Raw genomic sequence first — 57,671 nt, 5'->3', positions numbered from 1 at the left:
CGATTCGTCGGCCGGCCTGGCCGCGCGGCGGACGGCAGCCGGGGGCCGCACGGCCGGCTCGACCGGCACTTCACCGGCCCTGGCCAGCGTGCCCACGCGGACGCCGAGCAGCCGCAGCGGACGCTCCAACGGCACCCGCTTGAGGCAATGGCCGGCAATGCGCCGGATCTCCTTCGGATCGGCGGTGAAAGCTTCGATGGTCTGGTCGCGCGTGGCGATCTTGAAGTCGCCGTAGCGCAGCTTGATCCCGATCGTCTTGCCGACGTAGCCCTTGCGCTGCAGGTCCGCGGCCAGCTGTTCGCACAGGCGGGTGAAGATCGCGCCTAGCTCGGCCCGGTCGCGCACCGCGTGCAGGTCGCGATCGAAGGTGGTCTCGCGGCTCATCGATACCGGTTCACTCTCGGTGACCACGGGCCGCTGGTCGCGGCCCCACGCGACCTCGTGCATCCAGGCGCCGCTGGCCTTGCCGAAATGGGCGATCAGCCAGTCGCGGTCTTTTGCCGCGAGTTCGCCGATGGTCCGGATGCCGTGGCCCTGCAGCTTCTCGTCGGCCTTGGGGCCGATGCCGTTGACCTTGCGGCAGGGCAGGGGCCAGATGCGCGTCTGCAGGTCGCTCTCGAACACGATCGAGATGCCGTTGGGCTTGTCGAACTCGCTCGCCATCTTGGCCAGCAGCTTGTTGGGTGCGACACCGATCGAGCAGCTCAGGCCGGTGGCCCCGAGGATCGACTTCTGGATCAGCCGCGCCAGCACGCGCCCGCCTTCGCGCTGGCCGCCCGGCACGTCCGTGAAGTCGATGTAGACCTCGTCGACGCCGCGGTCCTCCATGAGCGGCGCGATCTCGGTGATGACCTGCTTGAAGCGGCGCGAGTACTTGCGGTACTCGTCGAAGTCCACCGGCAGGATCAGCGCCTGCGGGCAGAGCTTGGCGGCCTTCATGAGCCCCATCGCCGAGCCGATGCCGAACTGCCGCGCCGCATAGGTGGCGGTGGTGATCACGCCGCGGCCTGCGTAGTCCTTGAGCAGCGGAAAGGCGGCCACCGGGATGTCGGCCAGGGTGCCGCCCTCGGGCACGTTTCGCAGGGCCTCGTCGACCTTGCGCCGGCCGCCGCCGATCACCATCGGCAGGCCCTTGAGCTGCGGGTAGCGCAGCAGTTCGACCGAAGCGTAGAAGGCGTCCATGTCGAGATGGGCGATGCGGCGGATCGGTGCGGTCGTCACGCCTGCGATTGTCGCCGCTGCGGACGGGCGGACACCATCGGCAGGCGGCGCTTGCGCTGCGCGGCATGGCGGTGCCATCATCCGCCCCATGCAGACGCTCGCAACCATCCTTTGGCGCCGGATCGGCCAGCCGGGGCATGACGTCTGCCGGCTCGAGCGCATGGGCGAGAACTGGCAGATCGATGGCGGGGCCGCCTTTCGCCATGAGGACGGCCGGGTCGCGCAACTGCACTATCGGGTGCGCTGCGACCGGGCCTGGCATACGCAATGGGGCACGGTGCGCGGCTGGCTGGGCGGCGAGGCGATCGACCTGTCGATCGTGCACGACACCCGTGGCGGCTGGAAGCTCAATGACGTGCCGGTAGCCGAACTCGGCCACTGCGTCGATCTGGACCTCGGCTTCACGCCGGCCACCAACCTGCTGCAGCTGCGCCGGCTGCACCTGGCTGCCGGCGAGGCCGCCGATGCGCCGGTGGCCTGGCTCGACCTCGACGGCGGCGGCCTGACCGAACTGCAGCAGCGCTACGAGCGGCGCAGCGACAGCGACTACTGGTACGCGGCACCGCGCTTCGACTACGAAGCGATGCTCGAAGTCACGCCCGACGGCTTCATCCGCCACTACCCCACGATGTGGGAAGCCGAAGCCTGACTCAGTGGTCGTGGTGCAGGTAGGAGGCCTGCTTCGGCAGCCGCCAGGCGACCGCGAAAGCCAGCACCATCATGCCGGTCACGTACCAGAAGAAGGCGCTCTCGTGGCCGATCGATTTCAGCCCCAGAGCGACGTACTCGGCCGATCCGCCGAAGATCGCATTGGCCACCGCATAGGCCAGCCCTACACCCAGCGCACGCACCTCCGGCGGGAACATCTCGGCCTTCACGATGCCGCTGATGGAGGTGTAGAAGCTCACGATCGCCAGGGCCAGGATGATCAGCAGGAAGGCCGCGACCGGGCTGGTCACGCCCTGCAGCGCGGTCAGGATCGGCACCGTCGCGACGGCACCCAGGCCGCCGAACAGCAGCATGTTGGTGCGCCGCCCGATGCGGTCGGACAGCGCGCCGAACAGCGGCTGCATGCACATGTAGACGAACAGCGCGACCGTCATCACGTAGCTGGTGGTCTTGATCGGCAGGCCGACCGTGTTGACCAGGTACTTCTGCATGTAGGTCGTGAAGGTGTAGAAGATCAGCGAGCCGCCGGCGGTGTAGCCGAGCACGGTGAAGAAGGCGGCCTTGTGATGCTTGAAGAGTCCCGCGAGGCTGCCGGCCTCCTTGTTGGCCCGCGACTCGGCGCTTTGCGTCTCGTGCAAGGTGCGGCGCAGGAACAGCGCCACGACCGCCGCGATGGCGCCGATCACGAAGGGGATGCGCCAGCCCCAGGCCTTGAGCTCGGCCTCGCTCAGCAGCTGTTCGAGGATCACGATGACGAGCACCGCGAGCAGCTGGCCGCCGATCAGCGTGACGTACTGGAAGGACGAGAAGAAGCCGCGCTGGCCGCGCAGCGCCACCTCGCTCATGTAGGTGGCGGTGGTGCCGTACTCGCCGCCCACCGACAGGCCCTGGAACAGCCGGCAGACCAGCAGCAGGAAGGGCGCCCAGGCGCCGATCGCCGCATAGGTGGGCAGGCAGGCGATGGCCAGCGAGCCGGCGCACATCATCGTGACCGAGATCAGCATCGAGGTGCGGCGTCCGTAGCGGTCGGCGACGCGGCCGAACAGCCAGCCGCCGATGGGTCGCATCAGGAAGCCGGCGGCGAACACGCCTGCGGTGTTGAGCAGCTGCGCGGTCGGGTCGGACTTGGGGAAGAAGGAGGGGGCGAAGTAGAGCGCGCTGAAGGCGTAGACGTAGAAGTCGAACCACTCGACCAGGTTGCCCGAAGAGGCAGCCATGATCGCGAAGATGCGGTGGCGCTTTTCTTCGGAGGTGTAGGGGCGGTGGGAGAGGGCGGGATCGACGGCCGCAGCCGTCCCCGCAGCGGACGCGGCGGAGCTCATGGAGAAGTGCTTCTATCGAGTTGTTATGGCGCTCTCGATGATGCCCCATGGCGCCCGCAGACGCTGTCAGCCGGGGCCGTGACCCGACTGGCAGCGCGCCTTCACGTTCAGAAGGTGCCGGGCAGCAGGATGCTGGAGTCGACCTGGTCGATCTGCGTGCGGCCGCAGAAGGCCATCGTGATGTCGAGTTCCTTCTGGATGATCTGCAGCGCGCGGGTCACGCCGGCCTGGCCGTGCGCACCGAGGCCATAGAGGAAGCTGCGGCCGATCAGCGTGCCGTGGGCGCCCAGCGCGCGCGCCTTGAGCACGTCCTGGCCGCTGCGGATGCCGCCGTCCATCCAGACCTCGATCTCGGTGCCCACGGCCTCGGCGATCGCCGGCAGCGCCGCGATCGACGAGGGTGCGCCGTCGAGCTGGCGGCCGCCGTGGTTGGAGACGATCAGTGCATCGGCGCCGCTGGCCGCCGCGAGGCGTGCATCCTCGACGTCCATGATGCCCTTGAGGATCAGCTTGCCGCCCCAGAGCTTCTTGATCCACTCGACGTCGGCCCAGGAAAGCGTCGGGTCGAACTGCTCGGCGGTCCAGGACGACAGCGAGGACAGGTCCTTGACGCCCTTGGCGTGGCCCGCGATGTTGCCGAAGGTGCGGCGCTTGGTGCCCAGCATGCCCATGCACCAGCGCGGCTTGGTCGCGAGGTTGATGAGGTTCTTGATCGTCGGCTTGGGCGGCGCCGTGAGGCCGTTCTTGATGTCCTTGTGGCGCTGGCCGAGGATCTGCAGGTCGAGCGTGAGCTGCAGCGCGCTGACGTTGGCGGCGCGGGCGCGCTCGATCAGGCGCTCGATGAAGTCGCGGTCGCGCATCACATAGAGCTGGAACCAGAACGGGTGGCGGTCGGTCTTCTCGGCGATGTCCTCGAGCGAGCAGATGCTCATGGTCGAGAGCGTGAACGGGATGCCGAAAGCCTTGGCCGCGAGGGCTCCGAGGATCTCGCCGTCGGCATGCTGCATGCCGGTGAGGCCGGTCGGGGCGATCGCCACCGGCATCGCGACCTCCTGGCCGATCATCGTGGTGCGGGTCGAGCGGCCCTCCATGTTGACTGCCACGCGCTGGCGCAGCTTGATCTTCTGGAAGTCGCTTTCGTTGGCGCGGTAGGTGCCTTCGGTCCAGGCGCCGGAGTCGGCGTAGTCGTAGAACATGCGTGGCACGCGGCTCTTGGCGATGACTCGCAGGTCTTCGATGGTCGTGATCTTGGACAGGTCTGGCACGAGAAAGGGCTCCTGGGTTCTGTGGCTGCGCAATGCGTATTATCTTCGGGACCGATGGCGCCCTGTAACCGGTGCACCAAGGCGGCACGGCAGTTGCTTGCATCTGGTGCATGGAAACGCCCGTCCTGCCCGCTCCGGCCAGCCATCCCCTGTGGCAGCACCAGCTCGGTCTGCTGCTCGAATCGACCGGCGAGGGCATCTTCGGCATCGACCTCGACGGCCACTGCATGTTCATCAACCGGGCCGGCGCGCGGATGCTGGGGCACGAACGCACCGAGGTGCTGGGCCGCAACATGCACGAGCTCACGCACCACTCGCATCCGGACGGCTCGCACTATGCCGACACCGACTGCCCGATCTTCAACGCCTTCCGGCGGGGCCTCGCCTGCCGCATCGACACCGAGGTCTTCTGGCGCCGCGACGGCAGCGCCTTCGCGGTGGAGTACTCGAGCCATCCGATCCTGGATGGCGGCCAGGTGCGCGGCGCGGTCATCACCTTCGTCGACATCACCGAGCGCCGGCGCTCGGCACTGGCGCTGCAGCAGGCCAAGGACGAGCTCGGGCTGCGCGTGGAGGAGCGCACGCGCGCGTTGAGCGATGCGCTGGCGCAGTTGCGCGAGCTCTCGGCCTGGCTCGACAAGGTGCGCGAGGACGAGCGCACCCGCATCGCGCGCGAGGTGCACGACGAACTCGGCAGCCTGCTGGTGGCGCTCAAGATGGACGTCGACTGGATCGGCAAGCGACTCGGCGAGCAGCAGGAGCGGGCGCCCGACGACGCGCAGCAGATGCGCACGCTGATGCGCAGCAAGTGCCGCAACATGAGCGGGCTGATCGAGCGCGCGGTCGACAACGTCGGCCGCATCATCACCGACCTGCGGCCCAGCATCCTCGACCACCAGGGGCTGTGGGCGGCGCTCGAATGGCAGGCTCACGAGTTCGTGCAGTCGGCCGAACTCGCGCTCGACTGGCAGATGGATGTCGCGCCCGGCGTCGAGCTGCCCGAGCCGGCCGCGATCGCGGTCTTCAGGATCTTCCAGGAGATGCTCAGCAACGTCGGGCGGCATGCGCGTGCGAGCCGGCTCGACATCCGCATCGAGGCCGTGGCCGGGCAGTTGCACATCCGCGTGCGCGACGACGGCATCGGCGCGCCGGCCCATGTCTTCGAGGCCCCGACCGCCTACGGCGTGCAGGGCATGCGCGAACGGGCGCTGCACTTCGGCGGACGCGTCGCGATCCGGAGCGAGCCCGGCGCGGGCAGCGTCTTCAGCCTGGAGCTGCCCTTGCCATGAGAGAGGACAAGGACATCCGCGTGCTGATCGGCGACGACCACCGCATCGTGCGCGAAGGACTCAAGCAGGTGCTGGGCGACCTCGCGAACGGACCTCCGGAGATGGTGGTGGCGGGCGAGGCGCAGACCGGCGCGGAGGTGCTCGATCGCGTGGCGGCGCTCGGCGGTCCGCAAGGACTGGACGTGGTGCTGCTCGACATCGCGCTGCCGGGCCGCGACGGGCTGGACGTGCTGCAGGCCTTGCGCAAGCAGTGGCCCGCGCTCCCGGTGCTGATGCTCAGCACCTACCCCGAGAAGCAGTATGCGGTGCGCTGCATCAAGCTCGGCGCCGCCGGCTATCTGCACAAGAGCGCCGACCCGGACGACATGGTCGGCGCGGTGCGCAAGGTGGCGGCCGGCGGCAGGTACGTGTCGCCGGCGACCGCGGAGGCGCTGGCCGCGGCGGTCGGCAGCGCCGCCGGGCAGGGCGCCGATGCGCTCTCGCACCGCGAGCACCAGGTCTTCAGGCTGCTCACGGCCGGGCAGACCGTGAGCGAAATCGGTGCGCGGCTCGGCCTGGCGCCCAATACCGTCAGCACCTACCGGGCCCGCATCCTCGAGAAGACCGGGACCAAGAACGACGTCGAGCTCGCGCTGTACGCCGAGCGCCACGCGAAGGGCGCGCCGGCGGGCTGAAGAGGAGCGGGCTGGGCCTGCCGTGTAGTGCTGCCCCTACATGGCATCGACCGGGGCCCCGCGATCTTTCATGGCGACGCCTGCAGGCGGGCCGACCGGCCCGGCACTTGCATCGTGCCCCTCATCTTTTCAACGAGGTGCACCATGTCCAGACTGCCTGAAGCCCCGGCCAGCGACCCCTTCGACGCCGACCGCCCGCTCGCGATGCGCTGTGCCTGCGGCCGCAGCCATGCGCCCGGCGCGCATGTCGGCGCGGTCGAGGACGCGAACGCCAAGCTCGAGGCCAGCCTGGTGAAGGCGCTGTTCCCGGTCGACAGCGTGCGCCGCGGCTTCCTGCGCGCGGTGGGTGCGAGCACCGCGCGCGCGGCGATCCTGTCGGTGCTGCCGCTGGGCGCGCTGCAGGCGATGGCGCAGGACAAGGGGCCGCTCGAGAAGAAGGACCTGAAGATCGGCTTCATCCCGATCACCTGCGCGACGCCGCTGATCATGGCGCATCCCCTGGGCTTCTATCAGAAGCAGGGGCTCAACGTGGAGGTCGTGAAGACCGCGGGCTGGGCGCTGATCCGCGACAAGATGCTCAACAAGGAATACGACGCTACGCACTTCCTGTCGCCGATGCCGCTGGCGATCTCGATGGGCGCCGGCGCCAATGCGACGCCGATGAACGTGGCCGCGATCCAGAACACCAACGGCCAGGCGATCACGCTGGCCAACAAGCACAAGGACAAGCGCGATCCGAAGCTGTGGAAGGGCTTCAAGTTCGCGGTGCCCTTCGAGTACAGCATGCACAACTTCCTCTTGCGCTACTACGTGGCGGAAGCGGGCCTGAACCCCGACACCGACATCCAGATCCGCGTCGTGCCGCCGGCCGAGATGGTGGCAAACCTGCGGGCGGGCAACATCGACGGCTACCTCGGGCCCGATCCGTTTAACCAGCGCGCGGTGTTCGAGGAAGTCGGCTTCATCCACATCCTGACCAAGGAGATCTGGAATGGCCATCCGTGCTGCGCCTTCGGCACCTCGAGCGCCTTCATCCAGCAGAACCCGAACACCTTCGCGGCGCTCACGCGCGCCGTGCTGACCGCCTCGGCGATGGCGCGCGAAGCCAAGAACCGCGAGCTGATCGCCAAGGTGATCGCGCCGGCGCAGTACCTGAACCAGCCCGAGACCGTGCTGACCCAGGTGCTGACCGGCCGCTTCGCCGACGGCCTGGGCAACATCCGCACGGTGCCCGACCGGATCGACTTCGACCCGATCCCGTGGCAGTCGATGGCGGTCTGGATGCTGACGCAGATGAAGCGCTGGGGCTACGTCAAGGGCGAGGTCGACTACAAGCAGCTGGCCGAGAAGGTGTTCCTGATCACCGATGCCAGGAAGCGCATGAAGGAGCTCGGCCAGACGCCGCCCGAGGGCGCCTACCCGAAGTTCACGATCATGGGGCGCGTGTTCGATCCGGCGAAGCCGGACGAGTACGCGCGCAGCTTCGCGATCAGCAAGCTGGCCGGCTGAACGGCATGAAGAAGTCGCTGCGGCTCAGGTCCGCGCTGCTGTCGCTGGCGCTGTTCCTTGCCTTCCTCGCGGTCTGGCAGGTGGCGACCCAGTCGCCGGGCGCGGCGGCCTCGCAGGCCGGCATGACGGCCGAGCAGATCGAGTACCAGAAGATGCTCGGCAAGGACCCGGGCCAGGTGAAGGCGGCCGGCTTTCCGACGCCGGCCGAGATCGGTGCGACCGCATGGAAGCACCTGTCGAACCCGTTCTACGACAACGGCCCGAACGACAAGGGCATCGCGATCCAGCTCGCCTGGTCGCTGGGCCGCGTGGCGCTCGGCTTCCTGCTGGCCTGCCTGGTGGCGGTGCCGCTGGGTTTCGTGATCGGCATGTCGCCGCTGCTGCAGAAGGCCTTCGACCCCTTCATCCAGGTGCTGAAGCCGATCTCGCCGCTGGCCTGGATGCCGCTCGCGCTCTACACGATCAAGGATTCGTCCACCAGCGGCATCTTCGTGATCTTCATCTGCTCGGTGTGGCCGATGCTGCTCAACACCGCCTTCGGCGTGGCCTCGGTCAAGCGCGAATGGCTCGCCGTGGCCAGCACGCTCGAGGTGAAGCCGCTGCGGCGCGCCTTCCGCGTGATCCTGCCGGCGGCGGCGCCGACGATCCTGACCGGCATGCGCATCAGCATGGGCATCGCCTGGCTGGTGATCGTCGCCGCCGAGATGCTGGTCGGCGGCACCGGCATCGGCTACTTCGTCTGGAACGAATGGAACAATCTGTCGCTCACCAACGTCATCTTCGCGATCCTCGTGATCGGAGTCGTCGGCATGCTGCTCGACATGGCCTTCGCCGGCCTGCAGAGGAAGGTGACCTATGTGGAGTGACCAGGGGATCGCAATGAAAGCAAGCATCGCCGCCGTGCCTGCCGCCGGCAGCGCCTTCCTGCGCATCGAGGGGCTCTCGAAATCCTTCGTGCCGGGCAAGCCGGTGTTCGCGGATGTCGGCTTCACGCTCGACCGCGGCGAGTTCGTCTGCATCATCGGCCACTCGGGCTGCGGCAAGACGACCATCCTCAACGTGCTGGCCGGGCTGGATGCGGCGACCGGCGGCCATGTGTTCATGGACGGCCGCGAGCTCGCGGGGCCCAGCCTGGAACGCGGCGTGGTGTTCCAGAGCCACGCGCTGATGCCCTGGCTCACGGTGCGGCGCAACATCGCCTTCGCGGTGCAGTCGCGCTGGCCGGAATGGCCGGCAGCCAAGGTCGACGAGCAGGTGCGCAGGTTCGTCTCGCTGGTCGGCCTCGACGGCGCGATCGACAAGAAGCCCTCGCAGCTCTCGGGCGGCATGAAGCAGCGCGTGGGCATCGCGCGGGCCTTCTCGATCCAGCCGAAGATGCTGCTGCTCGACGAGCCCTTCGGCGCGCTGGATGCGCTCACGCGCGGCACCATCCAGGACGAGCTGATGGCCATCGTGCGCCAGACGCAGCAGACGGTCTTCATGATCACGCACGATGTCGACGAGGCGATCCTGCTGGCCGACCGCATCCTGCTGATGAGCAACGGCAGCGAGACCGCGGCGGGCTACCGGCCCGGCAACATCGCCGAGACCGTGGTCAACCCGCTGCCGCGCGAGCGCACGCGTGCCGGGCTGCACCATCTCGACGGCTACTACGCGCTGCGCAACCACATCGTCGACTTCCTCGTCACGCGCGCCAAGGCGGCCTGACTTCCTTTTTTTCATACAGCACAACCAACAGGAGCATTCGATATGAACCGCAACGACGTCACCGAGAAGATCATCACCGTGAAAGTGGCCAAGGGCATCCAGTGGGCCGACGTGGCGAAGAAGCTCGGCTTGTCGAAGGAGTGGACCACCGCCGCCTGCCTCGGCCAGATGACGCTCGACGCCACCCAGGCCAAGGTGATCGGCAAGATCTTCGGACTCACGGCCGAAGAACAGAAGTGGCTGCAGGTGGTGCCGTACAAGGGCTCGCTGCCGACCCCGGTGCCGACCGATCCGCTGATCTACCGCTGGTACGAGATCGTGAGCGTCTACGGCACCACGATCAAGGAGCTGATCCACGAGGAATTCGGCGACGGCATCATGAGCGCGATCGACTTCAGCATGGACATCCAGCGCCAGGCCGACCCCAAGGGCGACCGCGTGAACGTGGTGCTGTCGGGCAAGTTCCTGCCGTACAAGACCTACTGAAGCGCGCTGCCAGCAGCTTTACGGGCATCGGCGCAGAATCCCTCGTCCCATCATTCGACGAGGAAAGATTCATGCGGATCCTGGTAGTGGGCGCGGGTGCGCTCGGCGGGTATTTCGGCGGCCGGCTGCTCGAGGCCGGACAGGACGTCAGCTTCCTGCTGCGGCCGCGCCGGGCGGCGCAACTCGCGCGGACCGGCCTGGTGATCAAGAGCCCTAAGGGCGACCTGGCGCTGCCGGCGCCGCCTTCGGTTCAGGCCGATGGCATCGAAGGCCCCTTCGACGTCGTCGTGGTCGGCTGCAAGGCCTACGACCTGGCGGAGACGATGGAATCGTTCGCGCCCGCGGTCGGACCCGGGACGGCCATTCTTCCCTTGCTGAACGGCATGCGTCATCTGGACGCGCTGGGCGATCGCTTCGGCGCCGAGCGGGTGCTGGGCGGCCTGTGCATGATCTCGGCCTCGCTCGACGAAGAGGGCAGGGTGCTGCACCACAACGACATGCACGGCCTGACTTATGGCGAGTTCAGCGGCGAACGCTCGGCGCGGGTGCAGGCCCTCGAGAGTGCTCTTGCCGGCGCGAACTTCGATGCCCGGGCGTCCGGGAACATCCTGCAGGACATGTGGGAGAAGTGGATGTTCATCGCCTCCGCGGCCAGCATGACCTGCCTGATGCGCGCCACGGTCGGCGACATCGTCGAGAGCGGCGGCACCGACGTCGCCGATGCGGTGGTCGACGAGTGCGCCGCCATCCTGGCCCACAACGGCTTTGCGCCGCGTGCCGAATCGCTGGCGCGGGCGCATGCGATGCTGGCGGTCAGAGGATCGCTGATGACCGCCTCGATGTTCAAGGACATCGAACGCGGGGCGGCCATCGAAGGCGACCATATCGTCGGCGATCTGTTGCGGCGCGGCGCGGACGGCGGCAAGCGGGTGTCGCCGCTGCGCATCGTCTTCGCTCACCTGCAGGCCTACGAGGCCCGGCGAGCCCGCGAAGCGAGCCGCGGCTGACCGCTTGCTACTTCAGGCGGCAGAAAGGCCAGCCTTCGATGCCGGCCCAGATGCAGGCCCGGATCCACGCGACCACGATCTGAGGATCCTGCGCTTGCGGAACGGTTGTCATCTTGATCAGCATCTCGGCCTCCGTGGCGTGTGGAGCGAACTCCCATGCTTGAAGGTATAGCTGCTGCGAACCCGCCGCGGCAGCGGTGCGCGGCTTGAGCCGTCGTGGTCCGTGGCGCGGGCCGGCTGTACGCCGTTTGTCGGCTGCGTGCCGTCGGTCGCGGCTGACAGGCGTCGGACGCCTTCGCCTGCCTCAGCGCTTCGCGCTGGCCAGCACGCCGGCGCCGCGCACCTCGAGCCGCAGCTCGTCGACCACCTGGCCGCGGGCATCGAGCAACTGCACCACATGACGCCCGGGCCAGGGCAGCCATTGCGCGCTGGCGCCGCGCGCGAAGGGCCTGCCGTCGATGCGCCACTGGACGCCGCGGCCCTCGGCCTCCAGGCGCAGGCGCTGACGGCTGGGCGGGATGTCGGGGTCGAGCGCGATGATCGTTCCGTCCGCGGGCGACTTGATCCGGGGCGCTGCCTCGGCGGCCGATGCTTCGGGCGCGATCGCGAACAGCGGCTGCTCGGTGCCGGCGACGAACCACTCGCCGCGGGCCGCTTCGAGATCGTCGCCGAAGCGCACGCGCGCCTGGACCACGCCGGCCGGCGGCGCCGGCGCCCGGCTCGGCTCGCTGCGATGCAGGAAGCCCATGGTCTGCGCCCAGACCGGCGCCGCGCCGCTGGTGCCGCTCACGTCCCACATCGGTGCGCCGCTGGCGTTGCCGACCCAGACGCCGACCGTGTAGCGCTGCGACCAGCCGATCGCCCAGTTGTCGCGCATGTCCTTGCTGGTGCCGGTCTTCACCGCGCTCCAGAAGCGGGTTGCGAGCACGCTGTCGAGGCCGAAGGTGCGGGCGCGGGCGTTCGGGTCGGCCAGCATGTCGCCGACGATGAAGGCGGCGCGGGCGTCGATGGCATCGACATCGCCATTCGGCGCGGCGCTGGCGCGCGGCAGGTGGCGGACCTCGCCGAAGCGACCGCCGTTGGCCAGCGTGCGGTAGGCATTGGTCAGCGCCAGCAGCGAGACCTCGGCACTGCCGAGCGCCAGGCTGTAGCCGTAGTAGTCGCCGTTCTGCGCCAGCGGCAGGCCCGCCGCGCGCAGCTGGCGCGCGAAGGCTTCGGGCGACACCATGACCAGCGTGCGCACCGCCGGCACGTTGAGCGAGGCCGCGAGCGCGGTGCGCACCGAGACGGTGCCCTTGAACTGGCGGTCGTAGTTCTGCGGGATGTAGAGGCCGCCCGCGGTGCTGATCTGCGCCGATGAATCATCGAGCAGCGAGGCCGCCGTGAGCCTGCGCTCGGCGATCGCCTGCGCATACAGGAAGGGCTTGAGGGTCGAGCCTGGCTGCCGCTGCGCGAGCACGCCGTCGACCTCGGCCGCCCGGCTCAGCGCGCCCGAGGAGCCGACCCAGGCGAGGACTTCGCCGCTGGCGTTGTCGAGCACCACCAGTGCGCCGTCCTCGACGTTGCGTCCGCGCAGTTCGCGCAGCTGGCGCTGCAGTGCATCGACCGCGAAGCGCTGGAGCGGTGCGCGCAGCGTCGTGCGGATCGGCGCCGGCGTGGCGCCGGCGTCCTTCAGGGCGCGGCGTGCCAGGTGCGGCGCGATGCCTTCGCTCGGATCGTAGGCGCGCCGCTGCAGCGCCGCACTGGCGAACATGTCGAGTGCCGAGCAGTCGGGCTTGTCGTCGGGCTCCATCGCCCGCATCAGCTCGCAGGCCCGCTGGCCCACCAGCGCCGGCTTGGCATTGGGCGCCCGCACCAGCGCCGCGGCAACCGCCGCCTCGCGCGCATCGAGCCCGTGCGGCGCCTTGCCGAAGAGCGTGCGCGACAACGCGTCGATGCCGACGATCTCGCCGCGGAACGGCACCGTGTTGAGGTAGGCCTCGAGGATCTGGTCCTTGCGCCAGTGGCGCTCCAGTTGCTGCGCGGCGACGGTCTGGCCGAGCTTCTGCGTCAGGCTGCGGCCGCCGCCGTTGCGGCGCAGGTCGTCGTCGAGCAGGCCGGCGAGCTGCATCGTGATCGTCGAGGCGCCGCGCGTGCGGGTGTTCCACAGATTGCCCCAGGCCGCTGCCGAGACCGCGCGCCAGTCGACGCCGCTGTGCGCGTAGAAGCGCTTGTCCTCGCTCAACAGCATCGCGCTGCGCAGCGCCGGCGAGATGTCGGCCAGCGCGATCCAGTCGCCGCGCCGCACGCTGGCGTCGGTGCGCATCCGCTGCAGCAGCACGCCGTCGCGGTCCAGGACCACGGTGTCGGAAGGACGGAAGTCGCGCCGGACCTCGTCGAAGCTCGCGATGCCGGAGAGTGCCCAGGCCGGCGCCGCCAGCAGGGCGGCCGCCAGCGCGATGGCGAGCGGGCACCGGCGTGTCATGCCATCCCGAGCAGATGCGCCAGCGTGCGCTCGGGGGCGGCGCGCTGCACCGACACGTTGCGCTCCAGTTCGCGCAGATGCTCGTCCATCAGCCGTGCCGCGCCCTCGGCATCGCCGCGCGCCAGGCAGTCGACGATGCGCTCGTGCTCGTCGTGCTCGCAGGAGGCGTTGCCGGGCGGCTCGTAGAGCGCCACGATCAGCGAGCAGCGCGACACCAGCTCGACCAGGTAGCGCTCGAGGATCGGATTGCGCGCCAGCGCCGCCAGCCGCAGGTGGAACGAGCTCGCGAGCCTCGCCCAGGCCGGCTGGTCGAAGCGGTGCATGGCCTCGTGCTCCTGCTGCAGCTGCTGGCGCAGCGCGGCGAGGTCGCGGGCGGTCGCGTTCTGCGTCGCCAGCCGGGCGATGAGGGTCTCGAGGCCGCGCCGGGCCTCGAAGATCTGCCGCGTTTCCTCGGGCGAAGGCACGGCGATGATCGCGCCGCGGTTGGGCCGCAGCTGCACGATGTGGTCGTGCGCGAGGCGCTGCAGCACCTTGCGAACCACCGATCGGCTGACGCCGAACAGCTCGCACAGGGAGGCTTCGGGCAGCTTGGTGCCGGGCGTCAGGCGCTGGTTCATGACGCTGTCGAAGACCGCGCGGTAGATGCGCTGCTCGACAGCGTCGCCGTCTTCCTCGGCGGGTTCGTGCGGCTCGGCCTTCATGTGGGTTCCAGTTGCTCCATGTGCCGGCAGATATCGCCCGGCGTGGTGAACCATATCTCGCCGCGGTCGCGCAGGCCAGCCAGATGGGCGAGCGCGCGGCGCAGGTGCCGCAGCCGGTAGGGCTGGCCGACGATATACGGGTGCAGTGCGAGCCCCATCACCAAAGGCTGGCGGCGCGACTGCTCGAGCATCTCGTCGGCATTGTCGATGACCATGGTGGCGAAGTCCTTGGCGTCCATCTGGCGCGCGATGATCATCGGGATGTCGTTGAGCTCCTGCGGGTAGGGCACCGACCACAGCGTACGGCCGCCGCGCGTGCGCATGCGGATCGGCTGGTCGTCGTGGCACCAGTTGAGCGTATAGCCGTAGCCGGCCTCGGCCAGCAGGTCGGGCGTCAGATGGCTTTCGGAAATCCAGGGCGAGAGCCAGCCGGCCGGGGCCTGGCCGCTTTCGGCGCGCATCCGCTCGCGGCAGTCGGCGAGCAGCGCCGCTTCGTCGGCTTCGGCCATGTCGGCCTGGCGCTCGGAGTTGCTGTGGCCGTGACCGATGAGTTCGTCGCCGCGCGCCACCGAGGCCGCGACCAGCTCCGGGCAGTGGTCGTAGAGCGCGGTGTTGAGCAGCGTGCTCGAAGGCAGGCCGAGGCTGTCGAAGAGTTCGAGGCAGCGCCAGGCGCCGACCCGGTTGCCGTATTCGCGCCACGAGTAGTTCAGCACGTCCGGGTGCGGATGCACCGGACCGATGCATGCGCCCATGCCCTCGCCGAAGGCGAAATGCTCCAGGTTGAAGCCCAGGTAGACCGCCAGCCGGGCGCCGTTGGGCCAGGCATGGTCGGTGCGCCGCGTGATCGGCAGGTAGTCGAAGCGGCCGTGCGCGGGCAGCGGGCCGAGGTAGCGGGCGTTCATTCGGGATCTCCGGATCGGGGCGGCGATGCTGTTTGTCTGCAAGTTGCGTGCCGATTGTGAACAATCCATGTTCAAAGATGTGCGCGTGAATTATCGTGAATTGGCGACACTGGCACGGCGCTTGCATTCCGGCGGAGACCCATCCACGGAGATTCGCATGTCCCTCATTGCCCGCCGCACCCTTGTCTCGAGCGCCTGCGCGCTTGCCTTCGCCGCCCTGTGGGGCACTGCCGCCGTTGCCGCGGAGCCGATCAAGATCGGCCTGGTGACCGCGCTCTCGGGCCAGTCGGCCCTGTCTGGCGAGGCGATCTCGCGCGGCCTGCAGCTGGCCATCGACGAGGTCAACGCCAAGGGCGGCCTGCTGGGCGGCCGCCAGCTCGAGCTGGTGCGCCGCGACGACGAGGCCAACCCGGCCAAGGGCGTGGTCGCGGCCCGCGAGCTGATCTACAAGGAGAAGGTGGCGGTGCTGTTCGGCGGCCTCGACACGCCGGTCTCGATGGCCATCGTGCCGCTGGCGAACCAGGAGAAGGTGCCTTTCATGGGACCGTGGGCGGCCGGCACGCCGATCACGAAGAACGGCGCCAACCCCAACTACGTGTTCCGCGTCTCGGCGGTCGACGAGACCGTCGACCGCGCGATGCTGCAGTACGCGCAGAAGACCTTCAAGTCGGCCAAGCCCGGCATGATCCTGGTCAACAACCCCTGGGGCGAATCGAACGAGAAGGGCCTGAAGGCCGCGCTGGCCGAGAAGGGCATCGCGCCCGCCGGCGTCGAGAAGTTCGAGGCCAGCGATCTCGACATGGTGCCGCAGCTCACGCGCCTGAAGGCGGCGGGCGCGGATTCGCTGTTCCTGGTCGCCAACGTCGGGCCGTCGGCCCAGGTGGTGAAGTCGCTCGACCGCATGGGCTGGAAGGTGCCGGTGGTCTCGCACTGGGGCCCGGCCGGCGGCCGATTCACCGAACTGGCCGGACCGAACGCGAAGGACGTGCACTTCGTCCAGACCTACAGCTTCTTCGGCAAGCAGTCGCCGGTCGGCGAGCGCGTCATCAAGTCGCTGGTCGCCAAGTACCCGGCGATCAAGGGCCCGGGCGACATCACGCCGGCGGTCGGTGTCGCCAATGCCTACGACGGCATGCACCTGGCGGCGCTGGCGATCGCGCAGGCCGGCTCCACCGATGGCGACGCAGTGCGCCAGGGCTTCTACAAGATCGCCAGCTACGACGGCCTGATCAAGAGCTACAAGACGCCGTTCACGGCCGCCAACCACGATGCGCTGGGCGTGGACGACTATGTCTGGGCGCAGTTCGTCGACAACCGCATCCTGCCGGTCGGCCTGTCGACCAACTGAGCACGCGGCCGGGACTTCCAAGATGTCGATGTTGTCAGCGCTCCTCGGCGGCCTCGGCCTCGGAAGCATGTACGGCCTGATGGCCCTCGGGTTCTACGTGACCTATGCCGTCTCGGGCACGGTCAACTTCGCGCAGGGCAGCTCGATGATGCTCGGCGCGGTGCTGACCTTCACCTTCGCCCAGACGCTGGGCTGGCCGGTGGCGCTGGCCGTCCTGCTGGCGCTGCTGCTGTGCGCGCTGTACGGACTGGTGGTGGAGTTCCTGGCGGTGCGGCCCTTCGCCAGCCGCGGCTCCAACGCCTGGCTGATCGCCACCGTGGCGCTCGGCATCGTGCTCGACAACGCCGTGCTCTTCACCTTCGGCAAGGAGCCGCGCAGCCTGCCGTCGCCGCTGGCCGTGTCGCCGGTCACGGTGGGCGAGGTCGGCCTTGGCGTCTACCCGCTGCAGCTGGTGATCCCGGTGGTCGGGCTGGCGCTGGCGGCTGCGCTGCACGCGGTGTCGCGCCGCACGCGCTGGGGCGTCGCGATGCTCGCGGTGGTGCAGAACCGCGATGCGGCGCGGCTCATGGGCATCCCGATCCGGCGCGTGGTGGCGCTGGCCTTCGCGCTGTCGGCGGCCTTCGCCGGGGTGGCCGGCGTGCTGATCGCGCCGCTCTTCAACGTCAATGCGGACATGGGCACGCTCTTCGGCCTCAAGGCCTTCGCGGTTGCGATCCTCGGCGGCATCACGAGTCCCTGGGGCGTGATGGTGGCCGGGCTGCTGTTCGGCATCCTCGAGTCGCTGATCGGCGCCACGCTGGGCTCGAGCTACACCCAGATCCTGAGCTTCTCGCTGGTGATCGCGGTGCTGGCGCTGCGGCCCAACGGCCTGTTCGGCAGCGCCGAGGTGAAGAAGGTATGAGCGCCGTGCTGCCACGCTTGCAGAGTTCTTCCGCGGCTTCGCCGAACCGGCTCGGACTCGGTTCCAGCGGCCAGATCGCCGCGGTGCTCGTGCTGCTGCTGGCCGGCCTCGCGGCCGCGGCCGGCGTCAACGGCTACTACGTCTTCGTGCTGGCCAACGTGGCGCTGCTGGCCATCGTGGGCATCGGCCTCAATGTGCTGCAGGGGCTGACCGGGCAGGTGTCCTTCGGCCATGTGGGCTTCTATGCCATCGGCGCCTACACGGTCGCGATCCTCACTACCAAGGCCGGCTGGAGCTTCTGGGCCGCATGGCCGGTCGCGGCGCTGCTTTCGGGCGTGATGGGCGCACTGCTCGCCTTGCCGGCGCTGCGCGTCAAGGGGCCTTACCTGGCGATGATCACGATCGCCTTCGGCTTCATCGTCGAGCACGGCGTGATCGAGATGCGCGATCTCACGGGCGGCCAGAACGGGATCATGGGCATCACGGCACCCGCGCTGCCCTTCGCCGCCAGCGGCGAGAAGGCGATGGCGATGCTGGCCATCGTCACCGCCGGGGTTGCGCTGGCGCTGTTCGCCTGGCTCTCGCGCGGGAGCTGGGGCGCGGCCATGCGCGCGGTGCGCGACAGCGAGACCGCGGCCGAATCGATAGGCATCGATCCGCTGGTGGTCAAGACCGTGGCCTTCGCGGTCTCGGCGACCGCGGCCGGCATCGCGGGCGGCCTGTTCGCGCCGCTCTCGGGCTTCGTCACGCCGAGCAGCTTCGGCTTCGGCCAGTCGATCCTGTTCGTGCTGGTGGTCGTGCTCGGCGGCGCGGGTTCGGTCGCCGGACCGCTGGCCGGCGCGATCATCGTCGCGCTCCTGCCCGAGCTGCTGTCCGGCCTGGAGGAGTACCGCCTGCTGTTCTTCGGCGCGATGCTGCTGGTCGTGCTCTGGGTGGCACCCGAAGGCGCCGTAGGGCTGTGGCGCCGACTCCGGCCGCGGCCCAAGCGCGCCGGCGTCGCTGCGGCGCCGGCGGTCGAAGGCGCCTTGCCGGGCCTGGGCGCGCGGCCGCGCGCCGCCTTGCGGGCCGAGTCGCTGACGATGCAGTTCGGCGGCGTGCGTGCGGTCAACGGCGTCGGCTTCGACACGGCGCCGGGCCGCATCACGAGCCTGATCGGACCCAACGGGGCCGGCAAGACCACCGTGCTCAACATGCTGAGCGGCTTCTACAAGCCCACCGGCGGCCTGTTCAGGCTCGGCGACGAGATCCTGCAGGGCCTGGGTTCGCACGCGATCGCCCGCCGCGGCGTGGCGCGCACCTACCAGAGCTCGCAGCTGTTCGGCAGCCTCGGCGTCGAGGACAACCTGCTGCTGGCGCTGCACCGCGGCGCGCTCGGCGGGCTCTTCGGCGCCGGTGCCTTCGCTGCGCCGGCGCAGCGGGCACGGGCCCGTGCGCTGCTGGCCTTCTGCGGCTATCGCGGTCCGGGCGACACGCCGGCCGCCGATCTCGCGCATGTCGACAAGCGCCTGGTCGAGATCGCGCGTGCGCTGGCGACCGACCCGCAGGCGCTGCTGCTCGACGAGCCCGCGGCCGGCCTCTCGCGCGAGGACAAGGACCGCCTGGCCGCACTGCTGCGCCAGATCGCGGAGGCCGGCGTCGGCGTGCTGCTGGTCGAGCACGACATGGATCTGGTCATGGGCATCTCCGACCAGGTGGTGGTGCTCGATGCCGGCCAGTTGCTCGCGACCGGCGCGCCGGCCGAGGTGCAGGCCGATCCGCGGGTGCGGCAGGCCTATCTGGGCGAGGCGCTGGCGGCGCCCGAGGCGGTGCGCCTGCGGCCCGCGCCCGGCATGGCCGAGGAGATGCTCGGGGTCGGCTCGCTGGTCGCGGGCTATGGCGCCGAGCCGGTGCTGCATGGCATCGACCTGCAGGTGCGCGAAGGCGAGGTGGTGGCGCTGCTGGGGGCCAACGGGGCCGGCAAGTCGACGCTCATGCGTTCGCTGGCCGGCCTGCATCGGCCGGTGCAGGGCGGCATCCATCTGCAGGGGCACGAGCTCGGCGGGCTGGCGGCCGAGCTGATCGTCCGGCGCGGGCTGGTGCTGGTGCCCGAAGGCCGGCAGGTGTTTCCGGAGCTCAGCGTGCTCGACAACATCCGGCTCGGCGCCTTCCGCCAGCCGCAGGACCGGGAAGCGCGCGTCGAAGAGATGTTCGCCCGCTTCCCGCGCTTGCGCGAGCGGCAGCAGCAGCGCGCCGGACTGCTGTCGGGTGGCGAGCAGCAGATGCTGGCGATCGCGCGCGGCCTGATGGCGCGGCCGCGCATCCTGCTGCTGGACGAGCCGTCGCTGGGCCTGGCGCCGAAGGTGATCGCGGAACTGTTCGCCGCCCTCGACGGCCTGCGCGCCGAGGGCATGACGATCCTGCTGGTCGACCAGATGGCGAGCCTCGCGCTGGCGCTGGCCGATCGCGCCTATGTCATCGAGGGCGGCCGTATCGTGGCGCAGGGCACGGCGGCGCAGATCGCCGGCGACGATGCACTGGCGCGGGCCTATCTGGGGGCGGACGGGGCCGAGGTGCACATCCCGTAACGGACTTCACGCATCTGCGTGCCGCCGACGCGGTGCCGACACCGCTGCGCCCGACGATGGATTCTCCAACCCAAGGAGATCCAGATGAAGAGCCTCGCACTCGTCCTCGCCGCCCTCGCGCTGTCGGGCTGCATCGTTGCGCCTTACGACAGCTACCGTCCGCCGCCGCCGCGGGGCGGCGCCTACATGGACCGCGACCGCGATCGTGACGGCGTGCCCAACCGCTACGACCGCCGCCCCAACAATCCGTACCGCTATTGAGCCCGGCGGCTCACACCGGGCGCCGGGCCAGCAGGGCCCAGACGCCGGCGGCCGACAGCAGCGAGCCGCCGGCGAGGTTGAAGCGCCGCTGCGCGCGCGGCGAGGCCAGCAGGCGCCGCGCCGAGCCTGCGAACACCGCATACAGCGTGGCGTTGAGGGCGGCCATGAAGACGAAGGTCAGGGCCAGCACCCACAGCTGATGCGTCACGCTGGCACGCGGATCGATGAACTGCGGCAGGAAGGCGACGAAGAAGACGATGCCCTTGGGATTGAGCGCGGTCACGAGGTAGGTGTTGGCGAACAGCCTCCAGCGCGAGCCAGGCGCGGCGGGTGCGGCCAGCACGGCCGGCGAGATGCCGGCGCGCAGCAGCTTGATGCCGAGGTAGAGCAGGTAGAGGCCGCCGACCCACTTGATGGCGGTGAACCAGAAGGCCGAAGTCGCGAGCAGGGCGCCGAGGCCCAGCAGCGAGACCACGAGCGCGGTCGAGTCGCCGAGCGCGACCGCCGCCACCAGCGGCAGGTTGGCGCGCTTGCCGTGGGCCACCGAATAGCTGATGACCGTGAGGATGGTGGGCCCGGGAATGATCAGCAGCACCGCCGATGCGGCGACGAAGGCGAGCCAGAGCTGGAGGGACATGGACTACTCCTGGAGTGTCTTGAGGATGAAAGAGGTCTTGGCCTCGGTGTAGGCGTCGCGGTCGTCGCGGAACTCGAGGGCGAGCCGACGCTTGAGTGCCGCGTAGTCGGCAGCGACATCGGGATCGGCGCGCAGGGCATCGCGAAAGGCCAATCGCTGGCGCCACAGCGGGCTGTCGAGCGGAACGAGGTGCAGGTGATGGGTTCGCAAGGCCGGTGAAGGCTTGCAGAACCAGTGCATGGCTTCGGCCTTGTAGGGCGCATAGAGGTAGCCGGCGCGCGCCACCGCCTCGATGGCCGGTCGCGAGTCTTCCAGCGAATGCACCGGCGCCATGATGTCGATCACCGGCTTGGCCGCAAGCAGGGGCACGGCGGTGCTGCCGATGTGCTCGATCGCGCCGGCCAGCCAGGGGGCCAGCGTGGCTTGCAGCAGGCGGCGCTCGCTCTCGAAGCGTGCCGGCCAGGTGGGATCGTAGGCGACGATCTCGATCGCGGCGTCAGTCATGGCGTTCGAGTATGACTTCCCACAGGGCCTTGGGCTGACTTGCGCTTTCTCGGCCTCGCCGCGATCTCCAGCGATTCGCGAGCCAGGGCGACCAGGCGCTCGCGGTCTTCCAGCAGGTCGGCGGGCAGCGCGTAGTAGCGCCGGACCTCGACCCGCCGCACGCGCGTGGAATACGCAAAGCAATGGCTGCCCATCGCCTCATAGGCCGGACGGGTGGTGTCGTCGACCGCGAAATAGAGCACGTTGTCGATGATCATCGCGAACTGGATGCCGGCGGCAGACAGCCCGACGCCGCTGAACAGGCGCGCGCTCCGGAGGTCGCGCAACGCATCCAGCTGGTCTTTCACGAAGGCGACGAAATCGGGCGATGTCTTCACGGCGCCTTCGGGCTACGCATCCATGACCAGCTGGGTCTGCGTGACCACGGTGCACAGCTTGCCTTCCGCGGTCCGGATGGTGGTCTGCCACACCATGGTGGTCCGCCCCCGATGGAGCGCCACCGATTCGCCGACGACCGTGGTGTCGACGCGCGCGCCGCCGATGAACTTGGTGCTGGAGTCGGTGGTCGTGGTGCGCTTGCCCTGCGGCAGGTTGATGAGCGTGCCGACGGCACCGAGCGTGTCGGCGAAGGCCATGTAGGCGCCGCCGTGCAGGATGCCGCCGGCGGTGCACAGGTCGGCGCGCACCGGGAGTTCGGCGACCACGCGCTCGGGTTCGAGCGTGACGAGGCGCACGCCCATCAGGCCGGGGAACAGCGGCTCGAGGATCTGCTGGATCTGTTCGACGCTTGGCATCTCTGCTGCCCTCAGCCCTGGGCGCCGAAGCGCACCGCGGTCCTGGCACGGGCGCGGGCGGCCTCGATCTCGCGGTCGCGCGGATCGGCGGTGGTCACCAGCGATTCGATCAGTGCCCGGGCTGCCGCCGTGACGTCTTCGACCGCGCGATCGAAGGCTGCCTCATTGGCCTTGGAGGGGCGGGCGAAGCCGCTGAGCTTGCGCACGAACTGCAGCGACGCGGCGCGCATCTCCTCCTCGGTGGCGGGCGGCTCGAAATTGAACAGGGTCTTGATACTTCTACACATCATGTCTCCATGCGAGAGGGTCGAGCGCGCAGTTTGCGCCAGGTTCGAGCGCCAGCTCAAGCCCGTGCGTCCCTCCTATTTCGCCGCCTCCACCTTGACCCGCGCATTCGGCATGTCGCCGAACATCTCCGGCGCGTAGAGCGCCTCGACGCGGCTCGGCGGCAGCGCGAAGTCGCCGACGTTGTTGAGGCGCAGCGTGTACTCCATCTTCACGCTGCCCTTCGGCAGGTATTCGTAATAGCTGCGGAAGGCCTCGAAGCTGCGCTCCTCGAAGGCTGGCCAGCCGCTGCCCGAGCGCTTCTCACCCTGGGTCGCGATCTGCGAGTCGCGGCCCAGCCCGCCGCCCAGAATCGTGGCGCCGCCGGGGATCGGGTCCGTGATCGCGACCCAGGTCATGTCGGCACTGGCGTTGACCTCGAGGCTCACGCGCAGCACGTCGCCGCGCGTGTAGATGCCCGGCGTCGCCTGCTCGACCGGCGTCACCGTCTTCCTGATCGCGTAGCCGGAGGCGAAGGGTGCCTTGAGCTCGACCGCGGCGAGCGACTGCAGCGTGAGCCAGGGCTTGCCGCTGCCGCTTTGCGTCACCAGCAGCGTGTCGCGCGCGGCAGCGGCAGGCCACGGAACGAACATGGTGTTGTTGCGCAGCATGCCCGGCGATGCCGGCGCACCGAAGCCGCGGGCCTGGTTCGGCGCGCCGCCCGGGTCGCCGGCCTTGATCCGCTCGACCTTGCTCCAGTCCACCTGTGCCTTGGCGGCCCCCAGGCTGGCGGCCGTGAGGCCGGTGACCGGCGCGCTCTCGAAGCGCCTGGAGAATTTCTCGAGCGCGAGGCCGCCCCACAGGTTGGCGGTGGTGGTGCGCCAGGCGCCGTTGTGCTGGCGGCCGATGAAGCCGCTGGCGAGCCGGCCGATGTCGTCCTTCCAGGCCGGATCGTCCAGCACCGCCAGCAGCAGCCGCGCGCTGTTGACATCGCCGTTGGCCATCAGCCACCACCAGTTGTCGTCCTGCTCGGTGCTGAACTGCAGCCGCGTGCCCTGCCAGCTCAGGCGCGCCCTGAGCACGTTGTTCGCTTCGTCGAGGCGCTGCTGGCGCTGCGGCACATCGGCGACGCGGCGCAGGATCTGCAGCCAGTCGATCACCGCGCTGGTCGGCCACTGGTTGGGCGCGATGGTGATGCTGGCGGCCATGCGGCCTTGCGCCTTGCCGTAGCGCGACAGCGCCTCGAGCGCCGCCAGCTTGCGCACGTCGAGGTCCTTGCGCGGGCTCCAGAACTCGCGCTGGATGCGGCCTTCGACGAAGGCGATCAGGCCCTGCACCATCGGCGCCGTGGCCGTCTCGGGCAATGCGAAGGCCGGGTCGATCGCGGCCGCCTCGTGCGTAGCGGCCAGCAGGTAGGCGGTCAGGATGTCGCTGCCGCGATTCGCTTCGCCATCGCGCGGCGGGAAGTAGTTCGCCAGGCCGTCGCCGTCGAGATAGCTCGGCATCTGCGCCAGCACCGCCTGCCAGGCCTTGCCGTCGCGCAGGCCGATGGCCTTGCTGGCCTTCTGTTCGAGGCACGCGTAGGGATAGACGGCGAACCAGTCGCGCACGCCGGCGAGGCCTTCGGCCAGCCGCGGCTGCAAGGACATGCGCAGGCCGCCGCGGCCGGGCAGGGCGTCGGCCGGCGGCCCGACGTCGAGCGTGAACGGGCCGTCGAGTTGCACCAGCGTCGCCTGCTGCACCGTCAGCGGCACCGCGGGCAGGATGCGCTGGCGCACCTTGAGCGCATCGCGCGCGCCGCCCAGCGTGTCGCGGGCTTCGATCTCCCACAGGATCGCCTCGGCTCGCGTCTGCCCGAGCTGCGCCGGCGCGGTCACGGTCCAGGCCAGCTCGCGCGCTTCGCCGGCCGGGATCTCGACCGTCTGCGGCGCCAGCGTGAGCAGGGTCGCTCGCGGCGTCGCCTCGACCTTCATGGCGCTGGCGGTGGTGTTGCGCAGCGTGAGCTGGGCCCGGAATTGGTCGTCCTCGCGCACCAGCGGCGGCAGGCCACTGATGATCTGCAAGTCCTGCGTGGACCGGATCGACGCCTGGCCGGTACCGAACAGGCCGGTGCCGGCATCGGCCACGGCCACGATCCGGAAACTGGTCAGCGCATCGTTGAGCGGCACCGCGAGCGTGGCCTGTCCGTTGGCGTCGAGCACCAGCGCGGGTTTCCACAGCAGCAGCGTGTCGAGCAGTTCGCGCGTCGGGCTCTTGCCGCCCCCGCCGCCCGCGGGCACGGCCTTGCGGCCGTAATGCCGGCGGCCGACGATCTCCATCTGCGCGGTCGAGGTGGCGACGCCCCAGCTGCGCCGCTGCAGCATCGCCTCGAGCAGGTTCCAGCTGTCGTTGGGCAGCAGTTCGAGCAGCGCTTCATCGACCGCCGCCACCGCGACTTCGGCGCCGACCGCAGGCTTGCCGTCGGGCAGCCGGCCGGTGATCGTGACCTGCGCCTGGCTGCGCACCGGGTAGGCGGGCTTGTCGCTCGACACCTTCAGGTCGATGCGGTGCGATTGGGTGCCGACCCGGATCTCGGCCAGGCCGAGCCGGTAGGCCGGCTTGCTCAGGTCGACCAGCGCGGTGGGCGCGACGTACTCCTTGCCTTCGTACCAGAAGGCGGTCCACCATTCGCGCGGCGCCCTGAAGCCCCAGGTGAAGAAGCTGTACCACGGCACCTCGCGCAGCCGTCCGCGCAGCGCCAGCACGCTGATGTAGGCGTTCGGCCCCCATTCGGGCTTGACCTGCAGCGTCACGGTCGGATCCTGGCCGTTGAGCTGCACCACGTGGGTCTCGATCACGCCTTCGCGCTCCACCGACACCAGCGCGGTGGCGAAGCGGAACGGGCTGCGCACCTGGAAGCGCGCGACCTCGCCGGGCTGGTAGCTCTTCTTCTCGGGCAGCACGTCGATGCGGTCGTGGTCCTCGCCGCCGAACCAGAGCTCGCCCTGGCGCGTGACGTAGACCGAGGCCGCGGCGCGGCTGTCGCGGCCCTCCTTGTCGGTGGCGCTGGCGATCAGCTCGACCTGGCCCGGCTCCTTGAGTTCGGCCTCGCACAACAGCAGGCCGCGCGTGTCGCTCTTGCCGCTGCAGATGGTCCCGATCTCCTTCACATCGGTCTTGTTGTCGTAGGTGTAGAAGCCGCCGACCATGCGCTTGCGGCTGGTGGTCGTGATGCGGGCGATGGCACGCACGTTGAGCGTCACGCCTTCCTGGGGCTTGCCCGCGAGGTCGAGCGCCAGGGCCTGGAACCTGATCTTCTGGCTGGCCGAGACCCAGCCCTCGGTCTTGATGCCGGCGACTACCGACGCCGGCCACAGCGTGTGGCTGCTGCGCAGCGTCTGGACCTCGCCGTTGGGATCGGAGTAGCTGGCTTCGAGCAGCAGCTCGCGCGGCGTCGCCCTGGCGACCGGGATCTTCTCGATCACCAGCTTGCCGGCGCCCTCGCGGTCGAGCGTGAGCGGGAGCTTGTCGGCGATCACGCGGGCCTCGTCGGCGCCCGCCGGGTCGCTGTCGCCTTCCTTGGCCGGAGCGGCGAAGCTGAAGGCGTCGAAGTCGGGAAAGGAGGGCTGCCTGGCGCGCACCAGCGCCGACACGCGCACCGGCAGGGCCGCCGCGCCGCCGCCAGCCACGTAGTTGACCTGCACGGCGACCGGCAGCGAGCCGATCGCGACCAGCGGCTTGCCGTCGCTGGGCCCGATGCGGCCTTCGAGCACCGGCAGGCGGAACTCCTCGACCCGGAACTGGCCGGTGGCTTCGCTGCCTGCGCCGCCTTCTGCCGCGCCTTCCTTGCCGCTCCTCAGTTCAACCTGGTAGATGCCGAGCCTGGCGGCCGGCGGAATGGCGAAGCTGCTTTCGCTGCTGAGGCCGCCGGTGGCGGTCTTGCGCCACTTCAGCGGCTGCGTGAACTGCTGGCCGCTGCCGGCGTGGGTGACGACCAGCGTGTCGGGCAGCCGTTCGGGCAGGCCGAAGCCCTTCTGCGTCTGGGTGCGGATCAGGTGCTTCATCGACACCGTCTCGCCGGCGCGCAGCAGCATGCGGTCGAACACCGTGTGGGCGATGCGGTCGGGTCGGGCATCGAGGCTGGTCGGCACGTTGAAGCGCCAGGGCTCGATGCCGCGCTGCCAGTCGCTCCAGGTGAAGGCGAGGTCCTCGACGCCATCGGCATCCTTCGCGCGGGCACTGACGAAGTAGGCGCCGGCGTTGTAGTCGTCGTCGCTGCTGCAGGAGGGCGCTTCGGCGGAAATGCCGGAGAGGCGCACCAGCCCGTTGGCATCGGTGCTGCCCGCCGCCACCTCGCGGCCGTCGCAGGACGACACCCGCACCGCGGCATTGGCGACCACGCGGCCCTTGTCGAGCGTCGTGACCCAGGCCACCGAGTTCTCGCGGCCCAGCTTGAAATGCACCGCCAGGTTGGTGGCCAGCGCGGTGGTCCGCACGTACATCGTGCGGCCGCTGCCGTAGCGTTCGTCGAGCAGCGCGTCGCCGAGCTTCTGCGAGGCGATCTCGAGCACGTGGAAGCCGGGCGTGAGCGGAATGCCGACCACCTCGAAGGGGCGCGGATCGCCGCCCTCGGCCTTCGGCATGTCGAGTGCGCGCACGCCGGGCTGGCCGCCGAGCAGGGACACCATGCGGGTCTGGATGCTGTCGCGATCGTCCTTGTCGATCACCTTGGGCAGGGGCGCCTTGACGTCGCGGGCGGCGGTCTTGCGCGACACCAGGTCGTTGTCGTAGCGGCGCACCTTGCGGAACCAGGCAATGATCTCGGGGTCGCTCTTCGGATTCAGGTCGCTGACCCGGCCGGGCGTCGAGCCGAGGGTCAGGGCCTGCACCTGGAGCGCCGCCTCGACCCGGCGCACCGTGACCGGCATCAGCGCCACGCCGCCGGGCTCCGCCAGGCGCTCGACCACGCCGAAGGGCGAGGCCGCGAACTTGGCCAGCGGCGGCATCAGGCCGGTCGCGACCTTGAGCGGGAAGCTGCCGGGCGAGGCCAGCGTGCGGCCCGAGGCGTCCTCGAACTTGGCCGGCAGCTCGATCGTGAATGCCGTCTGCTCGGCGAAGGGGCCGGCGAAGCGCAGCGATTCGACCACGCCGTCGTCGTCCCGGGCCGCGTTGTCGTCGAACTGCGGCGTGAAGCTCTTGCCGGCGCCCTTGAGGGTGATGGCCGCGGCCAGCCGGCGCGCCACCGGCGCGTTGAACTGCAGCACCATCGGCTTGAGCGGAAGGCAGGCCGACTGCGCGTTCTCGCGCTCGCAGCTGAACGACACCGCGAAGGGCTCCCGCACTTCGAAGCCGAGCCGCCGCTCGACGTTGTTCGCCACGCCCGAGGGCGTCGCGACGCCCCTGCCGTAGACCAGCTGCACCTTGCCGGCCGGCGGCAGCGTGCGATTGCACTGCAGCGTCAGGAAGCGCAGCGGCGCCTTCTCGGCGTCCTTGTCGCGCCCCAGGGACTTCAGCAGCGCGGCGCGCTGATCGCCGCCGACCTGCTTCACGGGGATGCGCTCGCCGATGCCGCTGGCGGCGCACCAGACGTTCTCCTGCACGCTCTCGGGCGTGGCCGGCCCGTTGAGTTCGAGCAGGAAGATCTGCTGCTCGTCGATCTTGCCGTAGCTGGGCTGCCAGTTGCGGATGAAGGGGCCGCCGCTGTTGAAGCGCCAGTTCTCGGGGCCGGTCAGGGCGGCGCCGGCCGGCGACTGGAAGCCGGCGACCCGCGTGACGGTGCAGTGCAGGCCCGGCGGCAGGTCATTCTCGAAATCGAAGACCCATTCCTTCTCGCCGGTCCAGCGGCCGGTGCCTCGGCCGGCCTCGGCATCGGCGCAGGCGACGGCCAGCGGCGCCGCTGCCTTGGGGTCGCCGAAGCGCACGGCCGGCTGGTCGAACCGGGCGACCACCTGGCGCACCCGCGAGACTTCGCCCTGCGGCGTCAGGCTGGTGATCTGCAGCGCTTGGGCCGCGCCGGCGGCCAGGATGGCGCTGGCGGCCAGCAGGAAGGCGGGGGTCGACAGTCTCAAGCGTTGTTCCTCATCCAAGATCCGTAGCGCGTCGAGCGTAGCCCATTTGCCCTCGCGCGGAGCCCGGTCCCGGGGCCCGCTCCTTACAATTCGGGGCTCGTCGTGCGTGTCTCGCGCGGACCGCTCACAGATCACGTCGACCGATGAAACGCTACTGGGAAATCGATGCATTGCGCGGGCTCATGCTCGTGCTGATGACCGTCACCCATCTGCCGACCCGCTTGACCGATCCGCTGGGGCAGCCCTTCGGCTTCGTTTCGGCCGCCGAGGGCTTCGTGTTGCTGTCGGCCTTCGTGTCGGGGCTGGTCTACAGCCGGATCGCGCGCACCCAGGGCGTCGACTCGATGCGCCGGGCCTTCTGGCGCCGCGCGCTCAAGGTCTACCTGAGCCAGGCCGCGACCCTGCTGTTCCTGTTCACGGTCATTTCGGCCGTCGGCCTTCGCATCGACCAGCCGGCAGTCAAGAACCTGCTGTCGTTCTATCTGATGAATCCCCACGAGGGCTTCCTCTATTCGCTGCTCCTGATCTACGAACCGGCACTGCTCGACATCCTGCCGATGTACATCTTCTTCATGCTGCTGAGCCCGTGGGTGCTGGCCTTCGGGCTGCGCCACGGCTGGACCGGCGTGATGGTCGCCAGTGCCAGCCTCTGGGCGCTGGCGCAGTTCGGGCTCAGCGAATGGCTCTACGGGCTGACCGTGCGCCACACCGGGCTCACGGTTCCCTTTCACGAGATGGGCGCCTTCAACGCCTTCGCCTGGCAGTTCCTGTGGTTCGCCGGGCTCTGGATGGGCGCCGGCCGCAACGCGCCCGATGCGCAGCCGCTGCGCATCCCCGACTGGCTGGTGCTGCTTGCCGGAGCGGCGGCGCTCTACGGCTTCTGGTGGCGCCACCACGGCATCAATGGCCAGGCCCCCTTCGGCGGCGACGTCGAGCTGAACCTGCTGTTCGACAAGTGGCAGCTGGGGCCGCTGCGGCTGGTCAATCTGGCGGTGCTCGGCATCGTGGCGGTGCGCTTCGGGCCGGCCTTCATGCGGCGCATTCCGCGCCTGCACTGGCTCGAGGACCTGGGCAGCGCCTCGCTGCCGGTGTTCTGCGCCCATCTGGTGGCGGTGCTGCTGGTGCTGGCGGTCTACGGGGACAGCCAGACGGCGCGGCCCTGGTGGGGCGACGTGCTGTTGCTGGCCGTGGTGTTCGCGTGGCTCTACGGCGTTGCCCGTCTCACGCTCTGGTGGGACGAGCGGCAGAAGCCGGCACTGCCGCTACCGCGCGCCCTGGGCGATTGAAGTTCCTGCGGCCTCCGGCGGCTGCAGGTGCGCTGCGATCACCGACTGCCAGAGCCGGTAGCCCTCGTCGTTGAGGTGCAGCTGGTCGCCGCGGAACAGTTCGGCGCGCGGCCGGCCGTCGGCGCCCATCATCGGCGTGTAGACGTCGATGTAGTCGCTGTTGGGCAGGCGCTGCAGGTAGGCCTCGATGATGTGGTTGGTCTCGCGCACGCCGGGCAGCAGCTTCGCGCGCGACGGGCTGGGCTTGACCGAGATGTAGGCGATGCGGGTGTCGGGCAATCCCGCGCGCACGGTGCTGGCGAACTGGGCGAAGCTCTCGAGGACCTGCAGCGGCGTGCGTCCCTCGGCCAGGTCGTTGTCGCCGGCATAGACCAGCACCAGCCGCGGCTTGTAGCGCACCACGAGATCGGCCGCGAACAGGCTGCAGTCGGCCATGGTCGAGCCGCCGAAGCCGCGATTGATCACCACCGGCTGCTGGCGGAAGTCATCGGCCAGGCGCGACCACATCCGGATCGTCGAACTGCCGACGAACAGCACGCCGCCGGGCGCCGGCTGCCGCTCGCGGTCGGCGGCGGCGAAGGAGGCGAGTTCGCCCTGCCAGCGGGCCCGGGCCGCGCTGTAGGCCGGCGTGGCGTCGACCGCGGCAGGCTCGGCCTGCGCCGCCAGCGCGCCTGCGAACACCAGGGAGAAAAGGACGAGGCGGGCTGCAGCTTTCATCGACACCATCGAAGACCAACGTTCTTCGACCGGAAAGCGTTGGCAAATTCCGGGCGATTCAATCCGTAATGGTAACAAGCTGTAATGACAGCGGTACTCAGAGGCTGTTGCGGCCGATGCCCTGGTAGGTGATGCCGGCGTCCTTCATCGTGGCCGGCTCGTAGAGATTGCGACCGTCGAAGACCACCGGCGACTTCATCAATGCCTTCATCCGCTCGAGGTTTGGGCTGCGGTAGGCCTTCCACTCGGTGACGATGATCAGCGCATCGGCGCCGGCCAGCGCCTCGATCGGGTCCTTCGCCGAAGTGAAGCTGATGCGATCGAGCAGCGCCGGCGCATCCGCGAAGTCGAGCTTCAGCACGCGCTTCGTCTCCTCGACCGCGATCGGGTCGTGCGCCACCACGCGCGCGCCGGCGCGCAGCAGCACGTCGAGCACCACGCGGCTCGGCGCCTCGCGCATGTCGTCGGTGTTGGGCTTGAAGGCGAGGCCCCAGAGGGCAAAGCTGCGCTCGCTGAGGTCGGGTCCGAAACGCGCCAGCACCTTGTTGGTCAGCACGCGCTTCTGCTCGTCGTTGACCGCCTCGACCGACTCGAGCACCCGCAGCGTCTGGCCGTTGTCGCGTGCGATGCGGGTCAGCGCCTGGATGTCCTTCGGGAAGCAGCTGCCGCCGTAGCCGGTGCCGGCATACAGGAAGCTGTAGCCGATGCGCGGATCGGAGCCGATGCCCTGGCGCACCGCCTCGATGTCGGCGCCGACCCGGTCGGCCAGGTTGGCCAGCTCGTTCATGAAGCTGATGCGGGTGGCCAGCATCGCGTTGGCGGCGTACTTGGCGAATTCGGCCGAGCGCACGTCCATCACGCGGGTGCGTTCGTGGTTGCGGTTGAAGGGCGCGTAGAGCTGGCGCATCCAGCCCAGGGCCTCGCGGCCGTCGTGGTCGTCGGTGTAGCCGATCACGATCCGGTCGGGCCGCATGAAGTCCTCGACCGCCGCCCCTTCCTTCAGGAACTCGGGGTTGCTCACCACCGAGAAGCGCAGGTCGGAGCGCCCGCGCCGGTCGAGTTCTTCCTGGATCACGGCCGTGACCTTGTCGGCCGTGCCCACCGGTACGGTCGACTTGTCGACCACCACCTTGAAGCCTTCCATGTACTTGCCGATGTTGCGCGCCGCGGCCAGGACGTACTGCAGGTCGGCGCTGCCGTCCTCGTCGGGCGGCGTGCCGACGGCGATGAACTGGATGTCGCCGTGCGCCACCGAGGCCTCGATGTCGGTCGAGAAAGCGAGCCGCCGGGCCGCCACGTTCGACTCCACGACGTCGGCCAGGCCCGGTTCGTAGATCGGGATGCGGCCCTCGTTGAGGGTGGCGATCTTGCGCGGGTCGAGGTCGAGGCAGAAGACGTTGTTGCCGATGTCCGCCAAGCAGGCGCCGGTGACCAGGCCGACGTAGCCGGTGCCGATGATCGAGATGTTCATGCGCTCAGGCCGCCGTGGGTTCCGAAAGGATCTGGTCGAAGTAGGCGATGGTCTTCTTGAGGCCTTCCTCGAGCTGGGTCTTGGGCGCCCAGCCGCCGAGTTCCTTCTGCGCCATCGAGATGTCGGGCCGGCGCTGCTTGGGGTCGTCCGCGGGCAGCGGCAGCTTGACCAGCCTGCTCTTCGAGCCGGTCAGTTCGATCACCTTGTTGGCCAGCTCGAGCATCGAGAACTCGCCCGGATTGCCGATGTTGACCGGGCCCGGCAGCTCGTCGCCGGTGTCCATCATGCGCAGCATCGCTTCCAGCAGGTCGTCCACGTAGCAGAAGCTGCGTGTCTGCTGGCCGTCGCCGTAGATCGTGATGTCCTCGCCCTTCAGGGCCTGGACGATGAAGTTCGACACCACGCGGCCGTCGTTCATGTGCATGCGCGGGCCGTAGGTATTGAAGATCCGCACCACCTTGATGCGCAGCTGGTGCTGGCGGTGGTAGTCGAAGAACAGCGTCTCCGCGCAGCGCTTGCCCTCGTCGTAGCAGCTGCGGATGCCGATCGGATTGACGCGGCCCCAGTAGGCCTCGACCTGCGGATGGATCTCGGGGTCGCCGTAGACCTCGCTGGTGGAGGCCTGCAGGATCTTGGCCCGCACGCGCTTGGCCAGGCCCAGCATGTTGATGGCGCCGTGCACGCTGGTCTTGGTGGTCTGCACCGGGTCGTGCTGGTAGTGGATCGGCGAAGCCGGGCAGGCCAGGTTGAAGATCTCGTCGACCTCGACGTAGAGCGGGAAGGTCACGTCGTGCCGCATCAGCTCGAAGCGCGGATGGTCCAGCAGGTGCTCGACGTTGCGCTTGCTGCCCGTGAAGAAATTGTCGACGCACAGGACGTCGTGACCCTGTTCGATCAGGCGGTCGCACAGGTGGCTGCCGAGGAAGCCGGCGCCGCCGGTGACCAGCATCCGTTTGGAGGCGTTGTATTTGCGCATTCGCTGAGTCTTCCTGGTAAGTCAGTTCGATGGTTGCTGATGGCGTTGCTCGTACATCTTCGCGTCGACCAGCATGCGGAACCACAGCGCCTGGAAGAAGGCAAAGTAGAAACCGGTCGTGCCGTCGAGGAAGCCGAGGCGGAACACGTAGCGGTAGACGAAGTAGCTGAGCGAGCGGACGCCGGTCGGGAGCTTGTAGTAAAGCTCCTTGATGAAGCGGGTGCGCTCGCGGGCATCGCCCATGAGGCGCGGCTGCAGCACGTTGTCGGCGGCGACCTGGGGGCCGAGCTTTTCCTTTGCCTCGGCGTCGCTCCAGCGGTTGTGGCTGGCGATCCAGTCGGCCAGGCGGGCCGAGTTCTTGTCGTGCATGAAGCCGTCCAGGCGGCCCGGCTTCGCGCTGCTGATGAAGTGCTGGTCGTAGAGGCGCGACTCGCAGCGGCCCTGGCCCGAACGGAAGAGCCGCAGGTGCCACGGGTTGACGCCGCTGAAGCGCAGCATCTTGCCCATGAAGTAGTCGCGGCGGCGGATCAGGTAGGCGTCGAAGGGGGGCTGGCCCGCCAGCACGGCCGTGATCTCGGCGACCGCGCGATCGTCCAGCACCTCATCGGCGTCCAGGTGCAGCTGCCATTGGTACGAGGGCTCGATCTGGGCGATGGCCCAGTTGCGCTGGTCGCTGTAGTTCGAAAACGGGCGCTGCACCACTTTGCAGCCCAGTTCCTCGAGGATCGCCGGCGTGCCGTCGGACGAATGCGAGTCCACCGCGAAGACGTGCGGGCTCACTTTTTTCGCCTGAGCGACCGTTTCGCGAACGATCGAGGCGGAATTGAAGGTCAGGATGACGACGACGCAGCGGGGTATTTCCATGGAGTTCGGCGCTTGGTGGCAGCTTCGGATCAGGGTTCACCCGAATCCGTAAGCGCAAAGCATGCCAAACTTTAGCACTACATTCTTACATTTAGGAACATGACGGACGGCCAAACCCCTCCGACCATCGGCCTATTGCCGCAGAACTTCACGCTTCAGGCCAGTCGTGCCTGGTGCCGGGCGATCTGCTGGCGCACCTGCGCCGGCGCGGTGCCGCCGAGGATGTTGCGGGCGTTCAACGAGCCGCGCAGGCTCAGCACGTCGTAGACGTCCTTCTCGATCTTCGGGTTGAAGGTCTGCAGCACCGCCAGCGGCAGCTCCGACAGATCGACCTGGTGCGAGATCGCGGCCTTGACCGCATGGGCCACGGTTTCGTGCGCGTCGCGGAAGGGCAGGCCCTTCTTGACCAGGTAGTCGGCCAGGTCGGTCGCCGTGGCGTAGCCGCGCAGCGCGGCCTTTTCCATTGCCTCGGGCTTGACCGTGATGCCGCCGACCATCTCGGCGAAGATGCGCAGCGTGTCCTTGAGCGTGTCGACGGTGTCGAACAGCGGCTCCTTGTCTTCCTGGTTGTCCTTGTTGTAGGCCAGCGGCTGGCCCTTCATGAGGGTGATCAGGCCCATCAGGTGGCCGACCACGCGGCCGGTCTTGCCGCGCGCCAGTTCGGGGACGTCCGGGTTCTTCTTCTGCGGCATGATCGAGCTGCCGGTGCAGAAGCGGTCGGCGATGTCGATGAAGCCGAAGGACTGGCTCATCCACAGCACCAGTTCCTCGCTGAGCCGGCTGATGTGGACCATCGCCAGCGAGGCGGCGGCGGTGAATTCGATCGCGAAATCGCGGTCGCTCACGGCGTCCAGGCTGTTCTGGCAGACCTCGTCCATGCCGAGCGCGCGCGCGACGGCCTCCCGATCCAGCGGGTAGCTGGTGCCGGCCAGCGCCGCGGCACCCAGGGGCAGGCGGTTGACCCGCTTGCGCACGTCGGCCATGCGCTCGGCGTCGCGTGCGAACATTTCCACGTAGGCGAGCATGTGGTGGCCGAAGCTCACCGGCTGCGCCACCTGCAGGTGCGTGAAGCCCGGCAGGATGACCTCGACGTTCTTGCCGGCCAGCGCCAGCAGCGACTTCTGCAGGTCGGTCAGGAGGCCGGCGATCAGGTCGATCTCTCCGCGCAGCCAAAGGCGCACGTCGGTCGCGACCTGGTCGTTGCGGCTGCGGCCGGTGTGCAGGCGCTTGCCGGCGTCGCCGACCAGCTGCGTCAGGCGGGCCTCGATGTTCAGGTGCACGTCCTCGAGATCGAGTTTCCAGTCGAAAGCGCCGGATTCGATTTCGTCGCGAATCTGCTTCATCCCGCCTTGGATCGCGGCGAGGTCCTGCACGCCGATGATCCCCTGGGCTGCCAACATGCCGGCATGCGCCAGAGAACCCTCGATGTCAGCCTGCCACAGCCGCTTGTCGAAGAACACGCTGGCCGTGTAGCGTTTGACCAGGTCGCTCATCGGTTCGGAGAACAGGGCGGACCAGGCTTCGGATTTCTTGTCGAGTTGGTTTTGAGTCATGGGAACCGTTCGGGAGGCAATAATGGGTTTGGCACCCATTGTTTCTGTGATGCGCAACCCGTCGATTTTATCGGCCACCCCCACGGCGTCGCCGGCGACGCCTCCCGCCACGCCCGTTCCGACCCGGGTCAAGGCGCCCGCGCGCCCCGTGCGGGCACTGTTCGATGCCTGCCAGATCGGCGTGGTGCTGCGCGCGGTGCTCTTCGTCGAGGTGGTAGTGGCGGTGGCCACGTTGTTCGCGGCCCCGACTCTGTCCGAATGGCTGCTGCTGGCGGCGACCGTCACCGGCGGCGCCTTGCCGGCCACGCTGGTCTGGCTGCTCGCCACCTGTGCGCTCAAGAAGCTGCTGGCCCGGCTGCCGGTGCCGGCGCAGTATGCGGCTGGGGCGCTGCTCGGCGCGCTGGCGGCCCTGTATGGCTGCGGCCTGCTGCGCCTGACCGGCGTGGTCGGCACGGCGCCCTGGCTCGCCAGCGCACTGGCCGGCGCCCTCTTCGCGGGACTGATGATGGCGGCGCTGGTGCTGCGCGCTCGCGGCCAGACGCCGGCGGCCACCACCGCGCGGCTGGCCGAGCTGCAGTCGCGCATCCGGCCGCACTTTCTTTTCAACACCCTCAACAGCGCGATCGCCCTGGTGCGCCAGGAGCCGGCCAAGGCCGAGGCCATGCTGGAAGACTTGAGCGAGCTGTTCCGGCAGGCGCTGGCGGACCCGGGCGAATCGGTCACGCTGGCCGACGAGATCGCGCTGGCCGAGCGCTACCTGGCGATCGAGCAGGTGCGCTTCGGCGACCGGCTTCGCATCCGCTGGGACATCGATCCGGCGGCCCACGGCGCCCGGCTGCCGCCGCTGCTGCTGCAGCCGCTGGTCGAGAACGCGGTCAAGCATGGTGTCGAGCCGAGCCCGGACGGCGCCCGCCTGCGCATCCGCACCGAGCGCCGAGGGGCGATGGTGCTGATCGAGGTCATCAACAGCCTGCCGCCGCTGCGCTGGGCCGATGCGCCGCTGCCGCGCGGCCACGGCATTGCGCTCGACAACGTGCGCGATCGCCTGCGCCTGCTGCACGACATGCAGGCGCAGTTCCATGCCGGCATGGACGAGAAGAGCTATCGCGTCCGCATCGCCATCCCCGCTGAATCATGAGCATGCCCGCGCTTCGAACCCTCATCGTCGACGACGAATCGCTGGCGCGCTCGCGCCTGCGCGCCCTGCTGGCCGATTGCAACTCGCCGCCGGCGGAAGTGGTGGCCGAGGCGGCCCATGGCGAAGGCGCGCTGGCCCAGCTGGCCAGCGCGCGCTTCGACCTGGTGCTGCTGGACATCCACATGCCCGGCCTCGACGGCCTCGAGCTGGCGCGCCAGCTGCGCAGCCGGCCGGGCGCGCCGGCGGTGGTGTTCGTCACCGCCTACGCGGCCCACGCCGTCACCGCCTTCGAGTTGGAGGCGGTCGACTACCTGACCAAGCCGGTGCGCGCCGAGCGCCTGCAGCAGGCCCTGCAGAAAGCCGAGCGCTACCTCAAGGACCAGCGGGCGCCGCTGGCCGAGCCGCAGGACGTGCTGCTGATCCAGGATCGCGGCCGCACCGAGCGGGTGCCGCTGTCGGAGATCCTGTACCTGAAGTCGGAGCTCAAGTACCTGACCGTGCGCACGGCCTCGCGCAGCCACATCTTCGACGGCTCGCTGGCCGAGTTGGAGGAGCGCTATCCGGCCCGCTTCGTGCGGGTCCATCGCAACGCCCTGGTGGCACGCGCCGCCATCCGCACCCTCGAGAAGTACGACGACGGCGAGGACGCCGAGGGCTGGGCGCTGCGGCTCGACGGCATTCCGGAACCGGTGATGGTGTCGCGGCGCCAGCTGTCGACCGTGCGCGAAGCGCTCAAGGACGTGCGATGAGCGAAGCTGCCGAACCGGCCGCCGCCGCTGTCGTCGAGACGGCCGAGCCCGACCGCGTGCTGCTGCACATGCCGGTCGATGTCCGCAGCGCATCGCTGGTGGTGCTGGCCGTGCTGGCCAGCGTGTTCGCGCTGCGCTGGGCGGCGGCCGTCTTCATCCCGCTGATGGTCAGCCTGCTGCTGACCTACGCGCTGGCCCCCCTGGTGGACCGGCTCGAGCGCTGGAAGATCTCGCGCTGGATCGGCGCGGCGGCGATCCTGCTCGGCCTCGGCGGCGCTTTCGGCTGGACCGGCTATTCGCTGGCCGGCAGCGCGTCCGAACTGGTCGATTCGCTGCCGGTGGCGGCGCAGAAGCTGCGCCTGGCGTTGCGCACCAGCAGCCGGGCGACCGATGCCAACACGCTCGACACCGTGCAAAAGGCCGCGGCGCAGCTCGAACAGGCGGCCGAGGAGAACTCGGCCAAGGTGGCCGCGCGCAAGGGCGTGGCGCGGGTCGTGATCGAGAGGCCATCCTTCAATGTGCGCGACTACATGTGGAGCGGCACCGTCGGCCTGATCAGCGCCGCCGGCCAGCTGACGCTGGTGGCTTTCCTGACCTTCTTCGCGCTCGGGTCCGGCGACACCTTCCGGCGCAAGCTGGTCAAGATCACCGGCCCCAGCCTGCAGAAGAAGAAGATCACGGTGCACGTGCTCGACGACATCACGGGCCACATCGAGCGCTACCTGCTGGTGCAGATCCTCACCAGCGCCCTGGTGGGCGTGGCGACCGGGCTGGCTTTCTGGGGCCTCGGGCTCGAGAACGCGGCGGTCTGGGGCATCGTCGCCGCGGTCACCAACCTGATCCCCTACATCGGCTCGGTGATCGTGATGGCGGCCGCGGGGCTGGTGGCCTTCCTGCAGTTCAACGGCATCCAGATGGCGCTGCTGGTGGGCGGCACCTCGCTGGTGATCCACACGCTGGTCGGCAATCTGCTGGTGCCCTTCCTGACCAGCAAGACCAGCCGCATGAACCCGGTGGCGGTGTTCGTCGGCGTGATCTTCTGGGGCTGGCTGTGGGGCATCTGGGGCCTGCTGCTGGGGATCCCGATCCTGATGGTCGTGAAGGCGGTCTGCGACCATGTCGAAGACCTGCAGCCGATCGGGGAACTGCTGGGCGATTGAGCCGCGCGCGCTTCATTCAGCGCAGCGGGCCGATCTGCACGATCGCGCCATCCGGCCACATCCGCCAGATCACCCATTCGCCGACCGCCGCCCGGTGCGTCGCCGGCTCGGCGCCCGCCTGTCCGTGGCGCAGCGTGAAGCGCTTGCCCGCCAGCCGCAGCGCGATCTCGAAACCCGGCCAGTGCGAAGGCACGCGCGGCGTCACGGCCAGCTGGTCGCCGCGCACCGAGAGGCCCAGCAGGGTCTCGACGGCCGCCCGCTGCAGCCATGCGGCCGAGCCGGTGTACCAGCTCCAGCCGCCGCGCCCCGCGTAGGGCGCGGCGCTGTAGACGTCGCCCGCCATCACGTAGGGCTCGATCTCGTAGGCCGGGCCGCGCTCGGGATGGCGCGACCGGTGTGCCGGGCTCAAGCCCTCGAAGGTCTGCCATGCGCCTTCGATGTCGCCGTGCAGCGCCTGCGCCATCAGCGCCCAGACGGCCGCATGCGCGTACTGGCCGCCGTTCTCGCGCACGCCGGGCGGATAGGCCTGGATGTAGCCGGGGTTGTTCGTCGAATGCGCCAGTGGCGGATCGAGCAGCTTCATCAGGCCCAGGCGCTGGTCGTGCAGATGCGCGTTCATCGAGGCCAGCGCGGGCCCGGTGTGTGCGTCGTTCGAGGCGCCCGAGAGCACCGACCACGCCTGCGCGATCAGGTCGATGGCGCATTCGTGGTTGATCGACGAGCCCAGCGGGGCGCCGTTGTCGAAAAAGGCGCGCCGGAACCAGGCCCCGTCCCAGCCGGCGGCGTGCAGCGCGGTGATCCATCCCTGGCGGGCGTCCAGCCAGCGCCTGGCGCGCGCGCCCTCGCCGCGTGCCAGGGCGAAGGGCGCGAAGCGCTCGACCACGCTGCACAGGAACCAGGCCAGCCAGACCGACTCGCCGCGGCCTTCGTGGCCGACCCGGTTCATGCCGTCGTTCCAGTCGCCGGTGCCCATCAGCGGCAGGCCGTGCGCGCCGGTCGCCAGGCTCTTGTCGATGGCGCGGGCGCCATGCTCGTACACGCTCGCGCTCTGCTCGCTGATGCGCGGCGGGTAGTAGGCATCCTCGGCGCCATCGGCGATTCCGGGACCCTCGAGGAAGGGCACCCGCTCGTCGAGCACCGAGCGGTCCGCGCTGACCTCCACGTAGTGGGCCGCGGCATAGGGCAGCCACAGCAGGTCGTCCGAGAAATGGGTGCGCACCCCGGCGCCGCCCGGCATGTGCCACCAGTGCTGGACGTCGCCCTCGGGGAACTGGCGCGCCGCATTGACGAGGATCTGCTCGCGCAGGCGCGCCGGGTCGGTCAGCGCGAAGGCCATCGCGTCCTGCAGCTGGTCGCGAAAGCCGAAGGCGCCGCCGGCCTGGTAGAAGCCGGCCTTGGCCCAGAGCCTGCAGGACAGGGTCTGGTACGTCAGCCAGCGGTTCACCATCGCGTCGAACAGCGGGTCGGGCGTGCGCACCTGCAGCCGGCCCAGCAATTCGTCCCAGAAGCCGCGCGCCTGCGCCAGGGCCTCGTCGATATCGCGCTGCTGCCAGTGGCGCGCCATCCGCAGCGCGGCATCGGCGTCGTCGGCATGCCCCAGCATGAAGCAGAAGCTGGCGCTCGCGCCGGCCGCCAGGCTGAACTCGCCCGCTACGGCGGCGCAGGCATCGAGGCCGCTGCCCGCGCGCCCGGCCAGGCCGTCGGGCAACTCGATGCGGCCGTGGCCGGCGAAGAACTCGCTGCGGTCGCAGGTCCATTGGGTGGCGCCGCCCAGGCCGCCGATGGCGACGAAGGCGGTGCTGCCGCCGAAGCCGGCGCTCGACTCGCGCTGCTGGCCGAACACCGCCGGCAGCTCTTCGGACTTCCAGGTGTGGACCGTTCGCCGTTCGCCGCGCGCCGCGCCGAGCTGCCACTCGACCATGGCGAGGGCGCGCAGCCGGCGCGCAGCGACGCCTTCGTTGCGCAGCTTCACCTGCACCAGCTTGATGCGTTCGTCGCGGTCGACGAAGAAGGTGGTCTCGAGCACCACGCTGCGGTGCAGGCATTCGAACACCGTGTAGCCCTGGCCGTGCCGCACGCGGTGACTGGCGGCAGCGCCGCCCCGGCCGGCCGGGGTCAGCGGCAGCAGTTCGCGGCTGTCGAGATCCTGCAGCAGGTAGTGCTCGAAGGCCGGGTCCTGCACCGGATCGTTGGACCAGGGCGTGACCTGGTGCAGCCGGCTGTTGGCGGCCCAGGTGTAGCCGGAGCCCGATTCGGAGACCTGGAAGCCGAAGCCGGCGTTGGCGATGACGTTGACCCAGGGCCGCGCGCTGCGGCGATCGGCATCGACCTCGAAGCGGAACTCGCCGCTCTGCGCATCGAAGCTGCCTTGCGGCGTGGTCGCCGTGCCGGCCGCGGGCGCCGGAGCCGGAAGCCTTGCGATGGCCGCTTGCGGGGTCGCGGCCGCGCTTTCGGATGCGCCCGCCGATTCGCGCAGCGCCGCCACCTGGGCCTCCAGCGTTCGTCCGTCGGCGGTGAACACCGCCCGCGCCAGGCTCGACAGCGCCGCCTTCTCGGCCGGCGTCAGCTCGGCATCGCGCAGCAGGTAGAAGCCGGCCGCGTCGTTGCGCGGAAAGCTGTTCTGCGTCTGCTGGGCGACCCGGCTGCGCAGCGCCTCGATCTCGCGCTGCAGCGGCATCAGGTAGGAGTGCGGCTCGCCGTTGATCACCACCAGGTCGCAGGCGACGCCGCCGAAGCCCCACCAGGGCTGGGCCCGCAACAGCGTGTCGACCAGGCCCTTGCCGGCCATCGAATGGATCATCACGAGCACGATCGGCTTGTCGCCCGAGATGCCGAAGCGCCAGATCTGGCGCAGGTCGATCAGGCCGCGGTCGCGCATGGTGCGCGGCGTGGTGTAGGTCAGGATGGTCGTGAGGTCCTGCAGCGCGAGATTCTTCGCCGGGTCGATGCTGAGGTCGCGCAGCCGCACCTGCGCCAGCGTGGCCGCCATGCGGGTCGCGCGCTCCACGTGCATCGGCTGCAGGTAGCGGTCGATGGAGGGCATCAGGGCCTCGATGCTGTCGCCGGCCGCGGTCGCGAAAGTCAGGCGCGCGCTGGCGCCGGGCGCGATCGACAGCGTGACGCGCAGGCAGGCGATCGGATCGAGCCCGTTGACCGGCGTGCCGCCGGCCGCCAACGGCTGGGCGTCCAGTGCGGGATCGGCCAGCGTCCGGTTGCGCCCGATGAAGGCGCGGCGGTCGGTCATGCAGGCCACGGCCAGCACCTGCGCATCGACCGCGGCGACGAAGTGCGCGGCGGCCACCACCGGGTCGCCGTGCAGGCGCGGCTTGCGTGCCATCAGCAGCGCGCGCCAGCCCGGCTCCCAGCGGCTGTCGACGAACAGGTTGGCGAAGGCCGGATGGGCCTCGTCGGCCTTCGGGTTCGACAGCACCGGCTCGAAGTACGAGATCAGCTCGAGCGTACGGGTCTGGCTGCCGGTGTTGTGCAGTTCGACCGTGCGCAGTTCGGTGTCGTCCTCCGGGCTGATGAGCACGGTGGTGCGCGCCTGCAGCCCCGGGCCGGCGGCTTCGAACTGCACCTGGTCGGCCAGGAAGCGCGTGCTGTAGCGCCAGTCGGGGCCGGGCGCCGGCAGCGCGGTCAGCGAGCTGAGCGCGTGGGTCTGCGTGTCGCGCACATAGAAGAAGGTGCCGTAGCCGTCGCGCAGCGGGTCGTCGCGCCAGCGGCTGACATTGAACGAGCGCCATCGGCTGACGCCGGCGCCGTTGGCGCGCAACGCCACCGTGTAGCGGCCGTTCGACAGCAGATGGGTCGGCTGGAAGCCGGCGACCATCGGATCGACCGTGCGCGGCTGGAACACCGGTGCCGCCTCGCCGGTGGCAGGCTCGGGCGGGGTGCGGGGATCGGCGTTGCCGATGATCTGCCGCGGCGTGCGCTCGTGCAGCAGCGAGGCGTGCGCCTGCACCAGCGGTGCGCTGCCGAACCAGCGGCGCGGCGCGTCGCCGCGCATCGTGTTGCACAGCGCCACGAGCGACATGCCCTGGTGGTGTGCCATCACGTTGCGCACCACGGTGAAGGCCTGGCCTTCGGGCTGGCGCGAGACCGTGAAGTCGATCGCGTCGTAGAAGCCGAACTCTCCGCGCGCCCCGAGCGCTTCGAGCCGCAGCAGGTTGGCGATGGCGTCGGCCGGCACGATCGCCGCCGCCATCGCGCTGGCATAGGGGGCCACCACGCGATCGGCCGGCGGCGTGCGGCGCAGCGCGAGCCGCGGCACGCCGAAGGGCGAGTACTGGTAGGCCAGCGAGTGGTCCTGCGCGAAGTAGGCGGATTCGGAGACGCCCCAGGGCAGGTTCTGCGCGCTGCCGAAGGCCTGCTGTTCCGCGATCGCGGCGCGCATCGCGACCTCGAGCAGGCCGCCCGCCGGCTCGGCCATGACCAGCGTCGGCATCAGGTACTCGAACATCGAGCCCGACCAGGACTTGAGTCCGGGTCGTACGCCGACCGACATGAAGGGGCGGCCGAGCGCCATCCAATGGCGCCGCGGCACGTCGCCCTTGGCGATCGCGAGGAAGCTCAGCAGGCGCGATTCCGAGGCCAGCAGGTCGTAGTAGCTGGCATCGAGCAGGTTGTCGTCGACCCTGAGCCCGATATGGAACAGGTGGCGCTTGCTGTCGTAGAGGCCGCTGAAGTCCATTCCGGCGCAGAGGGTCTCGCAGCGTTGCGCCAGCGCTTCGAGCATCGCGCCGGCCGCGGCGTCGCTGCTTTCGGCGGCGAAGCTGCGGCAGGCCTGCGCCACCGCGATCAGGTGGCCGGCGAGGTTGCCGCTGTCGACGCTGGACACGTAGGCCGGCGGCAGCTTCTGCAGGCTGCGGGTGTCGTACCAGTTGTAGAGATGGCCCTGGTGCTTGTCGAGCCGGTCGATGGCATCGAGCGTGGCGGTCAGCCGGCCGCCCAGCGCCGGCGTGCCGATCCAGCCGAACTCGCGCGCGCAGCAGCAGGCCAGCAGGTACATGCCGATGTTGGTCGGCGAGGTGCGGTGCGCGACGGCCGGCTCGGGCTCGAACTGCAGGTTGTCGGGCGGCAGGTGGTTGTCATCGGGGCCGACGACGTGCTCGAAGAAGCGCCAGCAGTCGCGCGCCAAGGTCTCGAGGTAGCGCTGGTGCTCGCTGTCGAGCGGGTTCGCGGGGCCGGCCGGTGTGCGGCTGCTCCACCAGGCCGCGACCGGTGCCAGGGCCCACAGCATGAAGAGCGAGGCGCCGAGCCAGGGATGCGGACTCCAGAGCGATGCCAGCGCGAGTGCGAAGCAGGCCGTGCTGGCGAGCGCCGAGCCGCGCACGAAGTCGCCCAGTGCATAGCGCGCCTGCGCCTGGGCCTGATCGGCGGTGGTCCATTCGAGCAGGTGCCTGCGGCTGGCCAGCAAGCGCCAGATCGCCCGTGCGCTGGCATCGAGCAGCAGCCGCGCCTGCGCCGCCAGCTGCACGAACTGCCAGCCGGCGCCGGCCAGCGCACGCAGCAGCTCGGCGGCGCCGACATCGAAGAAATGCGGCAGCTCGATCGAGCGTCGCGTCGGCACCAGCCCTGCCAGCGCGCCCAGCAGCGGGCCGAGCACCAGGGCCGCGGCGACGGCGGCGAGCGCCCACGACAGCGGCAGCGAATCCGTGAAGACGACCCAGGCGAGCAGGGCGGCGGAGGCCGGCACCACCAGTGCGCGCCGCAGGTTGTCGCTCATCTTCCAGAGGCCCAGCACATCGATGCCGAAGCGCCGCGGGCGCAGCATCAGTGGCAGCAGCTGCCAGTCGCCGCGGGTCCAGCGGTGCACGCGCGAGGCAGCGACCCCGGCGTGGTGCGGATGGTCCTCGACCAGTGTCAGGTCGCCCACCACCGCACAGCGCGCGACCACGCCTTCGAGCAGGTCGTGGCTGAGCACCGCGCCCTCGGGCAGCCGGCGGTCGAGCGTGGCGTGCACGGCCTGCACGTCGAGCAGCCCCTTGCCGGTGAAGGAGCCGGTGCCGAAGACGTCCTGGTAGATGTCGGAGGCGCTGTTGCTGTAGGGGTCGAGCCCGCACTGGCCGGCGAACATCCAGTGGAACAGCGAACGCTCGTGGCGCTCCGGAAACGGCGTCACGATGCGGGGCTGGAAGATGCCGAAGCCGGCCGCGACGCGGCCGCCCGCGGCATCGATCTGCGGCGCGTTCAGCGGGTGCGCCGCCACCGCCACCAGTTCGCGCAGCGTGCCGGCAGGTAGTCCGGTGTCGCTGTCGAGCGTCATCACGTAGGGAATGCGGGCCGCCAGCCCGGCGCCGGCGGCTTGCGGCACGAAGCCGCTGGCGTCACCGGTGGCGAGCAGGCGCAGCAGCATTTCGAGCTTGCCGCGCTTGCGCTCCCAGCCCATCCAGCGCTGCTCGGTCTCGGACCAGCTGCGCGGCCTGTGCAGCAGCAGGAAGCGCGGGTGGGGGCCCGGGGCAGGGTAGGTGTCGTTGAGGGCGGCGATCCGGCGCAGGGCGTCGTCGAGCAGCAGCGAATCGCCGGGCATCGAGGCCTGGTCGGCATCGGTCCAGTCGGTCAGCAGCGCGAACTGGGCCTGCTCCTCCCGGTTCGCGAGCCAGTGCAGCTCGAGCCGCCGGGCCAGCTGGGCGTTGGCCTCGATCGAGCTCGACATCGAGGGCACCACGACCAGCACCCGGTGCGCCTGCGGAATGCCGTCCGCGAACTCGAGCCGGGGCAGGGCCCGGACCCGGGTCGATTCGGCGACGATGCGGTGCACCAGCGCGATCACCGCCTCGGACAGCGGCCACGCGAGCAGCACCAGGGCCACCACCGAGGTCCAGCCGGCCGGCCAGCCATTGCGGTTCAGGCCATGCACCGCGGCGGCCAGCAGCAGCGCGGTGCCGGCGGTGATGGCCATCGCGTAGATCGCAAGGCGCCAGTTGCCGGACAGGCGGCGTCGCCGCGCCGCGCTGGCCCTGCCATCGGCGCGTGCCGGCGCCAGCGCGGAGACCAAGGCCGGGCGGCCTTCACCGAACAGGTAGTAGCCGGCGGTCCGTTCGGCCTCCGACCCGCGGCTGGCCTGCTCGTCTTCGCCGCCCGTGGCACCGTCGGCCGCCTCCGACGCCAGGCTGACCACGGCCCGGGCCACCTCGCGCTCGGTCCGGCGCGCACTGCGCGCCACCTGTTCCATCGCCTGCGTGATCTGCTGGCGCGTGAGCTCGCTCTCGCGGCCGAAGCTCGGCAACTCGCGCAGCACCCGCAGCGAGCGGCTCACGGGTTCGATCAGGTCGGCCCAGTCGACCTGGCCGATCATCCGCAGCGTCGTGATGATGTTGCCGACCGTGAGGTTGGCTGCGGCCTGCGCGGTCTGGGCGGCGGCGATCAGCGCCGGGCCGTTCGGGCAATGCTGCTCGCACCACTTGACGAGCGCGGGCGGATGCTCGCCGTGCTCGACCGGCAGCCGCTGCCAGAGCTGGGTGAGGTAGCTGTCCTGCATGCCGCGGCTCTGCAGCGCGCGCAGGAGCACGTCGAGCTCGTGCGACGACAGCGAATCGGCCGCGTCCCAGGCCGCATGCGCGACCTCGCGCGCCACCTTGTTCTCGGCGATGCTCTCGGCCACGCGGCGCAGGTTCTCCAGCAGCACCACGCGCAGCGTGGTCGGCAGCGCCCACAGTTCGCCGAGGGTGAGTTCGTCGATGTCCTGGTAGGCATCCAGGAAGGCCGTGAACAGCGCCTTGTTGAGCACGCTGTCGGTGTGGGCCACATAGGCCCAGGCGATGCCGTAGACCCGCGGCAGTCCGGCCAGCGGCGCCGCCGCGAGCTTCGGCAGGCGTGCGTAGTAGCGGCGCGGCACGCCCTCGCGGATCTGCTGCAGCTGCGCCTCCACGAGGTGGAAGTTGTCGAGCAGCCATTCGGCTGCCGGCGTCACGTAGCGTCCGCTCTGCGAGATCAGCGCGATGTAGTCGAAGGCGCTGCGCAGCGACTCGAGGTTCTTGTCGACGCGCGGGAAGAAGGGCGCGCTGTCGCCGCGCGAGGTCCCGGTCTGCACCACCTGGGCCCGCGCCAGGCTGTGGCCATGCTGCGCGAAGCGCTGGGCGCCGAACAGTTCGGCGCGGATCGGCGCTTCGACCGGCTCGTGCGGTCCGAGGAGAAGCTCGCGCGCGTACCGGCTGAGGGTGTCGAGCCGGTCGACGACCGCCGCGGCGCTCAAGCGAACGCGAACAGTCCGATGGCGAGCATGCCGGCCACGCAGGCCATCGTGACGATGCGTCCAGCGGCGACCGAACGCACCTGCTGCAGATGACTGCGGACCGCGAACCATCGCCCCTGGGCGCGCGCGCAATGTCGCATGTGCAAGGCCAGCGCGTCGAAGTCACCGCTGACGAAGTCGATCGGGGAACGGGCAAGCGATTGCGGGGATGACATGGCGGAGTTTCCTGTGAACGACCCTGAAGCCGCCGCGCGATTGCGAGAGCTGTGAACGTCAGGGCAGGGTACTCCGTGCGCGATGGCCTTTTTTATCTGCTTCGCCGTGAATGGGTGTAGGAGATCGCGGACAGGACCCGCTCTCGCCTCGCCGTCCGGTGCCTCAACCGGTGTTGCGCAAGCCCGCCGCCACCCCGTTGATCGACATGTGGATGCCCTTCTGCAGCCGCTCGTCGACCTGGCCCGCGCGGTAGCGTCGCATCAGTTCGACCTGCAGGTGGTGCAGCGGATCGATGTAGGGGAAGCGGTGCCGGATCGATCGCTGCATGTCGGCATTGCCCTCCAGCCGCTGCTTGGCGCCCGTGATCAGCGCCAGCGCGTCGGAGGTGCGGTGCCATTCGGCCTCGATCATCGAGAACACCTTCTGCCGCAGCTTCTTCTCGGCCACGAGCTCCGAGTAGCGCGAGGCCAGCGCCAGATCGCTCTTGGCGAGCACCATGTCCATGTTCGACAGCAGGGTGCGAAAGAAGGGCCACTGCGCGTACATCCGCTGCAGCAGCGCCTGCCGCTCCTTGCGCGCGGCCGGGTTGGCAGCCTGTGCGAGAAAGCGCTCGATCGCCGAGCCGAAGCCGTACCAGCCCGGCAGGGTCAGCCGGCACTGGCCCCAGCTGAAGCTCCAGGGCACCGCGCGCAGGTCCTCGATGCTGCGGCTCGGGTTGCGCGAGGCCGGGCGCGAACCGATGTTGAGCTCGGCGATCTCGCGGATCGGCGTGGCGCTGAAGAAATAGTCGCCGAAGCCCGGCGTCTCGTAGACCAGCGCCCGGTAGGCCGCCATGCTGGCGGCCGACAACTCGGCCGCCGCAGCGACGAAGGTGGCGGGCGCGGCCTTGGCGGTCGGCAGCAGCGTGGCCTCGAGCGTCGCCGCCACCAGGGTCTCGAGGTTGCGGCGGCCGATCTCGCTGTTGGCGTATTTGGAGCCGATCACCTCGCCCTGTTCGGTCAGGCGGATCTGGCCGCGCACGGTGCCCGGGGGCTGCGCGAGGATCGCCTGGTAGCTCGGGCCGCCGCCGCGCCCCACGGTACCGCCGCGCCCGTGGAACATCCGCAGGCTGATCGGCACCCCGCTGTGCGCATTGAGGTCGTCGAACAGCGCCACCAGCGCCAGCCCCGCGCGGTACAGCTCCCAGTTGCTGGTGAAGATGCCGCCGTCCTTGTTGCTGTCGCTGTAGCCCAGCATCACGTCCTGCTCGGCGCCCGAGCGCTGGATCAGCGCGTGGATGCCCGGCAGCGCGTAGAAGGCCCGCACGATCGGCGCCGCGTTGCGCAGGTCCTCGATGGTTTCGAACAGGGGCACGACGATCAGGTCGCAGGTGGCGTTGTCCGCCAGGGTGCCGCGCAGCAGGCCCACTTCCTTCTGGAGCAGGAAAGCTTCAAGCAGGTCGCTCACGGTTTCGGTGTGGCTGATGATGTAGTGGCGGATCGCCGCGGCGCCGAAGCGCGCGCGTGCGGTGCGGGCGGCGGCGAAGATCGCGAGCTCGCTGCTGGCCAGCGGCGAGTAGTCGGCATCGGGCACCCGCAGCGGCCGGGCATCGTCGAGCAGGCGCAGCAGCAGCGCCTGCTTGTCTTCCTCGGCCAGCGAGGCGTAGCCGGGTTCGATGCGCGCGGTGGCCAGCAGCTCGGCCACCACCGCCTCGTGCTTGTCCGAGCTCTGGCGCAGGTCGACGGTCGCCAGGTGGAAGCCGAACACCTCGACCGCGCGGATCAGCGGATGCAGGCGCGGCGTCGCCAGCACGGTGCCGTGCTTGTCGGCCAGCGATTCCTCGATGGTGCGCAGGTCGGCCAGGAACTCCTCGGCCGTGTGGTACGGGTTCTGCGGCTTCACGGCGTGGCGCGCCGCCTCGCCGCCCGTGAGCTCGCGCAAGGTGGCCGCCAGCCGCGAATAGATGCCGGTCAGCGCGCGGCGGTAGGGTTCGTCGACCCGGTGCTCGTTCTTGTCGGGCGAGCGCTCGGCCAGCGCCTGCATCTCGACCGAGACGTCGACCAGCGTGGCCGACAGCGACAGCTCGCCGCCCAGGTAGTGAACCTCGGTCAGGTAGTGGCGCAGCGCCAGCTCGCTCTGCCGGCGCAGCGCGTACTCGAGCGTCTCGGCGGTCACGTTCGGATTGCCGTCGCGGTCGCCGCCGATCCACTGGCCCATGCGCAGGAAGGGCGCCACCGAGGGCACGCTGCCGCCGTGGGCCAGCGCCTTCTCGAGCTCGGCGTAGACCCGCGGGATCTCGCGCAGGAAGGTCGCCTCGTAGTAGCTCAGCGCGTTCTCGATCTCGTCGGCCACGGTCAGCTTGGAGAAGCGCAGCAGGCGCGTCTGCCACAGCTGGGTCACGCGGGTGCGCAGCTGGCGCTCGTTGTCGGCGTACTCGATCGGCGTCAGCGCATCCTTGGCCGCAGCGAAGGCGCGCTGGCGCAGCGCGATCTCGTCGCGGGCCGTGAGCAGCTGCGCGATGGCGCGCTCGGCATCGAGGATGCTCTTGCGCTGCACCTCGGTCGGGTGCGCGGTGAGCACCGGCGACACATAGCTGTGGGCCAGCGACTCGACCACCGCCTCGGGCTTGATGCCGGCCTTGCGGATGCGTGCCAGCGCGATCTCCAGGCTGCCCTCGGCGCTGTCGCCGGCGCGCTCGGCCTCGGTGTGGCGGCGGATCTGGTGCCGGTCCTCGGCCAGGTTGGCCAGGTGGCTGAAGTAGGTGAAGGCGCGGATCACGCTCACGGTCTCGGCCGCGCTGAGCCCCTTCAGCAGGTTCTTGAGGGCCCGGTCGGCCGCATGGTCGGCATCGCGCCGGAAGGCCACCGACAGGGTCCGGATCTTCTCCACCAGCGCGTAGCTGTCGTCTCCCTCCTGTTCGCGGATCACGTCGCCCAGGATGCGGCCCAGGAGCCGGATGTCGGCGATCAGGGGCAGGTCTTCGTCACGGGTCCGGCGCTTCGCGGCAACCGGTGCGGGGCTCGTCTTCATTCGGAACTTCTCCTCGTGGGCTGGGGACATGCCTGCGTTGCTGCGGCGCAACATGCTAGCATCCCGCGGGTCTCTCTTTCATACGGAAAACGGTCTTGAGCAACATCGTCATCGCCACGCGCGAAAGCCGCCTGGCCATGTGGCAGGCCGAACACGTCAAGGCGCTCCTGCAAGAACAGGGCCATGCGGTGGAACTGCTGGGCATGACCACCCGGGGCGACCAGATCCTCGATCGCTCGCTCAGCAAGGTCGGCGGCAAGGGCCTGTTCGTCAAGGAGCTCGAACTCGCGCTCGAAGAAGGCCGCGCCGACATCGCGGTGCATTCCCTCAAGGATGTGCCGATGGACCTGCCCGAGGGCTTCATGCTGGCCTGCGTGCTCGAGCGCGAGGACCCGCGCGATGCGCTGGTGTCGCCCCGCCATGCCTCGCTCGCCGAACTGCCGCAGGGCGCGGTGGTCGGCACCTCGAGCCTGCGTCGCGTGGTGCTCCTGCGTGCGCTCAGGCCCGACCTGCGCATCGAGCCCCTGCGCGGCAACCTCGACACCCGGCTGCGCAAGCTCGACGAGGGCCAGTACGACGCCATCGTGCTCGCAGCCGCCGGCCTCAAGCGGCTCGGCCTCGAAGACCGCATCCGCGAGTGCTTCGAGCCCGACACGATGCTGCCGGCCGCAGGGCAGGGCGCGCTCGGCATCGAGATCCGTTCCGACCGTGCCGACCTGCTGGCGCTGCTGGCGCCCCTGGACAGCCGGGCCGACGCTCTCGCGACCGCGGCCGAACGCGCCGTGAGCCGCGCCATGGGCGGCAGCTGCTCGATGCCGCTGGCCGCGCACGCGCGCTGGCAGCCCGACGGCCGGCTGCGCATCGACGCCGCCCTCGGCGACCCCGAAGGCACGGCGCCGCTGCTGCAGGCGCAGCTGGTGGCCGAGGCCGGCGATCCGGCGCAGGCCACCGCCCTGGGCGAAGCGGCGGCGCGGCTGCTGCAGAAATGAGGCGCGATCCCGCTTGCCGATGCTGCTGATCACACGACCGGCCAGGGAAGCCGCACGCTGGGTGGACGATTTGCGTGCGGCCGGCCTGGAGGCGGCGGCGCTGCCGCTGATCGCGATCGCGCCGCTCGACGATCCGGCGCCGCTGCGCGCCGCCTGGCAGCGGCTGGCCGACTGCGACGCGCTGATGTTCGTCAGTGCCGCGGCGGCCCGGAACTTCTTCCGCGGCATCGATGTCCGGCTGCCCGCGCGGCTGCGCTGCTGGGCCACCGGCCCCGGCACCGTCCGTGGCCTGCGCGAGGCCGGCGTGCCGGCATCGGCGATCGACGCGCCACCGGCCGATGCGCCGCAGTTCGACTCCGAGAGCCTGTGGCGCATCGTCGCGCCGCAGGTGGGTCCGGGCTTCAAGGTCCTGATCGTCCGCGGCGGCGACGCCGCGGGGCAGGCCACGGGCCGCGATTGGCTGGCGCGCGAAATCGCGTCCGCCGGCGGCATTTGCGATGCGGTGGCCGCCTACCGTCGGCTGCCGCCGACCTTCGGCGACACCGAGCTCCGGCTCGCGGCGGAGGGCGCCAGCGGTGCCGCGACCTGGCTCTTCAGCAGCTCGGAGGCGATCGCCAACCTGTGCCGCCTGCTGCCCGACGTGGCCTGGCAGCAGGCGCGCGCGATCGCCACCCACGAGCGCATCGCCGAGGCCGCGCGGGCCGCCGGTTTCGGCCGCGTCCAGGTCTGCCGGCCCTCGCTGTCGGCGGTGGTCGCGTCGATAGAATCCCTGACATGAGCGACGCTCCCGTCTTCAACGAGCCCCTGCCCGACCCTGCGTTGCGCGCACCGCTGCCGGCCCCCCTGCCGGCCGGCCACGCGGCCGCGGCGGTGCTGCTCTCGCGGCTCGCCTTCGGCCTGCTCGCCCTCATTGCCATCGTCGCGTTGCTGGTCGGCCTGGCGCTCTGGCAGAAAGTCAGCGGCATGCAGGAGCAGTTGGCGCGGCAGAGCGCCGATGCCCTGGCGCAGTCGATGGAGGCCCGCACCCTGGCGCGCCAGGCGCAGGAAGTGGTGCGCGACACGGCGGCCCGGCTGGCGCTGGCCGAGACCCGGGTCGGCGAGGTGGCGCTGCAGCGCTCCCAGCTCGAGGAACTGATGCAGAGCCTCTCGCGCTCGCGCGACGAGAACCTGGTGATCGACATCGAGGCCGCCGTGCGGCTGGCGCTGCAGCAGGCACAGGTCACCGGCAACGTGCAGCCGCTGCTGGCCGCGCTGAAGGCGGGCGACCTGCGCATCGCGCGCGCCGCGCAGCCGCGGCTGGCGCCGCTGCAGCGCGCCATGCAGCACGATGCGGATCGCCTGCGCAGCAGCGCCAGCGCCGACAACACCGATGCGCTGCAGAAGCTCGACGAACTCATGCGCGTGGTGGACGACCTGCCGGCGCTCAATGCCGTCGCCGTCCGCGGCGGCGGGCTCGATGCCTGGCAGGTCGAGCCCCTGCCTGCCGATGCGCCCTGGTGGCAGCGCTTTCTCATGATGGTGCGCACCGAGGCGCGCTCGCTGCTGCGGGTCGGCCGCATCGAGCGGCCCGAGGCCGTGCTGCTGACGCCCGAACAGACCTTCTTCCTGCGCGAGAACCTCAAGCTCAAGCTGCTCAATGCCCGCCTGGCCCTGCTGTCGAGGCAGGTCGACACGGCGCGCGGCGAGATGGCCACGGTGTCGGCATCGATCAACCGCTATTTCGATCCGGCTTCGCGCCGGGTCCAGGCCGCGGCCACGCTGGTGCAGCAGGTGCAGGCTCAGATCCGTACCAGCGAGCCGCCGCGCGTCGACGAGACGCTGGCCGCGCTCGCCACGGCGGCGGCGGGGCGCTAGGGCGGGCCCGAAGCCATGCGCGCCGTCCTCTGGTTCCTCGCCCTGTTCGGCATCGCGGCCGCGGTGGCGCTGTTCGCCGGCAACAACCAGGGCACGATCACCGTCTTCTGGCCGCCCTGGCGGGTCGATCTGTCGCTGAACCTGGTGCTGGTGCTGCTGCTGGCCGTCTTCGTGTTTCTGCACCTGGCGCTGCGCGGCTTCTCGGCCCTGTTCTCGCTGCCCAAGCAGGCGCGCCAATGGCGGCTGCAGCAAAAGGAGCGGGCGCTGCATTCGGCGCTGCTCGACGCCGCGGCGCAACTGCTGGCCGGGCGCTTCTCGCGGGCGCGAAAGGCGGCGCAATCGGCGCTGGTGCAGGAGCGGCGGCTGGCCGCGCTCGATGCCCGGTTGCCGCAGGCGCTCCAGGTGCGCGTGCTGGCGCACCTGCTGGCGGCCGAGAGCGCGCAAGCGCTGCAGGATCGGCCGGCGCGCGATGCGCATCTTCAGCAGGCGCTCAACGAGAGCTCCGAGCGCGCTGCGATGGTGGCGCCGGAAACCCGCGAGGGCGTGCAGCTGCGTGCCGCCCGCTGGGCGCTCGACGACCGCGATGCGCCGGCGGCCCTGGCGCGGCTTGCGGAACTGCCGCAGGGCGCGCAGCGGCGCACGCTGGCCTTGCGGCTTCGGCTCAAGGCCGCGCGCCAGGACCGGCGCACGCTCGAGGCGCTCGAGACCGCGCGGCTGTTGGCCAAGCACCGGGCTTTCTCCGATGCCGCGGCGCAGAGCATCGTGCGCGGGCTGGCCACCGAACTGCTGTCGGGTGCCCACGATCCGGCCCAGCTGCTGCGTGCCTGGAGCGAGTTCGAAAGCTCCGAGCGCGAAATGCCCGAGGTCGCGATCCACGCCGCACAGCGCATGGTGGCGCTGCGCGGCGACCTCACGCTGGCGCGCGCCTGGCTGCTGCCGATCTGGGACCGGATGGTCGAGCAGCCGCAGAGCCTGGGCGAATCCCTGCGCGTGAAACTGGTGCGGGCCCTGGAGGCCGGCCTCGATTCGGTCGACGCCGACTGGCTGGCGCGCATCGAATCCGCGCAACGGAACAATCCGCGCGACCCCAATCTCCAGTACCTGGCGGGCATGGCCTGCATGAAGCGGCAGCTGTGGGGCAAGGCGCAACAGTTGCTCACACAGGCCGGCCTGGGCTTGCAGGACACCAACCTACATCGCAGGGCCTGGCAGGCCCTGGCCCAACTGGCCGAAGCGCGCGATGACGCCGACCAGGCCTCCGCGGCCTGGAAGCGCGCGGCTCAAACCGAAAATCCCTGACAAAGCGTTGGCCGATGCGGCCTGGATGCTATTGAATTCGTAGCGCCAGGCACCTGTCCGTCTGTCACTTTGCGGCTTTTGCTGCTTCCAGAAGGCTCGCAATCGTGCTATTTGCGCGTTCTGCGGAAGTATTTATCAGCCGAAAGCAGTAATCCAATAAAGGGTTTGAGTCGCCCCCTGTCATGATGTACAGTCGTAACTGTTTGCAAAAGTATTCATTTCAGGGTCACGATGCGGAGCTGCAATTGAAGCATTTATTACTACATGCCGTGCTGCTGGCTTCGGTGGGCTTGCTGGTCCAGGGCTGCGCGCCGCTGGCGCCGGGTTTCCGCTCGGCCAGCAATGATGCCGCGCAGGCTGTCTCGCCCTCGGGCTTCTCGACGGCCGAGATCGATCCCCCGCCGGCCGGGGCCTTGACCGAGATCACGCCGACGCTGATCGCAGCGCATCGCGCGGCGGTCGGTCGGACCAAGCTCAGTCCCGAGGTGATGGCGTTGATGGGCACGGTCGGACCCTATCGGATCGGTCCGGGCGACGTGATCGGCATCGTCGTCTACGACCACCCCGAGATCTCGTTCAGTGCCAGTCCCCTCGGCGGCGGCGGGGATGGCGCGAGCGTCTCGCCGGCGCCCGGCTTCATCGTCTCCAGCACCGGCTACCTGAGCTTCCCGTATGTCGGTTCGCTGAAGGTCGATGGCATGACGGTCCAGGAACTCGAGGACGTGCTCGTGAAGCGCCTGTCCCGCGTCTACAAGGATCCGCAGCTTTTCGTCCGCATCCAGGCCTTCCGCAGCAAGCGCGCCTTCATGGACGGCGAGGTTCGCACGCCCGGGTTGATGCTGTTCTCCGACATTCCGATGACCTTGGCGGAGGCGCTCAATCGCGCCGGCGGGCTGACTGCGAACGGAGACCGTTCGGCGATCAACCTGACGCGAGAGGGCAAGACGATCCCCATCGACCTGATGGCAATGGCCGATGCCGGCATCGACCCGAGCCGGATTCCGCTGCGCCCCGGCGACCTGATCTATGCGCGCGGCCGCGACGAGCGAAAAGTCACCGTGATGGGCGAGACGACCGCGCAGACCGGCGTGCTGATGCGCAATGGCCGGCTGAGCCTGACCGATGCCCTGACCGAAGTGGCTGGCCTCAACCTGACCACCGCCAATCCGCGCCAGATCTACGTGATTCGCAACGAGGCGCAGGGCCAGTCGATCTTCCATCTCGACGCACGCACGCCGACGGCGATCGCGATGGCGGAGGGCTTCCCGCTGAGGCCGAAGGACGTGGTCTACGTCGACCCGGTGCCGCTGGTGCAGTGGAACCGCGTCCTGAACCTGATCCTGCCGACCGCCACCACGGCGATCACGTACCAGTCCGTGGGTACTACCGCCACCGGCCGCTAGCCGCAACCGAAGTGACCATCCGGAACATTCTCGTCGTGTGCATCGGAAACATCTGCCGCAGCCCCATGGCCGAAGGCCTGATCGCCGCGGCGCTGCCGAACGCGCAGGTGACGTCGGCCGGCCTCGGCGCCCTGGTGGGGGAGCCTGCGGACGCGATCGCCTGTGAGCTGATGCAGCAGCGCGGCATTTCGATCGACGGGCACCGGGCGCGGCAGATCAGCCTCGATGCCTGCCAGCGTGCCGACCTGATCCTGGTGATGGACGTCGCGCAGCGGCGCGCGGTCGAAGAGCGCTACCTGTTTGCCTCCGGCAAGGTGTTTCGTCTTTGTGAGTTCAGCGATCAGGACATTCCGGACCCCTACCGGGCCGGCCGTGCCTCCTTCGAGCGGTCCCTGACGCTCATCGAAGACGGGACCCGGCAGTGGCTCCAACGCATTTCAAGAGTATCCAGTCGATGAATTCCTCTCTCACTCCCAAATCCAATCCAAGTTCCTTCGGTACGGCGGACGAGGAGGATTTCGACTTCGGCCACTACCTGGAGGTGCTGGTCGCGAACAAGTGGCTGATTGCCTTAGTCACCCTGGTCGTGTTTCTCGGCGGCGCGGTGTACGCCTTCCTGCAGCGCCCGGTCTACGAGTCCAACATGGTGATCCAGGTCGAGGACACCGACGGCGGCGGCAAGGGCATCCTCAGCGAAGCCGGCGGGCTGGTGGACCTCAAGACACCGGCCAACGCCGAGATCGAGATCATTCGTTCGCGCATGGTGCTGGGCAAGGCGGTCGATGCGATCAAGCTCTACGTCGTTGCCAGCCCGAACTACGTTCCCTACGTCGGCGGCTGGCTGGCGCGGCGCGCGACCGGCCTTTCGGACCCGGGTTTCATGGGTTTCGCCGGCTACGTGTCGGGCGCCGAAAAGATCACGGTGGCCGAGTTCGAGGTCCCCGAGTCGATGGAAGGCACGTTCTTCAAGGTGACGGCCAAGGGCGGCGGCCAGTTCGCGCTCAGTTCGCCGCGGCTGGCCCAGGAACTGGTCGGCTCGGTCGGCACGCCGTTGAAGGCGCAGACGCCCGAGGGGCCCATCGAGCTGGTCGTGAGCAGGCTGGACGGCAAGCCGGGCGCCGAGTTCAACCTGCGGCGCGTCGCCAGGCTGCCCACGGTCCTGTCGCTGCAGTCGGGCTTGGGCCTGGGGGAGCGCGCCAAGTCGTCCGGGATCATCAACGTGACGCTGCAGGATGTCGATCCTTACCGCGCGGCCCAGGTGCTGAATGCGGTCGGCGGCCAGTACGTCCAGCAGAACATCGAACGCAAAGCGGCCGAAGCCCAGAAGACCCTGGCTTTCCTGGACGTCCAGCTGCCGCAGTACAAGCGCCAGATGGAGGCCGCCGAGGAGACCTACAACCGCTTTCGCAACCAGAAGGGCATGGTGTCCTTCACCGAGGAGGCGAACCAGATCATCACGCAGTCGGTCGATCGGCAGACCAAGCTGCTGGACGCCCAGCAGCGCCGGCGTGAACTCGAGGCACGCTTCACGTCCAGCCACCCGATGGTGCAGACGCTGGACGCCCAGATCGCGGCACTGAGGGCCGATCTGGGTGGCATCCAGACGCGGATCAAGAGCCTGCCCGCGATCCAGCAGGAAGCGGTGCGCATGGAGCGCGACGTCAAGGTCAACACCGAGCTCTATCAATCGCTGCTCAACAGCTCGCTCCAGCTGCGGCTGGTGAAAGAGGGCAAGGTCGGCAACGTGCGCGTGCTCGACGAGGCCGTGGTGCCGTTGGGACCGATCAAGCCGAATCGCAACGTCATGATGGCCGCGGCCCTGGCGCTGGGACTGTTCCTCGGCGTTTGTGCCGCCTTCATCCGCAACGCCTTCATCGAGCAGCGCATCCGCGACCCGCACGAGGTCGAGGCCGACATCGGCCTGCCGGTGTTCTCGACCATTCCGATGAGTCCGGCCCAGGAGGCCATCGCGGCCCGGCGCCTGAGCGGCGCCACCGGCGTGCGTCTGCTGACGATCGAGAAGGCCGACGACCCCGCGGTCGAGAGCCTGCGCAGCCTGCGCACCGCGATGCAGTTCGCGATGCTGGAGTCGCCCAACAACCGCGTGCTGATCACGGGGCCAACTCCGGGCGTCGGCAAGAGCTTCGTTGCCGCCAATTTCGCTGCGCTGATGGCCGCCGCCGGAAGGCGGACCCTGCTGATCGACGCCGACCTGCGCCGTGGCCACACGCACCAGTATTTCGGCCTGCAGCGCCAT

Annotated in this window: 43 protein-coding genes (2 of these 43 cut by a window edge); 23 read left to right on the top strand and 20 right to left on the bottom strand. The window is 69.7% G+C overall.

Annotation, left to right across the window (positions count from 1 at the left end; genetic code table 11):
• Window positions 1-1,182, bottom strand: the 5' portion of a protein-coding gene (locus QTI45_RS13755) for a Y-family DNA polymerase (protein WP_286654731.1). Its footprint begins 27 nt before the window's first position; 1,182 of the gene's 1,209 nt are visible here — the first part of the coding sequence; its start codon is at window positions 1,180-1,182; the stop codon falls past the left edge of the window.
• Between the two features lie 127 nt (window positions 1,183-1,309).
• Between QTI45_RS13755 and QTI45_RS13750 the strand changes: the two genes are divergently transcribed.
• Window positions 1,310-1,870 (top strand): putative glycolipid-binding domain-containing protein, encoded by a 561-nt coding sequence (locus tag QTI45_RS13750; RefSeq protein WP_286654708.1) that lies wholly within the window; start codon window positions 1,310-1,312, stop codon window positions 1,868-1,870.
• Between the two features lies 1 nt (window position 1,871).
• Here QTI45_RS13750 and QTI45_RS13745 read toward each other — a convergent pair whose 3' ends face one another.
• Window positions 1,872-3,212, bottom strand: coding sequence for an MFS family transporter (locus tag QTI45_RS13745; protein ID WP_286368315.1), 1,341 nt, complete (start codon window positions 3,210-3,212; stop codon window positions 1,872-1,874).
• A gap of 107 nt (window positions 3,213-3,319) precedes the next feature.
• Window positions 3,320-4,477, bottom strand: coding sequence for an alpha-hydroxy acid oxidase (locus QTI45_RS13740; RefSeq protein WP_286368316.1), 1,158 nt, complete (start codon window positions 4,475-4,477; stop codon window positions 3,320-3,322).
• A gap of 110 nt (window positions 4,478-4,587) precedes the next feature.
• On the opposite strand from QTI45_RS13740, the gene QTI45_RS13735 reads away from it, so the two are divergent.
• The 7 genes from QTI45_RS13735 to panE all read left to right on the top strand — a co-directional run bounded on the left by QTI45_RS13735 (window position 4,588) and on the right by panE (window position 11,149).
• Entirely contained in the window at window positions 4,588-5,766 is a 1,179-nt protein-coding gene (locus QTI45_RS13735) for a sensor histidine kinase (protein WP_286654707.1), read from the top strand.
• Window positions 5,763-6,440: a response regulator gene (locus QTI45_RS13730; RefSeq protein WP_286654706.1), complete on the top strand. Its 678-nt coding sequence runs from the start codon at window positions 5,763-5,765 to the stop codon at window positions 6,438-6,440. Before QTI45_RS13735 ends, QTI45_RS13730 begins: the two co-directional genes overlap by 4 nt.
• Window positions 6,441-6,584: 144 nt before the next feature.
• Window positions 6,585-7,949, top strand: a complete 1,365-nt coding sequence (locus tag QTI45_RS13725; protein ID WP_286654705.1) for a CmpA/NrtA family ABC transporter substrate-binding protein — start codon at window positions 6,585-6,587, stop codon at window positions 7,947-7,949.
• 5 nt (window positions 7,950-7,954) lie between these two features.
• Entirely contained in the window at window positions 7,955-8,815 is an 861-nt protein-coding gene (ntrB, locus tag QTI45_RS13720) for a nitrate ABC transporter permease (RefSeq protein WP_286368320.1), read from the top strand.
• Between the two features lie 13 nt (window positions 8,816-8,828).
• Complete coding sequence (locus QTI45_RS13715; protein ID WP_286654704.1) at window positions 8,829-9,656, top strand: ABC transporter ATP-binding protein; 828 nt, start codon at window positions 8,829-8,831, stop codon at window positions 9,654-9,656.
• A 42-nt stretch (window positions 9,657-9,698) separates the two neighbouring features.
• Entirely contained in the window at window positions 9,699-10,142 is a 444-nt protein-coding gene (gene cynS, locus QTI45_RS13710) for a cyanase (RefSeq protein ID WP_286368322.1), read from the top strand.
• A gap of 71 nt (window positions 10,143-10,213) precedes the next feature.
• Window positions 10,214-11,149 (top strand): 2-dehydropantoate 2-reductase, encoded by a 936-nt coding sequence (panE, locus tag QTI45_RS13705; RefSeq protein WP_286654703.1) that lies wholly within the window; start codon window positions 10,214-10,216, stop codon window positions 11,147-11,149.
• A 304-nt stretch (window positions 11,150-11,453) separates the two neighbouring features.
• Here the strand turns inward: panE and pbpC are convergent, their stop codons facing one another.
• The 3 genes from pbpC to QTI45_RS13690 are packed head-to-tail and all read right to left on the bottom strand — an operon-like array spanning window position 11,454 to window position 15,216.
• A complete protein-coding gene (pbpC, locus tag QTI45_RS13700; RefSeq protein WP_286654702.1) occupies window positions 11,454-13,613 on the bottom strand; it encodes a penicillin-binding protein 1C in 2,160 nt (719 codons plus the stop codon).
• Complete coding sequence (locus QTI45_RS13695; RefSeq protein WP_286368325.1) at window positions 13,610-14,314, bottom strand: GntR family transcriptional regulator; 705 nt, start codon at window positions 14,312-14,314, stop codon at window positions 13,610-13,612. Before QTI45_RS13695 ends, pbpC begins: the two co-directional genes overlap by 4 nt.
• Window positions 14,311-15,216 (bottom strand): polysaccharide deacetylase family protein, encoded by a 906-nt coding sequence (locus QTI45_RS13690; RefSeq protein WP_286654701.1) that lies wholly within the window; start codon window positions 15,214-15,216, stop codon window positions 14,311-14,313. Before QTI45_RS13690 ends, QTI45_RS13695 begins: the two co-directional genes overlap by 4 nt.
• A 157-nt stretch (window positions 15,217-15,373) precedes the next feature.
• Here QTI45_RS13690 and QTI45_RS13685 point away from each other — a divergent pair, with 157 nt between their 5' ends.
• The 4 genes from QTI45_RS13685 (at window position 15,374) to QTI45_RS13670 (ending at window position 20,290) form a co-directional block, all read left to right on the top strand.
• Window positions 15,374-16,564, top strand: a complete 1,191-nt coding sequence (locus tag QTI45_RS13685; protein WP_286368327.1) for an ABC transporter substrate-binding protein — start codon at window positions 15,374-15,376, stop codon at window positions 16,562-16,564.
• 22 nt (window positions 16,565-16,586) lie between these two features.
• On the top strand, window positions 16,587-17,465 hold the full coding sequence (locus QTI45_RS13680; protein ID WP_286368328.1) for a branched-chain amino acid ABC transporter permease: 879 nt from the start codon (window positions 16,587-16,589) through the stop codon (window positions 17,463-17,465).
• Window positions 17,462-20,029: a branched-chain amino acid ABC transporter ATP-binding protein/permease gene (locus QTI45_RS13675; RefSeq protein ID WP_286654700.1), complete on the top strand. Its 2,568-nt coding sequence runs from the start codon at window positions 17,462-17,464 to the stop codon at window positions 20,027-20,029. Before QTI45_RS13680 ends, QTI45_RS13675 begins: the two co-directional genes overlap by 4 nt.
• A gap of 84 nt (window positions 20,030-20,113) precedes the next feature.
• On the top strand, window positions 20,114-20,290 hold the full coding sequence (locus QTI45_RS13670; protein WP_286368330.1) for a hypothetical protein: 177 nt from the start codon (window positions 20,114-20,116) through the stop codon (window positions 20,288-20,290).
• A gap of 10 nt (window positions 20,291-20,300) precedes the next feature.
• Here the strand turns inward: QTI45_RS13670 and QTI45_RS13665 are convergent, their stop codons facing one another.
• The 6 genes from QTI45_RS13665 to QTI45_RS13640 form a co-directional block, all read right to left on the bottom strand.
• The gene (locus QTI45_RS13665) at window positions 20,301-20,927 is read right to left on the bottom strand and encodes a LysE family translocator (RefSeq protein WP_286368331.1); all 627 of its coding nucleotides are present in this window, start codon (window positions 20,925-20,927) and stop codon (window positions 20,301-20,303) included.
• A gap of 3 nt (window positions 20,928-20,930) precedes the next feature.
• Window positions 20,931-21,431: a GrpB family protein gene (locus tag QTI45_RS13660; protein ID WP_286368332.1), complete on the bottom strand. Its 501-nt coding sequence runs from the start codon at window positions 21,429-21,431 to the stop codon at window positions 20,931-20,933.
• Window positions 21,428-21,808: a TfoX/Sxy family protein gene (locus tag QTI45_RS13655; protein ID WP_286368333.1), complete on the bottom strand. Its 381-nt coding sequence runs from the start codon at window positions 21,806-21,808 to the stop codon at window positions 21,428-21,430. The genes QTI45_RS13660 and QTI45_RS13655 overlap by 4 nt, the downstream gene beginning before the upstream one ends.
• Window positions 21,809-21,820: 12 nt before the next feature.
• On the bottom strand, window positions 21,821-22,225 hold the full coding sequence (locus tag QTI45_RS13650) for a PaaI family thioesterase (RefSeq protein WP_286654699.1): 405 nt from the start codon (window positions 22,223-22,225) through the stop codon (window positions 21,821-21,823).
• Window positions 22,226-22,236: 11 nt separating this feature from the next.
• Entirely contained in the window at window positions 22,237-22,512 is a 276-nt protein-coding gene (locus QTI45_RS13645; RefSeq protein WP_286368335.1) for a DUF2277 domain-containing protein, read from the bottom strand.
• Between the two features lie 75 nt (window positions 22,513-22,587).
• Window positions 22,588-28,530 (bottom strand): alpha-2-macroglobulin family protein, encoded by a 5,943-nt coding sequence (locus tag QTI45_RS13640; protein ID WP_444813113.1) that lies wholly within the window; start codon window positions 28,528-28,530, stop codon window positions 22,588-22,590.
• A 149-nt stretch (window positions 28,531-28,679) separates the two neighbouring features.
• On the opposite strand from QTI45_RS13640, the gene opgC reads away from it, so the two are divergent.
• Window positions 28,680-29,822 (top strand): OpgC domain-containing protein, encoded by a 1,143-nt coding sequence (gene opgC / locus QTI45_RS13635; RefSeq protein WP_286368337.1) that lies wholly within the window; start codon window positions 28,680-28,682, stop codon window positions 29,820-29,822.
• On the opposite strand, the gene QTI45_RS13630 is transcribed toward opgC, so the two are convergent.
• From QTI45_RS13630 to argH, 5 genes are all read right to left on the bottom strand, one after another.
• Window positions 29,799-30,539, bottom strand: a complete 741-nt coding sequence (locus QTI45_RS13630) for an SGNH/GDSL hydrolase family protein (protein ID WP_286368338.1) — start codon at window positions 30,537-30,539, stop codon at window positions 29,799-29,801. The genes opgC and QTI45_RS13630 overlap by 24 nt on opposite strands.
• A 97-nt stretch (window positions 30,540-30,636) precedes the next feature.
• Complete coding sequence (locus QTI45_RS13625) at window positions 30,637-32,010, bottom strand: UDP-glucose dehydrogenase family protein (protein WP_286368339.1); 1,374 nt, start codon at window positions 32,008-32,010, stop codon at window positions 30,637-30,639.
• 4 nt (window positions 32,011-32,014) lie between these two features.
• Window positions 32,015-32,986: a UDP-glucuronic acid decarboxylase family protein gene (locus QTI45_RS13620; RefSeq protein ID WP_286368340.1), complete on the bottom strand. Its 972-nt coding sequence runs from the start codon at window positions 32,984-32,986 to the stop codon at window positions 32,015-32,017.
• Window positions 32,987-33,007: 21 nt separating this feature from the next.
• Window positions 33,008-33,850: a glycosyltransferase family 2 protein gene (locus QTI45_RS13615; protein ID WP_286368341.1), complete on the bottom strand. Its 843-nt coding sequence runs from the start codon at window positions 33,848-33,850 to the stop codon at window positions 33,008-33,010.
• Window positions 33,851-34,005: 155 nt separating this feature from the next.
• Window positions 34,006-35,403, bottom strand: coding sequence for an argininosuccinate lyase (gene argH / locus QTI45_RS13610; protein WP_286368342.1), 1,398 nt, complete (start codon window positions 35,401-35,403; stop codon window positions 34,006-34,008).
• Window positions 35,404-35,452: 49 nt separating this feature from the next.
• On the opposite strand from argH, the gene QTI45_RS13605 reads away from it, so the two are divergent.
• Genes QTI45_RS13605 through QTI45_RS13595 form a run of 3 tightly spaced genes read left to right on the top strand, consistent with a single transcriptional unit; the run spans window position 35,453 to window position 38,450 of the window.
• A complete protein-coding gene (locus QTI45_RS13605) occupies window positions 35,453-36,541 on the top strand; it encodes a sensor histidine kinase (RefSeq protein WP_444813114.1) in 1,089 nt (362 codons plus the stop codon).
• 2 nt (window positions 36,542-36,543) lie between these two features.
• Window positions 36,544-37,290: a LytR/AlgR family response regulator transcription factor gene (locus tag QTI45_RS13600; protein ID WP_286654698.1), complete on the top strand. Its 747-nt coding sequence runs from the start codon at window positions 36,544-36,546 to the stop codon at window positions 37,288-37,290.
• The gene (locus QTI45_RS13595; protein WP_286368345.1) at window positions 37,287-38,450 is read left to right on the top strand and encodes an AI-2E family transporter; all 1,164 of its coding nucleotides are present in this window, start codon (window positions 37,287-37,289) and stop codon (window positions 38,448-38,450) included. The genes QTI45_RS13600 and QTI45_RS13595 overlap by 4 nt, the downstream gene beginning before the upstream one ends.
• Window positions 38,451-38,466: 16 nt before the next feature.
• On the opposite strand, the gene QTI45_RS13590 is transcribed toward QTI45_RS13595, so the two are convergent.
• From QTI45_RS13590 to ppc, 3 genes are all read right to left on the bottom strand, one after another.
• Window positions 38,467-46,644, bottom strand: a complete 8,178-nt coding sequence (locus tag QTI45_RS13590; protein ID WP_286368346.1) for a glycoside hydrolase family 94 protein — start codon at window positions 46,642-46,644, stop codon at window positions 38,467-38,469.
• On the bottom strand, window positions 46,641-46,859 hold the full coding sequence (locus tag QTI45_RS13585) for a hypothetical protein (protein ID WP_286368347.1): 219 nt from the start codon (window positions 46,857-46,859) through the stop codon (window positions 46,641-46,643). The genes QTI45_RS13590 and QTI45_RS13585 overlap by 4 nt, the downstream gene beginning before the upstream one ends.
• Before the next feature lie 163 nt (window positions 46,860-47,022).
• A complete protein-coding gene (gene ppc, locus QTI45_RS13580) occupies window positions 47,023-49,869 on the bottom strand; it encodes a phosphoenolpyruvate carboxylase (RefSeq protein ID WP_286368348.1) in 2,847 nt (948 codons plus the stop codon).
• 95 nt (window positions 49,870-49,964) lie between these two features.
• On the opposite strand from ppc, the gene hemC reads away from it, so the two are divergent.
• The 7 genes from hemC to QTI45_RS13545 all read left to right on the top strand — a co-directional run.
• Complete coding sequence (gene hemC, locus QTI45_RS13575) at window positions 49,965-50,858, top strand: hydroxymethylbilane synthase (RefSeq protein WP_286368349.1); 894 nt, start codon at window positions 49,965-49,967, stop codon at window positions 50,856-50,858.
• A 19-nt stretch (window positions 50,859-50,877) separates the two neighbouring features.
• Window positions 50,878-51,636 carry a uroporphyrinogen-III synthase gene (locus QTI45_RS13570; RefSeq protein WP_286368350.1) on the top strand — a complete coding sequence of 253 codons (759 nt, stop codon included), beginning with the start codon at window positions 50,878-50,880 and terminating at the stop codon, window positions 51,634-51,636.
• A complete protein-coding gene (locus tag QTI45_RS13565) occupies window positions 51,633-52,712 on the top strand; it encodes a uroporphyrinogen-III C-methyltransferase (RefSeq protein ID WP_286368351.1) in 1,080 nt (359 codons plus the stop codon). The genes QTI45_RS13570 and QTI45_RS13565 overlap by 4 nt, the downstream gene beginning before the upstream one ends.
• Window positions 52,713-52,727: 15 nt before the next feature.
• Entirely contained in the window at window positions 52,728-54,011 is a 1,284-nt protein-coding gene (locus tag QTI45_RS13560) for a heme biosynthesis protein HemY (protein ID WP_286368352.1), read from the top strand.
• Between the two features lie 245 nt (window positions 54,012-54,256).
• Window positions 54,257-55,414 (top strand): polysaccharide biosynthesis/export family protein, encoded by a 1,158-nt coding sequence (locus tag QTI45_RS13555; protein WP_286368353.1) that lies wholly within the window; start codon window positions 54,257-54,259, stop codon window positions 55,412-55,414.
• A gap of 17 nt (window positions 55,415-55,431) precedes the next feature.
• Entirely contained in the window at window positions 55,432-55,872 is a 441-nt protein-coding gene (locus tag QTI45_RS13550) for a low molecular weight protein-tyrosine-phosphatase (RefSeq protein ID WP_286368786.1), read from the top strand.
• Window positions 55,869-57,671, top strand: partial view of a polysaccharide biosynthesis tyrosine autokinase gene (locus tag QTI45_RS13545; protein ID WP_286368354.1) — the 5' portion only. It continues 450 nt past the right edge of the window; only the first 1,803 of its 2,253 coding nucleotides appear in the window; it begins with the start codon at window positions 55,869-55,871; its stop codon lies beyond the right edge, outside the window. Before QTI45_RS13550 ends, QTI45_RS13545 begins: the two co-directional genes overlap by 4 nt.

The organism is Variovorax saccharolyticus (assembly GCF_030316765.1).
Classification (GTDB): domain Bacteria; phylum Pseudomonadota; class Gammaproteobacteria; order Burkholderiales; family Burkholderiaceae_C; genus Variovorax; species Variovorax saccharolyticus.
The sequence above is the reverse complement of the archived record's forward strand: the minus strand, read 5'-3'. Positions and strand labels throughout refer to the sequence as shown.

What these genes read in the sequence shown, in the direction of transcription:
- QTI45_RS13715 (WP_286654704.1), top strand. Translation starts at nt 8,829, where the DNA reads ATGAAAGCAAGCATCGCCGCCGTGCCTGCCGCCGGCAGCGCCTTCCTG.
- QTI45_RS13745 (WP_286368315.1), bottom strand. Translation starts at nt 3,212, where the DNA reads ATGAGCTCCGCCGCGTCCGCTGCGGGGACGGCTGCGGCCGTCGATCCC.
- QTI45_RS13670 (WP_286368330.1), top strand. Translation starts at nt 20,114, where the DNA reads ATGAAGAGCCTCGCACTCGTCCTCGCCGCCCTCGCGCTGTCGGGCTGC.
- panE (WP_286654703.1), top strand. Translation starts at nt 10,214, where the DNA reads ATGCGGATCCTGGTAGTGGGCGCGGGTGCGCTCGGCGGGTATTTCGGC.
- QTI45_RS13730 (WP_286654706.1), top strand. Translation starts at nt 5,763, where the DNA reads ATGAGAGAGGACAAGGACATCCGCGTGCTGATCGGCGACGACCACCGC.
- QTI45_RS13685 (WP_286368327.1), top strand. Translation starts at nt 15,374, where the DNA reads ATGTCCCTCATTGCCCGCCGCACCCTTGTCTCGAGCGCCTGCGCGCTT.
- QTI45_RS13660 (WP_286368332.1), bottom strand. Translation starts at nt 21,431, where the DNA reads ATGACTGACGCCGCGATCGAGATCGTCGCCTACGATCCCACCTGGCCG.
- QTI45_RS13625 (WP_286368339.1), bottom strand. Translation starts at nt 32,010, where the DNA reads ATGAACATCTCGATCATCGGCACCGGCTACGTCGGCCTGGTCACCGGC.
- argH (WP_286368342.1), bottom strand. Translation starts at nt 35,403, where the DNA reads ATGACTCAAAACCAACTCGACAAGAAATCCGAAGCCTGGTCCGCCCTG.
- QTI45_RS13600 (WP_286654698.1), top strand. Translation starts at nt 36,544, where the DNA reads ATGCCCGCGCTTCGAACCCTCATCGTCGACGACGAATCGCTGGCGCGC.
- QTI45_RS13750 (WP_286654708.1), top strand. Translation starts at nt 1,310, where the DNA reads ATGCAGACGCTCGCAACCATCCTTTGGCGCCGGATCGGCCAGCCGGGG.
- QTI45_RS13570 (WP_286368350.1), top strand. Translation starts at nt 50,878, where the DNA reads ATGCTGCTGATCACACGACCGGCCAGGGAAGCCGCACGCTGGGTGGAC.
- QTI45_RS13560 (WP_286368352.1), top strand. Translation starts at nt 52,728, where the DNA reads ATGCGCGCCGTCCTCTGGTTCCTCGCCCTGTTCGGCATCGCGGCCGCG.
- QTI45_RS13665 (WP_286368331.1), bottom strand. Translation starts at nt 20,927, where the DNA reads ATGTCCCTCCAGCTCTGGCTCGCCTTCGTCGCCGCATCGGCGGTGCTG.
- QTI45_RS13595 (WP_286368345.1), top strand. Translation starts at nt 37,287, where the DNA reads ATGAGCGAAGCTGCCGAACCGGCCGCCGCCGCTGTCGTCGAGACGGCC.
- QTI45_RS13630 (WP_286368338.1), bottom strand. Translation starts at nt 30,539, where the DNA reads ATGAAAGCTGCAGCCCGCCTCGTCCTTTTCTCCCTGGTGTTCGCAGGC.
- QTI45_RS13695 (WP_286368325.1), bottom strand. Translation starts at nt 14,314, where the DNA reads ATGAAGGCCGAGCCGCACGAACCCGCCGAGGAAGACGGCGACGCTGTC.
- QTI45_RS13615 (WP_286368341.1), bottom strand. Translation starts at nt 33,850, where the DNA reads ATGGAAATACCCCGCTGCGTCGTCGTCATCCTGACCTTCAATTCCGCC.
- cynS (WP_286368322.1), top strand. Translation starts at nt 9,699, where the DNA reads ATGAACCGCAACGACGTCACCGAGAAGATCATCACCGTGAAAGTGGCC.
- QTI45_RS13680 (WP_286368328.1), top strand. Translation starts at nt 16,587, where the DNA reads ATGTCGATGTTGTCAGCGCTCCTCGGCGGCCTCGGCCTCGGAAGCATG.
- QTI45_RS13675 (WP_286654700.1), top strand. Translation starts at nt 17,462, where the DNA reads ATGAGCGCCGTGCTGCCACGCTTGCAGAGTTCTTCCGCGGCTTCGCCG.
- ppc (WP_286368348.1), bottom strand. Translation starts at nt 49,869, where the DNA reads ATGAAGACGAGCCCCGCACCGGTTGCCGCGAAGCGCCGGACCCGTGAC.
- QTI45_RS13725 (WP_286654705.1), top strand. Translation starts at nt 6,585, where the DNA reads ATGTCCAGACTGCCTGAAGCCCCGGCCAGCGACCCCTTCGACGCCGAC.
- QTI45_RS13690 (WP_286654701.1), bottom strand. Translation starts at nt 15,216, where the DNA reads ATGAACGCCCGCTACCTCGGCCCGCTGCCCGCGCACGGCCGCTTCGAC.
- opgC (WP_286368337.1), top strand. Translation starts at nt 28,680, where the DNA reads ATGAAACGCTACTGGGAAATCGATGCATTGCGCGGGCTCATGCTCGTG.
- QTI45_RS13735 (WP_286654707.1), top strand. Translation starts at nt 4,588, where the DNA reads ATGGAAACGCCCGTCCTGCCCGCTCCGGCCAGCCATCCCCTGTGGCAG.
- QTI45_RS13620 (WP_286368340.1), bottom strand. Translation starts at nt 32,986, where the DNA reads ATGCGCAAATACAACGCCTCCAAACGGATGCTGGTCACCGGCGGCGCC.
- QTI45_RS13645 (WP_286368335.1), bottom strand. Translation starts at nt 22,512, where the DNA reads ATGTGTAGAAGTATCAAGACCCTGTTCAATTTCGAGCCGCCCGCCACC.
- QTI45_RS13650 (WP_286654699.1), bottom strand. Translation starts at nt 22,225, where the DNA reads ATGCCAAGCGTCGAACAGATCCAGCAGATCCTCGAGCCGCTGTTCCCC.
- QTI45_RS13585 (WP_286368347.1), bottom strand. Translation starts at nt 46,859, where the DNA reads ATGTCATCCCCGCAATCGCTTGCCCGTTCCCCGATCGACTTCGTCAGC.
- ntrB (WP_286368320.1), top strand. Translation starts at nt 7,955, where the DNA reads ATGAAGAAGTCGCTGCGGCTCAGGTCCGCGCTGCTGTCGCTGGCGCTG.
- QTI45_RS13565 (WP_286368351.1), top strand. Translation starts at nt 51,633, where the DNA reads ATGAGCGACGCTCCCGTCTTCAACGAGCCCCTGCCCGACCCTGCGTTG.
- QTI45_RS13605 (WP_444813114.1), top strand. Translation starts at nt 35,453, where the DNA reads ATGCGCAACCCGTCGATTTTATCGGCCACCCCCACGGCGTCGCCGGCG.
- pbpC (WP_286654702.1), bottom strand. Translation starts at nt 13,613, where the DNA reads ATGACACGCCGGTGCCCGCTCGCCATCGCGCTGGCGGCCGCCCTGCTG.